At 68.1% G+C, this 57,013-nt stretch carries 53 protein-coding genes, 1 tRNA gene and 2 pseudogenes (1 of these 56 cut by a window edge); 33 read left to right on the top strand and 23 right to left on the bottom strand.

Annotation, left to right across the window (positions count from 1 at the left end; all coding sequences use genetic code 11):
- From mfd to AC5Y5E_RS12630, 7 genes are all read left to right on the top strand, one after another.
- Positions 1–3,446, top strand: the 3' portion of a protein-coding gene (gene mfd, locus AC5Y5E_RS12660; RefSeq protein WP_499903356.1) for a transcription-repair coupling factor. The gene continues 202 nt to the left of window position 1, outside the view; the window shows 3,446 of its 3,648 coding nt (coding positions 203–3,648); its start codon lies off the left edge, out of view; it ends in the stop codon at positions 3,444–3,446.
- A complete protein-coding gene (locus AC5Y5E_RS12655) occupies positions 3,443–4,468 on the top strand; it encodes a nucleoside triphosphate pyrophosphohydrolase (RefSeq protein ID WP_499903355.1) in 1,026 nt (341 codons plus the stop codon). Before mfd ends, AC5Y5E_RS12655 begins: the two co-directional genes overlap by 4 nt.
- 136 nt (positions 4,469–4,604) lie before the next feature.
- On the top strand, positions 4,605–5,342 hold the full coding sequence (locus AC5Y5E_RS12650; protein ID WP_499883422.1) for a lytic transglycosylase domain-containing protein: 738 nt from the start codon (positions 4,605–4,607) through the stop codon (positions 5,340–5,342).
- 45 nt (positions 5,343–5,387) lie between these two features.
- Complete coding sequence (gene eno / locus AC5Y5E_RS12645; protein WP_499903354.1) at positions 5,388–6,677, top strand: phosphopyruvate hydratase; 1,290 nt, start codon at positions 5,388–5,390, stop codon at positions 6,675–6,677.
- 11 nt (positions 6,678–6,688) lie between these two features.
- Positions 6,689–7,306, top strand: a complete 618-nt coding sequence (locus tag AC5Y5E_RS12640) for an FtsB family cell division protein (RefSeq protein ID WP_499903353.1) — start codon at positions 6,689–6,691, stop codon at positions 7,304–7,306.
- Positions 7,299–7,787, top strand: coding sequence for a DUF501 domain-containing protein (locus AC5Y5E_RS12635; RefSeq protein ID WP_499903352.1), 489 nt, complete (start codon positions 7,299–7,301; stop codon positions 7,785–7,787). Before AC5Y5E_RS12640 ends, AC5Y5E_RS12635 begins: the two co-directional genes overlap by 8 nt.
- Positions 7,781–8,725, top strand: coding sequence for a Ppx/GppA phosphatase family protein (locus AC5Y5E_RS12630; RefSeq protein ID WP_499903351.1), 945 nt, complete (start codon positions 7,781–7,783; stop codon positions 8,723–8,725). Before AC5Y5E_RS12635 ends, AC5Y5E_RS12630 begins: the two co-directional genes overlap by 7 nt.
- A gap of 158 nt (positions 8,726–8,883) precedes the next feature.
- Here the strand turns inward: AC5Y5E_RS12630 and AC5Y5E_RS12625 are convergent, their stop codons facing one another.
- The 8 genes from AC5Y5E_RS12625 to AC5Y5E_RS12590 all read right to left on the bottom strand — a co-directional run bounded on the left by AC5Y5E_RS12625 (position 8,884) and on the right by AC5Y5E_RS12590 (position 19,786).
- Positions 8,884–9,564, bottom strand: coding sequence for a response regulator (locus tag AC5Y5E_RS12625; RefSeq protein ID WP_499903350.1), 681 nt, complete (start codon positions 9,562–9,564; stop codon positions 8,884–8,886).
- The gene (locus tag AC5Y5E_RS12620) at positions 9,561–12,128 is read right to left on the bottom strand and encodes a DUF4118 domain-containing protein (protein ID WP_499903349.1); all 2,568 of its coding nucleotides are present in this window, start codon (positions 12,126–12,128) and stop codon (positions 9,561–9,563) included. Before AC5Y5E_RS12620 ends, AC5Y5E_RS12625 begins: the two co-directional genes overlap by 4 nt.
- A gap of 11 nt (positions 12,129–12,139) precedes the next feature.
- Entirely contained in the window at positions 12,140–13,063 is a 924-nt protein-coding gene (locus AC5Y5E_RS12615; protein WP_499903348.1) for a potassium-transporting ATPase subunit C, read from the bottom strand.
- A gap of 1 nt (position 13,064) precedes the next feature.
- Positions 13,065–15,227, bottom strand: coding sequence for a potassium-transporting ATPase subunit KdpB (gene kdpB, locus AC5Y5E_RS12610; protein WP_499903347.1), 2,163 nt, complete (start codon positions 15,225–15,227; stop codon positions 13,065–13,067).
- A complete protein-coding gene (gene kdpA, locus AC5Y5E_RS12605) occupies positions 15,227–16,897 on the bottom strand; it encodes a potassium-transporting ATPase subunit KdpA (protein WP_499903346.1) in 1,671 nt (556 codons plus the stop codon). Before kdpA ends, kdpB begins: the two co-directional genes overlap by 1 nt.
- Positions 16,897–16,986 carry a K(+)-transporting ATPase subunit F gene (kdpF, locus tag AC5Y5E_RS12600; RefSeq protein WP_156764638.1) on the bottom strand — a complete coding sequence of 30 codons (90 nt, stop codon included), beginning with the start codon at positions 16,984–16,986 and terminating at the stop codon, positions 16,897–16,899. The genes kdpA and kdpF overlap by 1 nt, the downstream gene beginning before the upstream one ends.
- Positions 16,987–17,486: 500 nt before the next feature.
- Complete coding sequence (locus tag AC5Y5E_RS12595; RefSeq protein WP_499903345.1) at positions 17,487–19,016, bottom strand: sensor histidine kinase; 1,530 nt, start codon at positions 19,014–19,016, stop codon at positions 17,487–17,489.
- Positions 19,013–19,786, bottom strand: a complete 774-nt coding sequence (locus AC5Y5E_RS12590) for a response regulator transcription factor (RefSeq protein ID WP_499903344.1) — start codon at positions 19,784–19,786, stop codon at positions 19,013–19,015. The genes AC5Y5E_RS12595 and AC5Y5E_RS12590 overlap by 4 nt, the downstream gene beginning before the upstream one ends.
- Positions 19,787–20,490: 704 nt before the next feature.
- Between AC5Y5E_RS12590 and AC5Y5E_RS12585 the strand changes: the two genes are divergently transcribed.
- On the top strand, positions 20,491–21,807 hold the full coding sequence (locus AC5Y5E_RS12585) for a PPE family protein, SVP subgroup (RefSeq protein ID WP_499903343.1): 1,317 nt from the start codon (positions 20,491–20,493) through the stop codon (positions 21,805–21,807).
- A gap of 63 nt (positions 21,808–21,870) precedes the next feature.
- Here the strand turns inward: AC5Y5E_RS12585 and AC5Y5E_RS12580 are convergent, their stop codons facing one another.
- The 4 genes from AC5Y5E_RS12580 to AC5Y5E_RS12565 form a co-directional block, all read right to left on the bottom strand.
- Positions 21,871–22,155 carry a WXG100 family type VII secretion target gene (locus AC5Y5E_RS12580; protein ID WP_499903342.1) on the bottom strand — a complete coding sequence of 95 codons (285 nt, stop codon included), beginning with the start codon at positions 22,153–22,155 and terminating at the stop codon, positions 21,871–21,873.
- A gap of 29 nt (positions 22,156–22,184) precedes the next feature.
- Positions 22,185–22,481: a WXG100 family type VII secretion target gene (locus AC5Y5E_RS12575; protein ID WP_066914021.1), complete on the bottom strand. Its 297-nt coding sequence runs from the start codon at positions 22,479–22,481 to the stop codon at positions 22,185–22,187.
- Between the two features lie 125 nt (positions 22,482–22,606).
- Positions 22,607–23,791, bottom strand: a complete 1,185-nt coding sequence (locus tag AC5Y5E_RS12570) for a PPE family protein (protein WP_499903341.1) — start codon at positions 23,789–23,791, stop codon at positions 22,607–22,609.
- 60 nt (positions 23,792–23,851) lie between these two features.
- A complete protein-coding gene (locus AC5Y5E_RS12565) occupies positions 23,852–24,709 on the bottom strand; it encodes a PE/PPE C-terminal domain-containing protein (RefSeq protein WP_499903340.1) in 858 nt (285 codons plus the stop codon).
- Between the two features lie 358 nt (positions 24,710–25,067).
- Between AC5Y5E_RS12565 and AC5Y5E_RS12560 the strand changes: the two genes are divergently transcribed.
- The 6 genes and pseudogenes from AC5Y5E_RS12560 to AC5Y5E_RS12535 all read left to right on the top strand — a co-directional run bounded on the left by AC5Y5E_RS12560 (position 25,068) and on the right by AC5Y5E_RS12535 (position 29,144).
- Positions 25,068–25,144: transfer RNA gene (locus AC5Y5E_RS12560), tRNA-Leu, on the top strand.
- Between the two features lie 298 nt (positions 25,145–25,442).
- Positions 25,443–26,072: a hypothetical protein gene (locus AC5Y5E_RS12555; RefSeq protein ID WP_499903339.1), complete on the top strand. Its 630-nt coding sequence runs from the start codon at positions 25,443–25,445 to the stop codon at positions 26,070–26,072.
- 68 nt (positions 26,073–26,140) lie between these two features.
- The gene (locus AC5Y5E_RS12550; RefSeq protein ID WP_499903338.1) at positions 26,141–26,509 is read left to right on the top strand and encodes an ArsR/SmtB family transcription factor; all 369 of its coding nucleotides are present in this window, start codon (positions 26,141–26,143) and stop codon (positions 26,507–26,509) included.
- Positions 26,506–28,018, top strand: a pseudogene (gene arsB, locus AC5Y5E_RS12545) (ACR3 family arsenite efflux transporter). Before AC5Y5E_RS12550 ends, arsB begins: the two are co-directional and overlap by 4 nt.
- A gap of 24 nt (positions 28,019–28,042) precedes the next feature.
- On the top strand, positions 28,043–28,528 hold the full coding sequence (locus AC5Y5E_RS12540) for an ArsI/CadI family heavy metal resistance metalloenzyme (protein WP_499903337.1): 486 nt from the start codon (positions 28,043–28,045) through the stop codon (positions 28,526–28,528).
- Positions 28,476–29,144, top strand: coding sequence for a DinB family protein (locus AC5Y5E_RS12535; protein ID WP_499903336.1), 669 nt, complete (start codon positions 28,476–28,478; stop codon positions 29,142–29,144). Before AC5Y5E_RS12540 ends, AC5Y5E_RS12535 begins: the two co-directional genes overlap by 53 nt.
- A 236-nt stretch (positions 29,145–29,380) precedes the next feature.
- On the opposite strand, the gene AC5Y5E_RS12530 is transcribed toward AC5Y5E_RS12535, so the two are convergent.
- Positions 29,381–29,743 carry a DUF732 domain-containing protein gene (locus AC5Y5E_RS12530; RefSeq protein WP_499903335.1) on the bottom strand — a complete coding sequence of 121 codons (363 nt, stop codon included), beginning with the start codon at positions 29,741–29,743 and terminating at the stop codon, positions 29,381–29,383.
- A 187-nt stretch (positions 29,744–29,930) separates the two neighbouring features.
- On the opposite strand from AC5Y5E_RS12530, the gene AC5Y5E_RS12525 reads away from it, so the two are divergent.
- The 3 genes from AC5Y5E_RS12525 (at position 29,931) to AC5Y5E_RS12515 (ending at position 33,215) form a co-directional block, all read left to right on the top strand.
- Positions 29,931–30,743 carry a methyltransferase domain-containing protein gene (locus AC5Y5E_RS12525; RefSeq protein WP_499903334.1) on the top strand — a complete coding sequence of 271 codons (813 nt, stop codon included), beginning with the start codon at positions 29,931–29,933 and terminating at the stop codon, positions 30,741–30,743.
- A 68-nt stretch (positions 30,744–30,811) separates the two neighbouring features.
- The gene (locus AC5Y5E_RS12520) at positions 30,812–31,582 is read left to right on the top strand and encodes a hypothetical protein (RefSeq protein WP_499903333.1); all 771 of its coding nucleotides are present in this window, start codon (positions 30,812–30,814) and stop codon (positions 31,580–31,582) included.
- 19 nt (positions 31,583–31,601) lie between these two features.
- On the top strand, positions 31,602–33,215 hold the full coding sequence (locus tag AC5Y5E_RS12515; RefSeq protein ID WP_499903332.1) for an esterase-like activity of phytase family protein: 1,614 nt from the start codon (positions 31,602–31,604) through the stop codon (positions 33,213–33,215).
- A gap of 10 nt (positions 33,216–33,225) precedes the next feature.
- Here AC5Y5E_RS12515 and AC5Y5E_RS12510 read toward each other — a convergent pair whose 3' ends face one another.
- The 5 genes and pseudogenes from AC5Y5E_RS12510 to csoR all read right to left on the bottom strand — a co-directional run bounded on the left by AC5Y5E_RS12510 (position 33,226) and on the right by csoR (position 37,312).
- Positions 33,226–33,804: a hypothetical protein gene (locus AC5Y5E_RS12510; RefSeq protein WP_499903331.1), complete on the bottom strand. Its 579-nt coding sequence runs from the start codon at positions 33,802–33,804 to the stop codon at positions 33,226–33,228.
- 71 nt (positions 33,805–33,875) lie between these two features.
- Positions 33,876–34,118 (bottom strand): SHOCT domain-containing protein, encoded by a 243-nt coding sequence (locus tag AC5Y5E_RS12505; RefSeq protein WP_499903330.1) that lies wholly within the window; start codon positions 34,116–34,118, stop codon positions 33,876–33,878.
- A gap of 104 nt (positions 34,119–34,222) precedes the next feature.
- A pseudogene (locus AC5Y5E_RS12500) lies at positions 34,223–36,520 on the bottom strand (copper-translocating P-type ATPase); the annotation flags it as partial.
- Between the two features lie 55 nt (positions 36,521–36,575).
- Positions 36,576–36,866, bottom strand: a complete 291-nt coding sequence (locus AC5Y5E_RS12495) for a DUF1490 family protein (RefSeq protein WP_499903902.1) — start codon at positions 36,864–36,866, stop codon at positions 36,576–36,578.
- An 86-nt stretch (positions 36,867–36,952) separates the two neighbouring features.
- Positions 36,953–37,312: a copper-sensing transcriptional repressor CsoR gene (csoR, locus tag AC5Y5E_RS12490; RefSeq protein ID WP_499903329.1), complete on the bottom strand. Its 360-nt coding sequence runs from the start codon at positions 37,310–37,312 to the stop codon at positions 36,953–36,955.
- A 116-nt stretch (positions 37,313–37,428) separates the two neighbouring features.
- On the opposite strand from csoR, the gene AC5Y5E_RS12485 reads away from it, so the two are divergent.
- The 11 genes from AC5Y5E_RS12485 (at position 37,429) to AC5Y5E_RS12435 (ending at position 47,803) form a co-directional block, all read left to right on the top strand.
- Complete coding sequence (locus tag AC5Y5E_RS12485; protein ID WP_499903328.1) at positions 37,429–38,184, top strand: DUF2182 domain-containing protein; 756 nt, start codon at positions 37,429–37,431, stop codon at positions 38,182–38,184.
- Positions 38,185–38,326: 142 nt separating this feature from the next.
- Entirely contained in the window at positions 38,327–39,082 is a 756-nt protein-coding gene (locus tag AC5Y5E_RS12480; RefSeq protein WP_499903327.1) for a dienelactone hydrolase family protein, read from the top strand.
- Positions 39,083–39,094: 12 nt separating this feature from the next.
- On the top strand, positions 39,095–39,370 hold the full coding sequence (locus tag AC5Y5E_RS12475; RefSeq protein ID WP_499903326.1) for a DUF6295 family protein: 276 nt from the start codon (positions 39,095–39,097) through the stop codon (positions 39,368–39,370).
- Complete coding sequence (locus AC5Y5E_RS12470; protein WP_499903325.1) at positions 39,367–40,137, top strand: DUF427 domain-containing protein; 771 nt, start codon at positions 39,367–39,369, stop codon at positions 40,135–40,137. The genes AC5Y5E_RS12475 and AC5Y5E_RS12470 overlap by 4 nt, the downstream gene beginning before the upstream one ends.
- Before the next feature lie 313 nt (positions 40,138–40,450).
- Positions 40,451–41,854: an ammonium transporter gene (locus AC5Y5E_RS12465; protein WP_499903324.1), complete on the top strand. Its 1,404-nt coding sequence runs from the start codon at positions 40,451–40,453 to the stop codon at positions 41,852–41,854.
- Between the two features lie 11 nt (positions 41,855–41,865).
- Positions 41,866–42,204 (top strand): P-II family nitrogen regulator, encoded by a 339-nt coding sequence (locus AC5Y5E_RS12460; RefSeq protein WP_499883049.1) that lies wholly within the window; start codon positions 41,866–41,868, stop codon positions 42,202–42,204.
- Positions 42,205–42,603: 399 nt separating this feature from the next.
- The gene (locus AC5Y5E_RS12455; RefSeq protein WP_499903323.1) at positions 42,604–43,695 is read left to right on the top strand and encodes a YncE family protein; all 1,092 of its coding nucleotides are present in this window, start codon (positions 42,604–42,606) and stop codon (positions 43,693–43,695) included.
- 117 nt (positions 43,696–43,812) lie between these two features.
- Positions 43,813–45,441, top strand: coding sequence for a long-chain fatty acid--CoA ligase (locus AC5Y5E_RS12450; RefSeq protein WP_499903322.1), 1,629 nt, complete (start codon positions 43,813–43,815; stop codon positions 45,439–45,441).
- Positions 45,442–45,562: 121 nt separating this feature from the next.
- Positions 45,563–46,036 carry an SRPBCC family protein gene (locus AC5Y5E_RS12445; RefSeq protein WP_499903321.1) on the top strand — a complete coding sequence of 158 codons (474 nt, stop codon included), beginning with the start codon at positions 45,563–45,565 and terminating at the stop codon, positions 46,034–46,036.
- A gap of 31 nt (positions 46,037–46,067) precedes the next feature.
- A complete protein-coding gene (locus AC5Y5E_RS12440; RefSeq protein WP_499903320.1) occupies positions 46,068–46,937 on the top strand; it encodes a class II glutamine amidotransferase in 870 nt (289 codons plus the stop codon).
- Positions 46,934–47,803, top strand: coding sequence for a patatin-like phospholipase family protein (locus AC5Y5E_RS12435; RefSeq protein ID WP_499903319.1), 870 nt, complete (start codon positions 46,934–46,936; stop codon positions 47,801–47,803). The genes AC5Y5E_RS12440 and AC5Y5E_RS12435 overlap by 4 nt, the downstream gene beginning before the upstream one ends.
- Here AC5Y5E_RS12435 and AC5Y5E_RS12430 read toward each other — a convergent pair whose 3' ends face one another.
- The gene (locus tag AC5Y5E_RS12430; RefSeq protein ID WP_499903318.1) at positions 47,804–48,859 is read right to left on the bottom strand and encodes a patatin-like phospholipase family protein; all 1,056 of its coding nucleotides are present in this window, start codon (positions 48,857–48,859) and stop codon (positions 47,804–47,806) included.
- A gap of 89 nt (positions 48,860–48,948) precedes the next feature.
- Entirely contained in the window at positions 48,949–49,392 is a 444-nt protein-coding gene (locus AC5Y5E_RS12425; RefSeq protein ID WP_499903317.1) for a lipoprotein LpqV, read from the bottom strand.
- A 112-nt stretch (positions 49,393–49,504) separates the two neighbouring features.
- Between AC5Y5E_RS12425 and AC5Y5E_RS12420 the strand changes: the two genes are divergently transcribed.
- Both AC5Y5E_RS12420 and AC5Y5E_RS12415 read left to right on the top strand, forming a co-directional pair.
- Positions 49,505–50,095, top strand: coding sequence for a cupin domain-containing protein (locus AC5Y5E_RS12420; protein ID WP_499903316.1), 591 nt, complete (start codon positions 49,505–49,507; stop codon positions 50,093–50,095).
- The gene (locus AC5Y5E_RS12415; protein WP_499903315.1) at positions 50,095–50,532 is read left to right on the top strand and encodes a rhodanese-like domain-containing protein; all 438 of its coding nucleotides are present in this window, start codon (positions 50,095–50,097) and stop codon (positions 50,530–50,532) included. The genes AC5Y5E_RS12420 and AC5Y5E_RS12415 overlap by 1 nt, the downstream gene beginning before the upstream one ends.
- Here AC5Y5E_RS12415 and AC5Y5E_RS12410 read toward each other — a convergent pair.
- Genes AC5Y5E_RS12410 through AC5Y5E_RS12400 form a run of 3 tightly spaced genes read right to left on the bottom strand, consistent with a single transcriptional unit; the run spans position 50,529 to position 54,105 of the window.
- Positions 50,529–52,256: an alpha/beta hydrolase gene (locus AC5Y5E_RS12410; RefSeq protein WP_499903314.1), complete on the bottom strand. Its 1,728-nt coding sequence runs from the start codon at positions 52,254–52,256 to the stop codon at positions 50,529–50,531. The two genes, AC5Y5E_RS12415 and AC5Y5E_RS12410, sit on opposite strands and share 4 nt — an antisense overlap.
- Positions 52,257–52,265: 9 nt before the next feature.
- Positions 52,266–53,045, bottom strand: coding sequence for an enoyl-CoA hydratase (locus AC5Y5E_RS12405; RefSeq protein ID WP_499903313.1), 780 nt, complete (start codon positions 53,043–53,045; stop codon positions 52,266–52,268).
- A 13-nt stretch (positions 53,046–53,058) separates the two neighbouring features.
- Entirely contained in the window at positions 53,059–54,105 is a 1,047-nt protein-coding gene (locus AC5Y5E_RS12400) for an enoyl-CoA hydratase/isomerase family protein (protein ID WP_499903312.1), read from the bottom strand.
- A 234-nt stretch (positions 54,106–54,339) separates the two neighbouring features.
- Between AC5Y5E_RS12400 and AC5Y5E_RS12395 the strand changes: the two genes are divergently transcribed.
- From AC5Y5E_RS12395 to AC5Y5E_RS12385, 3 genes are all read left to right on the top strand, one after another.
- A complete protein-coding gene (locus AC5Y5E_RS12395) occupies positions 54,340–55,176 on the top strand; it encodes a Bax inhibitor-1/YccA family protein (RefSeq protein WP_499903311.1) in 837 nt (278 codons plus the stop codon).
- A gap of 241 nt (positions 55,177–55,417) precedes the next feature.
- Complete coding sequence (locus tag AC5Y5E_RS12390) at positions 55,418–56,578, top strand: NAD(P)/FAD-dependent oxidoreductase (protein ID WP_499903310.1); 1,161 nt, start codon at positions 55,418–55,420, stop codon at positions 56,576–56,578.
- Positions 56,575–57,013: sigma-70 family RNA polymerase sigma factor (locus AC5Y5E_RS12385; protein WP_499903309.1), on the top strand; the 439-nt coding region annotated here is incomplete at its 3' end. The genes AC5Y5E_RS12390 and AC5Y5E_RS12385, both read left to right, overlap by 4 nt.

Raw genomic sequence — 57,013 nt, 5'->3', positions numbered from 1 at the left:
CCGGGCGCGAGGCCGACGACCTGACCGCGGAATTGCGGGGCGTGCTCGGCGACGCGGTGGCCGTGTTCCCGTCGTGGGAAACGCTGCCGCACGAGCGGCTCTCGCCCGGCGTCGACACCGTCGGCGCCCGGATGATGGTGCTGCGCCGGCTGTCCCACCCCGACGACGAGCGGCTGGGCCCGCCCCTGCAGGTGGTGGTGACGGCGGCGCGCTCGGTGTTGCAGCCGATGACGCCGCGGCTGGGCGAGGTGGAGCCGGTCACGCTGAGTGTCGGACGGGAAATCGCCTTCTCCGACGTGATCGCCCGGCTGGTCGAGCTGGCCTACACCCGGGTGGACATGGTCGGCCGGCGCGGCGAGTTCGCGGTGCGCGGTGGGATCCTCGACGTCTTCCCCCCGACCGCCGAACACCCGGTGCGCGTCGAGTTCTGGGGCGACGAGGTCAGCGAGATGCGGATGTTCGCCGTCGCCGACCAGCGGTCCATCCCCGAGATCGAGGTCGACACGGTCATCGCGGTGGCGTGCCGCGAGCTGCTGCTCACCGACGGCGTGCGGGAGCGGGCCGCCGCGCTGGCCGCCCGGCACTCCGGGGCCGAGCCCGCCATCACCGGCAGCGTCACCGACATGCTGGCGAAGCTGGGCGAGGGCATCGCGGTCGACGGCATGGAGGCGCTGCTGCCGGTGCTGCGTCCCGGCGAGCACGTGCTGCTGACCGACCAGCTGGCCGACGGCACGCCCGTGCTGCTGTGCGACCCGGAGAAGGTGCGCACCCGGGCGGCCGACCTGATCAAGACGGGCAGTGAGTTCTTGGAGGCGTCGTGGTCGGTGGCGGCGCTGGGCACCGACGCGCCCGTCGACCTCGAGCAGTTCGGCGGGTCGGGGTTCGCCGAACTGGACGACGTGCGCGCCGCGGCGGCGCGGTCGGGTCATCCCTGGTGGACGCTGAGCCAGCTCTCCGACGAGTCGGCCGTGGAACTGGACGTCCGGGCGGCGCCGTCGGCCCGCGGGCACCAGCAGGACATCGACGGCATCTTCGCGATGCTGCGCGCCCACGTCAGCACCGGCGGGCACGCCGCGGTCGTCGCGCCAGGCACCGGGACCGCCCACCGGGTGGTGGAGCGGCTCGCCGAGTCCGATACTCCGGCCGCCATGCTGGAACCGGGCGCCGCCCCCAAGGCGGGGGTGGTGGGCGTCCTCAAGGGCCCGCTGCACGACGGTGTCGTGATCCCCGGCGCCAACCTCGTCGTGATCACCGAGACGGACCTGACCGGCAACCGGGCCACCACCGTCGAGGGCAAGCGGCTGGCGGCCAAGCGGCGCAACACCGTCGATCCGCTGGCGCTCACCGCCGGCGACCTGGTGGTGCACGACCAGCACGGCATCGGGCGGTTCGTGGAGATGGTCGAGCGGACCGTCGGCGGCGCGCGCCGCGAATACCTCGTGCTGGAATACGCGTCGGCCAAGCGCGGCGGGGGCTCCGACAAGCTGTACGTCCCGATGGACTCGCTGGACCAGCTCTCGCGGTACGTCGGCGGGCAGGCGCCGGCGCTGAGCCGCCTCGGCGGCAGCGACTGGGCCAACACCAAGACCAAGGCCCGCCGCGCGGTGCGCGAGATCGCCGGCGAACTGGTGGCGCTCTACGCCAAACGGCAGGCCAGCGCCGGGCACGCATTCGGGCCGGACACCCCCTGGCAGGCCGAGATGGAGGACGCGTTCGGCTTCACCGAGACGGTCGACCAGCTCACCGCGATCACCGAGGTCAAGGCCGACATGGAGAAGCCGGTGCCGATGGACCGGGTGATCTGCGGGGACGTCGGCTACGGCAAGACCGAGATCGCGGTGCGCGCGGCATTCAAGGCGGTCCAGGACGGCAAGCAGGTCGCCGTGCTGGTCCCCACCACGCTGCTCGCCGACCAGCACCTGCAGACGTTCACCGACCGGATGGCCGACTTCCCGGTGACCGTCAAGGGGCTGTCCCGGTTCACCGACGCCGCCGAGTCCCGGGCCGTGGTCGAGGGCCTGGCCGACGGGACGGTCGACATCGTGATCGGCACGCACCGGCTGCTGCAGACCGGGGTGCGCTGGAAGGACCTGGGCCTGGTCGTCGTCGACGAGGAGCAGCGGTTCGGCGTCGAGCACAAGGAGCACATCAAGTCGCTGCGCACCCACGTCGACGTGCTGACCATGAGCGCCACCCCGATCCCGCGCACGCTGGAGATGAGCCTGGCCGGGATCCGCGAGATGTCGACGATCCTGACCCCGCCCGAGGAGCGCTACCCGGTGCTGACCTACGTCGGCCCGCAGGACGACAAGCAGGTCGCCGCCGCGCTACGGCGCGAGCTGCTGCGCGACGGCCAGGCGTTCTACGTGCACAACCGGGTGAGCTCGATCGACCGGGCCGCGGCCCGGGTGCGAGAGCTGGTGCCCGAGGCGCGCGTCGTCGTCGCGCACGGGCAGATGCCCGAGGAGCGGCTGGAACGCACCGTGCAGGGCTTCTGGAACCGCGAATACGACATCCTGGTGTGCACCACGATCGTGGAAACCGGGCTGGACATCTCCAACGCCAACACGCTGATCGTCGAGCGGGCCGACACCTTCGGGCTGTCCCAGCTGCACCAGCTGCGCGGGCGGGTCGGCCGCAGCCGCGAGCGCGGTTACGCCTATTTCCTGTATCCGCCGCATGCGCCGCTGACCGAGACGGCCTACGACCGGCTGGCGACCATCGCGCAGAACAACGAGCTGGGCGCGGGCATGGCGGTCGCGCTGAAGGACCTGGAGATCCGCGGCGCCGGCAACGTCCTGGGCGTCGAGCAGTCCGGGCACGTCGCCGGGGTGGGGTTCGACCTGTACGTGCGCCTGGTGGGCGAGGCCGTCGAGGCCTACCGCGCCGCCGCCGACGGCGAGACGGTGACCACGCCCGAGGAGGCCAAGGACGTCCGGATCGACCTGCCGGTGGACGCGCATCTGCCGCCGGATTACATCGCCAGCGACCGGCTACGGCTGGAGGGCTACCGGCGCCTGGCCGCGGCCTCTGACGATGCCGCCGTCGCCGCCGTCGTCGAGGAGCTGGTCGACCGATATGGGGCGCTGCCCGAGCCCGCCGAGCGGCTGGTGGCCGTGGCGCGGTTGCGGCTGCTGTGCCGCGCCGCCGGCATCACCGAGGTGTCGGCCCCGTCGGCGGCGACGGTGCGGCTCTCGCCGGTGACGCTGATGGATTCGGCCCAGGTGCGGCTCAAGCGGATGTATCCGGCGGCGAACTACCGCGCCACCACGTCCACGGTCCAGGTGCCCATTCCGCGGGAGGGTGGGGTCGGCGCGCCGCGCCTGCGCGACGTCGAGTTGCTGCAGATGGTGGCCAACCTGGTGACCGCACTCGAGGGGAAACCACAAGTAGAGATTGGTATAACGGGTGCGTCACCGGCTGGGGAGGAGCGACAAGCGAGATGATTGTCGTCTTGTTCGACCCCCGCCGCCCGTCGCTGGTGCCCGTCGAGGCCATCGAGCACCTCGCCGGCGAGGTGCAGTACACCGAGGAGATGCCGGTCGCGGTGCCCTGGTCGCTGGCCGCGGCGCGGCCCGTGCACTCCGGGGACCCCGACGCGCCGGCGCCGGTGCTGCTGTCGTCCGATCCGGACCATCCCGCCGTCACCGCCCGGTTGGCCGCGGGGGCCCGGCTGATCTCGGCGCCGGACACGCCGCGCGGCGAGCGACTGGTCGACGCCGTCGCGATGATGGACAAGCTGCGCACCGCCGGACCGTGGGAAAGCGAGCAAACTCACGACTCGTTGCGCAGGTTCCTGCTCGAGGAGACCTACGAGCTGCTGGACGCCGTGCGCAGCGGCAACGCCGACCTGCTGCGCGAGGAACTCGGCGACGTGTTGCTGCAGGTTCTCTTCCACGCCCGCATCGCCGAGGACGCGCCTCAGCTTCCCTTCACGATCGACGATGTCGCCACCACACTGATGCGCAAGCTGGGCAATCGGGTGCCCGGAGTGCTTGCCGGACAATCGATTTCGCTCGAAGAACAGTTGGCGCAGTGGGAGGAGCGCAAGGCCGCGGAGAAGTCGCGCAATTCGGTGATGGACGACGTTCACACCGGTCAGCCGGCACTGGCCTTGGCGCAGAAGGTGATTCAACGCGCCGAGAAGGCGGGGCTGCCCGCCGACCTGATCCCGGCCGAGATCACGTCGGTCTGCGTGTCGGCCGACGTCGACGCCGAAGGCACGCTTCGCGCGGCCGTCTTGGAGTTCGTGGACACCGTGCGCGGCGTGGAGAGGTCGATCGCGGCCGGCCGCCGTGGCGACAGCGTCCCGGTCGAGCTTGATGTGGCGCCGCTGGGCGAAGTCACCGAGGAGGAGTGGCGCGCGCACTGGCCTTCCGCTGAGACGGCCGCGGAGGAAGCGGTCGGCTCCGAGGCCGTGTCCAAGGCGTCCGGTGGGGGCTCCAAGCGGCGTAAAGGGCGGAAATAGCCGCTCGATCAGGCGAAACGCCCGCCGCACCGGCGGGCTCGGGGCGGGAACCGACCGGGCCCGGCCGAAACGCGTGGGACGATGGTCGTGGTCGAGTTCGCGTAGGGAAAGTCCAGGGGAGCTAAAGAGGGGCATGGTGTCGCCGAGGCGTTGGTTGCGTGCGGTCGCCGTGATCGGCGCGACCGCCATGATCCTCGCCTCCAGCTGCACCTGGCAGTTGAGCCTTTTCATCCCGGAAGGGGTGCCGCCGCCGGCCGGGGATCCGGTGCCGCCGGTGGACACCCACCTCAGCGGCCGGCCCGCGGATCAGTTGCGCCAGTGGGCCGAGCAACGCTCGGCGGCCTTGGAGATTCCGGTCGTCGCGCTGGAGGCCTACGCCTACGCCGCGCGCGTCGCCGAGGTCGAGAACCCCAAGTGCCACATCGCATGGACCACGCTGGCGGGCATCGGGCAGGTCGAAAGCCACCACGGCACCTACCGCGGCGCGACGCTGTCGCCGAACGGTGACGTCAGTCCGCCCATCCGGGGTGTTCGCCTGGATGGCAGCGGGGGCACACTGCGCATCGTCGACACCGAGGACGGCGCGGAGGGCTCGAAAGGGGATGCCGGGGTGGTGCGCGCGATGGGGCCGATGCAGTTCATCCCGGAGACGTGGCGGCTCTACGGGGTGGACGCCCACAACGACGGCGTCGTCAGCCCCGACAACATCGACGACGCGGCGCTCGCCGCGGCGGGTTATCTGTGTTGGCGTGGAAAAGATCTCGCCACCCCGCGGGGCTGGATCACCGCGCTGCGGGCCTACAACAACTCCGGCGTCTACGCGCGGGCGGTCCGGGACTGGGCGACCGCCTATGCGGCGCATCACCCGTTGTAGCAGGATGTATCGCTGACGGCGCCAGCTACGACAAGGAGAAACCCAGTGCCGATTATCGAGCAGGTCGGGGCCCGAGAGATCCTCGACTCCCGCGGCAACCCGACGGTCGAGGTCGAGATAGCCCTGATGGACGGGACGTTCGCCCGCGCGGCGGTGCCGTCCGGCGCGTCGACCGGCGAGCACGAGGCCGTCGAGCTGCGGGACGGCGGCGAGCGTTACGGCGGCAAAGGCGTGCAAAAAGCGGTGCAGGCCGTCCTCGACGAGATCGGTCCGGCCGTGATCGGCCTGGCCGCCGACGACCAGCGGCTGGTGGACCAGGCGCTGGTGGACCTCGACGGCACCCCCGACAAGTCGCGGCTGGGTGGCAACGCGATCCTGGGCGTCTCGCTGGCGGTCGCCAAGGCGGCCGCCGATTCCGCCGATTTGCCGCTGTTCCGCTACATCGGCGGGCCGAACGCGCACATCCTGCCCGTGCCGATGATGAACATCCTCAACGGCGGTGCGCACGCCGACACCGGCGTCGACATTCAGGAGTTCATGGTCGCGCCGATCGGCGCGCCCAGCTTCGCCGAGGCGTTGCGCTGGGGCGCCGAGGTCTACCACTCGCTCAAGTCGGTGCTGAAGAAGGAGGGCCTGTCCACCGGGCTTGGCGACGAGGGCGGATTCGCCCCCGACGTCGCCGGCACCACCGCGGCGCTGGACCTGATCGGCCGCGCCATCGAATCGGCGGGTTTCAAACTGGGCACCGACGTGGCGCTGGCCCTCGACGCGGCGGCCACCGAGTTCTACGCCGACGGCACCGGCTATACCTTCGAAGGCAGCGCCCGCACCGCCGAGCAGATGGCCGAGTTCTACGCCGGCCTGCTTGGCTCGTATCCGCTGGTGTCCATCGAAGACCCACTGTCCGAAGACGATTGGGACGGCTGGGCGGCCCTGACCGCGTCGATCGGGGACCGCGTGCAGATCGTCGGCGACGACATCTTCGTCACCAACCCCGAACGCCTGGAAGAGGGCATCGAAAAGGGCGTGGCAAACGCCTTGCTGGTCAAGGTGAATCAGATCGGCACGCTCACCGAGACGCTCGACGCCGTCGCGCTGGCCCACCACAGCGGGTATCGCACGATGATGAGCCACCGCAGCGGCGAGACGGAGGACACCACGATCGCCGACCTGGCGGTGGCCGTCGGCAGCGGCCAGATCAAGACCGGCGCGCCCGCCCGCAGCGAGCGCGTGGCCAAATACAATCAACTGTTGCGGATCGAGGAAGCCCTCGGCGACGCGGCACGCTTCGCCGGCGATCTGGCGTTCCCGCGGTTCGCGCTGGAGCAGAAGTAGGTTGAAATAGGTTGACGCCCAAGCCCGATCCGAAGCGCCGTTCCCCGGCATCGCGCCCGGGGAAGGCCGGCGATTCGGTTCGGCGCCGTCGATCGGCCAAGCCGCCACAAACCGCGAACCACCCGGCCCGGTCGATGCAGGAGCGTGTCGTCGAGCCCATCAAGCGGCAGGTCGCCGAGTCGGTCGAACAACGCTCCGATCAGCGGCTCGGGTTCACCGCACGCCGGGCGGCGGTGCTCGCCGCGGTGATCTGCGTGCTGACCCTGACCATCGCCGGCCCGGTGCGCACCTACTTCGCGCAGCGCACCGAGATGAACCAGTTGGCCGCCAGCCAGGCTGCGCTGCGCCGCCAGATCGCCGAGCTCGAGCAGAAGAAGGTCAAGCTCGGCGACCCGGCATACATTGCGGCGCAGGCCCGCGAGCGCCTCGGCTTCGTGATGCCCGGCGACATTCCGTTCCAGGTTCAGCTGCCACCCACGGCGGCGGTGTCCCCGCAGCCCGGGTCCGACGCGGCGAAACCGGCGAACAACAATCCGTGGTACACCTCCTTGTGGCACACCATCGCCGACGCGCCCCACCTGCCGCCGGCACCCCCGGAAGCTCCCAACCCCACGGCGCCCGGTGGTTGATCGTGCCGATCTGGAAGCGGTGGCGCGTCAGCTCGGCCGCGAGCCGCGCGGGGTGCTGGAGATCGCCTACCGTTGTCCCAACGGCGAACCCGGCGTGGTGAAGACGGCGCCGAAACTTCCTGACGGCACGCCCTTTCCGACGTTGTACTACCTCACCCATCCCGCCCTGACCGCGGCGGCGAGCAGGCTGGAGACGACGGGACTGATGCGCGAGATGACCGAGCGGTTGGGGCGGGATCCCGAGCTGGCGACTGCGTACCGGCGAGCCCACGAGTCGTATCTGGCCGAACGTGACGCGATCGAACCGCTGGGGACAACGTTTTCCGGCGGCGGGATGCCGGATCGGGTCAAGTGCCTGCACGTGCTGATCGCGCACTCGCTGGCCAAGGGCCCCGGCGTGAATCCGCTTGGGGACGAGGCGTTGTCGGTTCTGGCCGGCGACCCGGCGATGGCGAGCGTGTTGGTGGCGGGCCAGTGGTGAGCAGGCTCGCCGGAATCGACTGCGGCACCAACTCGATTCGTTTGCTGATCGCCGACGTGAGCGACGGTCGGCTGCACGACGTGCATCGCGAGACGCGAATCGTGCGGCTGGGGCAGGGCGTCGACGCGACGGGCGAGTTTGCGCCCGAGGCGATCGCGCGAACCCGCGCCGCGCTGGCCGATTACGCGTCACTGCTGAAGACGCACGGCGTCGAGCGGGTGCGGATGGTGGCCACGTCGGCGGCGCGCGACGTCGCCAATCGCGATGTGTTCTTTGCGATGACGGCCGACGTGCTGGGCGCGGTGCTGCCAGGCGCGGTGGCGGAGGTGATCAGCGGCGACGAGGAGGCGTCGCTTTCGTTCCACGGGGCTGTCGGCGAATTGGACCGCGCTGCTGGGCCTTTCGTCGTCGTCGATCTGGGCGGCGGCTCCACCGAGATCGTGGTCGGCGGTGAGCGCGTGGTGGCCGGCTACTCCGCCGACATCGGGTGCGTCCGGCTGACCGAGCGTTGCCTGCACTCGGACCCGCCCACGCCCGACGAGGTGGCGGCCGCCCGAGCGGTGGTGCGGGAGCGGCTGGACGCCGCGCTGGGCGTGGTAGACGTCGAAGCGGCGCGGACCTGGGTGGGGCTGGCCGGCACGATGACGACGCTGTCCGCGCTGGCGCACAACATGACGGCGTATGGCTCTGCGGCCATTCATCTTTCACGCGTGCCGGGCGCTGACCTGCTGGCGGTGTGCGAGCGGCTGATCGGGATGACGCGGGCGGAGCGCGCCGCGCTGGGGCCGATGCACGAGGGACGCGCCGACGTGATCGCCGGCGGCGCGATCGTGGTGGAGGAACTGGCGCGCGAGCTGCGCGCCCGCGCCGGCATCGACGAGTTGATCGTCAGCGAGCACGACATCCTGGACGGCATCGTGCTGTCCATCGCCGGCTGAGTCACATCTGTCACACTGACCACCGCGGGCAGGGGCCAGTGTGACGGATGTGACTTAGCGAGGAATCGTTGTGAATAGCGGGTTTTCGAAGTGCGGTCATGGCGAAAATTTCGCCAAATCTCCGCCGTCAATGCACGCGCCATGCCCTAGGCACACACTCACGCCTCGAAGCGGTAACCCATGCCCGATTCGGTCAGCAGGTGCTTGGGGTGCGACGGGTCGTCTTCGAGCTTGCGCCGCAACTGCGCCAGATACACACGCAGGTAATGGGTTTCGGTGGCATACGCCGGACCCCATACCTCCTTCAACAACTCCTCGCGGCCCACCAGCTTGCCGCGATTGCGCACCAGCACCTCGAGCATGCCCCATTCGGTCGGCGTGAGGTGGACCTCGGCACCGTCCTTGGTGACCTTCTTGGCGGCCAGATCGACGGTGAACGCGTCGGTTTCGACGACCGGCTCGTCCACCTCCGACGCCGCCGCGTTGCGTCGCACCGCGGCGCGCAACCGCGCCAGGAACTCGTCCATTCCAAAGGGTTTCGTCACGTAGTCGTCGGCGCCGGCGTCGAGGGCCTCGACCTTGTCCGAGGAATCCGTGCGAGCCGAAAGCACGATCACCGGCGCCGACAGCCAGCCGCGCAGGCCGGCCAGCACCTCGATGCCGGAGATGTCCGGCAACCCGAGGTCCAGCACCACCACGTCGGGCTTGTGCTCGGCGGCCGCGCGCAGCGCCCCCGCACCGCTCGACGCGGTGATCACCTCGTAACCCCGCACCGACAGGTTGATTCGCAACGCCCGCAGGATGTGCGGCTCGTCGTCGATCACCAACACCCGGGTCACAGCGCACCAAATTCCTGCGGCGCGGCCAGATCCACCACGACGGTAAGCCCGCCGCCCGGCGTGTCACCGGCCGAGATCGTGCCGCCCATCGCCTCCACGAAACCGCGGGCCACCGACATCCCCAGCCCCACGCCCGTGGTGTTGTCGTGATCGCCCAGCCGCTGGAAGGCCTCGAAGATCTGATCCTCGGTGCCCTTGGGGATTCCGGGACCTTCGTCGATCACGTTGATCAGGACGCGATCGCCCACCCGGCCCGCGTTGACGCGAACCACGCAGTTGGGCGCGTAGCGCAGCGCGTTGTCGATCAGGTTGGCGAGCACGCGTTCCAGCAGCCCGGCGTCGGCCAACGCCACCGCGTCGCCCACGTCGACCTTGACCCGATCGATCGCCGATCGGTAGAACCCGGTGGCGCCCTTGCCGATGCTGACCAGGGCCCGTTGCACCGTCTCCTCGAGATACACCCGGCGCAGGTCCGGGTGGATCACCCCGGCGGCCAGGCGCGAGGAGTCGAGCAGGTTGCCGACCAGCGCGGTCAGCTGGTCGATGGACTCCTCGATGGTGGCCAGCAATTCGGCCGTGTCGGTGGGGGAGAAGGCGACGTCTTCGGCGCGCAGGCTGGACACGGCGACCTTGGCCGCGGCCAGCGGAGTGCGCAGGTCATGGCTCACCGCCGAGAGCAGGGAGCGCCGCAACTCGTCGGCCCGCACGATCGCCTCGGTCCGGCTGGCCTCTTCCGCCAGCTCTCGCTGCCTGATCAGGCCCGCGGCCTGCTTGGCCACCGCGCTCACCACCCTGCGGTCACGGGTGGACAGCTTCTTGCCGGCCATCAGCATCCAAAACACGTCGTCGCCGACCTCGATCGCGGTGTCGGCGGAATCGACGCTCACGCAAGGATCTTTGCCCACACACGCGACGATGTAGCTCTTTTTGCCGGCGGCGCGCTCCTCCTCGCTCGGCTCCCGCAGCATGCTGACCGCGCGCTGCGAGTAGGTCTCCCGCACGCGTTCCAGCAGCGTCTCGAGGTCGGCGCCGCGCAGCACCGATCCCGCGAACAGCGTGAGCAGCTCGGCCTCTTGGGATGCCTGACGGGCTTCGCGGGTGCGTTTGGTCGCACCGTCGACGAGGATAGCGACGGCGACCGCCACCAACAGCAGGACGAGTTCTGTGACGGCGGCAGCCGGTTCCGCGATCGTAAAGGTGTGCCGCGGAGCGGTCAGGTAGTAGTTCAACAACAGGCTGGACAACACCGCCGAAAGGACAGCCGGCGCAACGCCTCCGAGCAGGGCCACCACCAAGACCCCGACAAAGAACATGGCGCTGTCACCGCTGGTCCCCAGATACGGGTCCAACAGCGTCACCGTCACGGCGCAGATGGCCGACGGCACGATTAGGGCCGCCAGCCACGAGGCGACGCGGCGCTCCCGGGGGGCCAGCGGTCCCAGGTGCAGGACGCGCTCGGATTCCTCGTGCGTGACCATGTGTACGTCGATCTTCCCGGAGCGCTCCACGATCGTGGGGCCGATGCCCTCCTCGAAGATGCGCGCCCACCGCGGCCGGCGGGAGGTGCCGATCACCAGCTGGGTGGCGTTGTTCTCGCGCGCGAAATCAAGTAGGGCCGTGGGCACGTCGTCGCCCACGACGGTGTGCAGCGACGCGTCCAGGCTGTTCGCCAGCTCTCGGATCTTGCCCATCCTGCGCTCCGACACGCCGGCCAGGCCGTCACCGCGGATGACGTGCACCACCATCAGCTCGGCGCTGGACTTCGACGCGATCCGCGATGCCCGTCGCACCAACGTCTCCGATTCCGGACCGCCGGTGACCGCCACCACCACCCGCTCGCGCGCCTCCCACATGTCGGTGATCTTGTTCTCGGCCCGGTACTTGGCCAGCGCGGTGTCGACCTGGTCGGCCAGCCACAGCAGCGCCAATTCCCGCAGCGCGGTGAGATTTCCGGCGCGGAAGTAGTTCGACAGCGCCGCGTCGATCCGTGCCGGAGCGTAGACGTTTCCATGGGATAGCCTGCGGCGCAACGCCTCCGGCGTGATGTCGATGAGTTCGACCTGCGACGCCTGCCGCACGATCGAATCGGGGATGGTTTCCTGCTGTTCGATGCCGGTGATCTGGGCGACGACGTCGTTGAGGCTCTCCAGATGCTGAATGTTGACCGTGGAGATCACCGTGATCCCGGCATCGAGCAGTTCCTCGACGTCTTGCCAACGCTTTTCGTTCTTGCTGCCCGGTGTGTTGGTGTGGGCGAGTTCGTCGACCAGGACCACCTGCGGATGGCGGGCCAGCACGGCCGGCACGTCGAGTTCCGGGAACCTGCCGCCGCGATAGTCGACGTAGTGCGGGGGGATGACCTCGATACCGTCAAGCAGCTCGGCGGTTTTCGCCCGCCCATGGGTCTCGACCACCGCCGCCACCAGGTCGGTGCCGCGTTCCAAGCGCCGGTGCGCCTCGCCGAGCATCGCGAAGGTCTTGCCGACACCCGGTGCCGCGCCGAGGTAGATGCGTAGCTCGCCGCGCTTGGGATGGTGGTCGGTCACGCTCACGTCAACCATCATCCCCCTCCGCGCTAGCCGTTAACCGGAAATCGGTGGTCGAGCTCCAGGTTGAGCTGCAGCACGTTGACCGTCGGCTCGCCTAAAAACCCGAGGTCGCGGCCGCTGCGGTAGTGCGCCAGCACCCCACGGATCTGATCGGCGTTGACGTGGCGGGCCTTTGCCACCCGCGCGATCTGGATGTCGGCGTAGGCCGGCGAGATGTTCGGGTCCAGGCCGCTGCCGCTGGCGGTGACCGCGTCGGCGGGGACGGCCGGGTTGGCGGGTGCGGCCCCGCGGATGGGCACGATCTGGCCGATCGTGTAGTCCTCGCCGAATTTTGCGCACTCGACCCGGACGCCCTCGTACATCGTCAGGAACGCGGCCGAGGTCGACTGGCACGGCTCGTTGACGCTCACCACACGGGTCGGGTGGAGGACGTTTCCGCGGGCGTCGCGGGGTCCGATCACCGACAGCACCGCGCCCACGCCGCCGCCCGTGCAGAACGGGCGGGAACCGTCCACACCCTCCAGCTGGCCGATCGCGGTGCTGCGCGTGCACACCTGTGTCAGCAGGCTCGGCTTGAATCCCGCGTCCGACGCGGACTTTCCGCCGGCGATTTGTGCCGGGTCCGCGGGTGTGTCGACGATGCTCTCCGGACCGAGGTTGCTCGCGCTGGTATTCAGCGGGTCGTAGCCGGTGCCGGCCGCCGAGGGGCGGCTTTGGAAGTACTGCGGCAGCGCATTCCCGTCCTTGTCGGTGAACAGCTGGCCGATCAGCCGGCTGCCGACTGTCTTGCCGTTGGCGGTGAGGATCGAGCCTTCGGCCTTGTCGTGCAGGCCGGGGATCTGCGCCACCAGCCAGACGAACGCCGGGTAGGCGAGGCCGGTGATGACGGTCAGCACCAGCAGCGCGCGGAAGGCCGCCCAGTGCATGCGGACGAAACTGGAGAACTTCATGTCAGGACATCCCTGGGACGAATTGGACGATGAGGTCGATCGCCTTGATCCCGATGAACGGGGCGACTATGCCGCCGAGCCCGTAAAGATAGAGATTGCGGCTCAACAGCTTTGACGCGCTGCTCGGCGTGTAGCGCACGCCGCGCAGCGACAGCGGGATCAGCATGACGATGATGATGGCGTTGAAGATCACCGCGGACAGGATCGCGGACTGCGGGCTGTGCAGCCGCATGATGTTGATCATGTCCAGCCCCGGGAACAGGGCGACGAACATGGCGGGGATGATCGCGAAGTACTTCGCGATGTCGTTGGCGATGGAGAAGGTAGTGAGCGCGCCGCGGGTGATCAGCAGCTGCTTGCCGATCTCGACGATCTCGATGAGCTTGGTCGGGTCGGAGTCGAGATCGACCATGTTGCCGGCCTCTTTGGCCGCCGAGGTTCCGGTGTTCATCGCCACGCCGACGTCGGCCTGAGCCAGGGCCGGCGCATCGTTGGTGCCGTCGCCGGTCATCGCGACCAGCTTGCCGCCCTCCTGCTCACGCTTGATCAGCGCCAGCTTGTCCTCCGGGGTGGCCTCCGCGAGGAAGTCGTCGACACCCGCCTCGTCGGCAATCGCCTTGGCCGTCAACGGGTTATCGCCGGTGATCATCACGGTGCGGATGCCCATCTTGCGCATCTCGTCGAAGCGCTCGCGCATGCCCTGCTTGACGACGTCCTTGAGGTGAATGACGCCCAGCACCCTTGCATTTTCGTCGGCTATGCCGACACCGCACTCACCGACGACCAGCGGAGTGCCGCCGGCGGCGGAGATGCCGTCGACGATCTCACCGAGCTGCGTCGGCACCTTACCGCCTTGCCCGCGCACCCATTCGGCGACGGAGCTGGCCGCGCCCTTGCGCAGCAGGTGCCCGTCCAGGTCGACCCCGGACATTCGCGTAGAGGCGGAGAACTCCACCCAATGGGCGTGCGCGAGTTCGCCCGGAGCGCGCTCGCGCAGCCCGAAGTGTTGCTTGGCGAACACGACGATCGAGCGTCCCTCCGGCGTTTCGTCGGCCAGGCTGGACAATTGCGCGGCGTCGGCGAGGTGCTCGTTGGTGACGCCGTCGAGTGGGACGAATGCGCCGGCCTGGCGGTTGCCCAGGGTGATGGTGCCCGTCTTGTCGAGCAGCAGCGTGTTGACGTCGCCGGCGGCCTCCACCGCGCGCCCGGACATCGCCAGCACGTTGCGCTGTACCAGCCGGTCCATCCCGGCGATGCCGATGGCCGACAACAGCGCGCCGATCGTGGTGGGGATCAGGCACACCAACAGCGACACCATCACGATCCCGGTGACGCCACTTGCGTTGAGCGCCTGGGTGTCCGGAACACCCGGGTTGTTCGCCTTGGAATAGATCGCCAGCGGCTGCAGGGTCGCGACGGCGAAAACGAAGATGACCGTCAACGCGGCCAGCAGGATGTTCAGCGCGATCTCGTTGGGGGTCTTCTGCCGGTTGGCGCCCTCGACGAGCGCGATCATCCGGTCGATGAAGCTTTCACCCGGCTTCTGCGTGATCTTCACGACGATGCGGTCGCTCAGCACGGTGGTGCCGCCGGTGACCGCCGAACGGTCGCCGCCGGACTCGCGGATCACCGGCGCCGACTCGCCCGTGATCGCCGATTCATCCACCGACGCAATTCCTTCCACGACGTCGCCGTCGCCGGGGATCACCTGGCCGGCCTCGACGACGACGATGTCGCCCTGCTGCAACAACGGCGCCGCGACCTCTTCCTCGACGCCGGGGGCGCCGGGTTGCCAGCTCTTGAGGCGCCGGGCCAGGGTCTGGGTTTTGGCTCGGCGCAGCGTCTCCGCCTGGGCCTTGCCGCGGCCTTCGGCCACCGCCTCCGCGAGATTGGCGAACAGCACGGTCAGCCACAGCCAGACGACGATCAGCCACGCGAACCAGGTTTCGTTGATGACCGCCAACACGGTGCTCCAGGCGGCGCCGATTTCGACGATGAACATCACCGGGTTGCGCCACAGGGTGCGCGGGTCGAGCTTGCGCAGCGCGTCCGGGGTCGAGCGCCACAGCATCTTCGGGTCGAGCAAGCCGCCCTGGACCCGCTTCTTGTCTGTGGGGGTCGCGGGCTGCGTCTGCTCGGACGAATCGACGGCGGTCGCGGTCATCAGTGGATTCCTTCAGCGAGAGGCCCGAGCGCGAGCACGGGCAGGAAAGTGAGGGCAACGAGGATCACCGTGACGCCGGCGACCATTCCCACGAACTGCGGGCGATGGGTGGGCAGGGTGCCCACCGATTCGGGCGTGTGGCCCTGCTTGGCGAGCGAACCGGCCAGCGCCAGGACGAGCACCATCGGCAGGAACCGCCCGAAGACCATCGCCAGTCCGAGCGCGGTGTTGTACCAGTTGGTGTTGACGCTGATCCCGGCGAACGCCGACCCGTTGTTGTTCGCGGCGGAGGTGAACGCGTACAGCACCTCCGACAGCCCGTGCGGGCCGGTGTTGAGCATGCCGGCGCGCTCGCCGGGCAGCGCCATCGCGATCGCGGTCCCGGTCAGCACGATGAGCGGGGTGACCAGGAAATAGCTTGCGGCCAGCTTGATTTCGCGCGGGTTGATCTTCTTACCGAGGTATTCCGGGGTGCGCCCGACCATCAGTCCGGCAACGAAAACGGTGATCACCGCCAGGATCAGCATGCCGTAGAGCCCCGAGCCGGTGCCGCCGGGAGCGACCTCACCGAGCTGCATGTTGAACAGCGCCATCATCCCGCCGAGGCTGGTGTAGGAGTCGTGGAACGAGTCGACGGCGCCGGTCGACGTGAGCGTCGTGGAGTCGGCGAAAACCGCCGAGTTGGCGACGCCGAACCGCTGCTCGACGCCTTCGAAGGCCGCGCCGACCGACGTCGGCACCGTGCCGTGGTGCTGCAGCTGGAACCACATCATGAAGGACACGCTGAACGCGTACAGGGTCGCCATCACCGAGGCGATCGCGTAGCCCTGCTTGGTGCTGCCCACCATGCGCCCGAAGGTGCGTGGCAGCGAGAAGCTGATCACCAGCAGCAGGAAGATCTCCAGCCAGTTGCTCCACGTCGTCGGGTTCTCGAACGGGTGCGCGGAATTCGTGTTGTAGAAGCCGCCGCCGTTGGTGCCGAGCTCCTTGATCGCCTCCTGGCTGGCCACCGGGCCGCCGGTGATCGTCTGCTGGGCGCCGCCAAGGGTGGTGGCAACCTGGTCGTGCAGATGGAAATTCTGGATCGCACCACCCGCAATGAGCACGATCGCGGCAACAATCGAAATGGGCAGCAGGATGCGCAGCACCGTGCGCACCAGGTCGACCCAGAAGTTCCCGAGGTCGCCGGTGCGCTTGCGGGCGAACCCGCGCACCAGTGCGATCGCCACCGCCATGCCGACGGCGGCCGAGACGAAGTTCTGCACCGCCAGCCCGGCCATCTGCACCAGATGGCCCTGCGTCGACTCACCGGAATACGCCTGCCAGTTGGTATTCGTGGTAAAGCTGACGGCCGTGTTCCACGCCAACCCCGGGGTCATCTGGGTGGCCGGATCGTGCAGGTGCAACGGCAATTTGCCCTGCACGAGCTGGAACACGAAGAGGAACAGGATGCTGATCGACGAGAACGCCAGCACGCTGCGGGCGTAGGCCCCCCACGTCTGCTCCGAGCGTGAATCGACACCGATCGCCCGGTAGATGACCCGCTCGACGTAGGAGTCCTTTTCCGACGTGTAGACGCGATACATGTAGTCGCCGAACGGCACATGCACCACCACCAGTGCCACGACGAGGACGACGAGGAAGATGATCCCCGCTGTTGTTGTGCTCACTAGAACCTCTCCGGGAACAGCAGGGCGGCTGCGAGATACAGCGCAAGAATGACGGAAAGCGCCAAACCGACGACGTTTTCGTAACTCACAGCCGCTCGACCAGCTTCTGCGTCAGCCCGAGCAGGGCGAACACCGCGATCGTCACCAAGACGTAGACCAACACGCCCATCTTGTCTCCGTTCCACCAGTCCTGCGCACACGTAATGGCCTCATCGAGACAGCCACGGCGCGGGTCTCGGAGGCAAGGTCAGCTTGAAACTAAGCGGGGCTGATGCGGTAGGGCCGTTGGTTGACACTTTCCTAACGGGGCCGTAGTGCACCTTTACGGTTTCTTTACGCCCGAATCCAGGGGTGGATCAATATCGCGCAAAGGTCGGAACGGGTCGCGTATGAATGTCGTTTGGATCCGTGCTCAGAATGCCGCAGCGGCGTAGACCCGAATCATGCGAGTGATACGGCACCCCCAGGCGGTCAGGTATGTCTGACGCACTGCTGCAGATCCCGGACGCGTTGAAGGCCATTGTCGCGGCCTCGATCCTGCTGACCGTCTACTACCTGGGTCGCCGGGGACCGAGGCCGTCGGTTGAATTCAGGGGCCGTGCGGCACCGGGTCATCGATCATCGGCAGCCGGACCCGGAAAACCGTTCGGCCGTCGGCGGATTCGGCGCTCACCGAGCCGTGGTGGGCCTTGACGATCGAACTCACGATGGCCAGGCCCAGCCCGATGCCCGAGCCGCTGGACCGCGACGTGTCGGCGCGGGCGAACCGCTCGAACAGCCGGGGGACGAGGTCGGCGTCGATGCCGGGCCCGTCGTCGGCCACGGTCAGTTCCGCATAGGGAGCTTCGGCACCAAAGCGGTGGCAGGTGATTCCGGTCGTCACCGTGACGCCCGGCGGCGTGTGCACGCGGGCGTTGCTGAGCAGGTTGCTGACCAGTTGGTGCAGCCGGGCGTGATCGCCACGAACCCAAACCGGCTCGTCGGGAAGGTCTTTGACCCAAAAGTGGCTCGGCGCCGCGACCGCCGCGTCGTTCACGGCGTTGACGACGAGGTCCGCCAGGTCGACGTCCTGGGTCTGCAGGTCTTGGCCCTCGCCCAGACGCGAAAGCAGCAGCAGCTCGTCGACGAGTACCGCCATGCGCCGCGCCTCCGACTCGATGCGCGCCAGCGCGTATTCGGTGGTCGGCGGCAGGGCCTCGCTGTCCTGGCGCGTCAGTTCCGCATAACCCTGAATCGCCGCCAGCGGGGTGCGCAACTCGTGGCTGGCGTCGGTGATGAACTGCCGCATCCGCATATCGGACTCGGCGCGATGCGCCAGCGCGCTATCGACGTTGTCCAGCAACCGGTTCAGCGTGTGCCCGACGATGCCGACTTCGTTGTCCGGGTCGGTGTCCTGTGGTCGCACCCTGGCGCTGATTCGGTGATCGCCATCGGTCAGCGGCATGGCGGCGACCTCGGCGGCGGTCGCGGCGAGCCGGCGCAGGGGGCGCAGGGTGGACCCGACCACCCACACGGTCAGCCCCGCGGTGATTGTGAGGGCCACCGCGACAAGCGCCGTGGTGGTTAGCTGCTTGCGAACGATGATCTGGTCGGCCCGGGCCAGCGATACGCCGACGACCAAGAGGTCGGGCCCACTGACGCGGCTGTCGACGCGATACGAACCGAGGCTGCCCAGCTTCTCGGTTCGTGGCGGCGCGTCGGGCCAGGACTGCGCTTCCATGGAGCGCACGACGTCGGGCGGCGCGGGCCGCGCTTCGGCTTCGGAAAAGACCGCCGAGCCGATCACCCTGCCGTCGTGCAGCACGGCGATGAGATTGCCCGGCGTTTGGTCAGTGAATTCGAGCATGGCCTGCGCGATCGGCTGGGTGTTCCCTTGCGCCGCAGGATGTTCGCCGCTGCGGTATCTGGTGTACGCGTTGGTCAGTGCGTCCAGGGATTGGTCGACGTCGGCGTCGCTCATCGCGGTGACGTAGCCGCGCAGGCTGAGCACCGAGACGATGCCGACCGTAACCAGCACCACGCTGACGACGGCCAACACGCCCAATAGCAATTGGCGGCGCAAGGAGTGGGGCAGCCACCGCGGAAGGTCCCTGGATCCGGTGTTCGGCTCGCCGGTCATTCGGGCGGTCGCAGCATGTACCCAACGCCGCGGACGGTATGGATCATGGGGTCCCGGCCGGAGTCGATCTTCTTCCTCAGGTACGAGATGTACAGATCCACGATGCTGGTTCGCCCGGCGAAGTCGTAATTCCAGACGCGGTCGAGGATTTCGGTGCGGCTCAGCGCGCGGCGGGGGTTGCGCATGAGGAACCGCAGCAATTCGAACTCGGTCGACGAGAGCGATATCGGGGTGCCGCCGCGGGTGACCTCCCGGCTGGCGGTGTCGACATGTAGGTCGCCGATTTTCAGGGTCTCGGCCGCCGGCGGGGTCTGCTGGGTGGAGCGGCGCAACAACCCCCGCAGCCGCGCGACGAGCTCCTCGAGGCTGAACGGCTTGGTCATGTAGTCGTCGGCGCCGGCGGTGAGGCCGGTGACGCGGTCCATGACGGAATCACGGGCGGTGAGGAACAGTGTGGGGGTGTAGGCGTCGGATTCGCGGATTCGCTGCAGAATCCGCAGGCCGTCCACGTCCGGAAGCATGATGTCGAGCACCAGCACGTCGGGATTGACGTTCTCGAACTTCGCGATGGCCTCGCGGCCGTTGTGGGCGATGTCGACCACCCAGCCCTCGTAATGCAGCGCCATCTTCACCAAGTTGGTCAGCGCGGGCTCGTCGTCCACCAGCAAAACCCGGATCGGTGAGCCGTCGGCGCGGTAAATGCGGGGCAGCTGCCCCAGGATGGCCTGGCGTGGCCGTTGGCTGCCTGCTTGTCCCGTCATCACGGTCATGTTCCAACATTCTCCCAAGCGCACATCTGATTGTCACGGAACTCATAGAGCTCTCAAATAAAACCCTGTCCCGCTGCTCACATCAGGCCAAGCTCAAATATGAGTTTTATATGTGTCGCATCAGTGTGCTTGAGGTGAGATGATTACCCAAAAATACTGGTATGCATGGATGTTGGCTCTGGCAGAGGCGAAGGGCTTCGGGCGGTAGTGCCCCAAATTGCATCGATACGAATGGAATTCATTGACCACAAGGCGCTGCGCTTCAGCGGATGCCGTCGGAGCCGGGCGGGCGCGTACGACGGCCGAGGACCAAGACGTCCTCAATCTCGTTAACACAAAGTTACGCGATGTTACGAATGCTGGTATCTCTAAATGAGTTTCGCAGCACGAGTATCGTGCTTTCCGTCAAGACCGGCTTCGTCAACGGTTGCCGATTGTCGGGCACTCGGCTTTGCCGGCCGCCCACCGCGGGCCGCAGGAAGTAACCGGTCATGCTTCGGTCGGGCGGGTGATGCCGACGGACAACGACGGGATCTCCCCGCGTCCGTCGATACGCAGCGGGGCCCAGCCGGCCCCGGGCGGCGGGGGCCGGCCCGCGTTGGAGACGTGCTCACGCTGACCACGGCCGTCCGCGGCATCGGCGCCCCGGACGCAAGTTTCGCATAACTGGACCAGCAAACTCGAGTAAAGGATAGGAACGGGCGATGGACTTTGGCGCACTGCCACCGGAGATCAACTCCGGTCGGATGTATCTGGGGCCGGGGCCCGAAACCCTGTTGACCGCTTCGGCGGGCTGGGAATCGCTGGCCGCCGAGCTGACCGATGCCGCCAGCGGGTATCAATCGGTGGTCGCAAGCCTCACCGACGAGTCCTGGCTGGGACCGACGTCGCTGTCGATGGCCGCCGCGGTGACGCCCTACATATCGTGGATGACGGCCACCGCCGCGCAGTGTGAGCAGTCGGCCACCCAGGCCACGGCCGCGGCGGCGGCCTTCGAGACCGCATACGCCATGACGGTGCCGCCACCGCTGATCGTGGCCAACCGCGCCCAGCTGATGGCGTTGATCGCGACCAACATTTTCGGGCAGAACACGCCGGCGATCATGGCCACGGAAGCCGAGTACAGCGAGATGTGGGCGCAGGACGCCACCGCGATGTACAGCTACGCCGCCAATTCGGCTGCGGCATCGGCATTTTCGACGTTCACCTCGCCGCCCCAGACCACCAACCCGGGCGGCGTCGCCGCGCAGGCCGGCGCCCAGGCCGGCAGCAACGCCCAGACGACGACGGCACAGCTGATGTCCTCGGTGCCCCAGACGCTGCAGAACCTGGCGACCCCGGGTGCCGCGTCTGGTGCCGGGGTGTCGCCGGCGGCGGCGGGCACCGCGGCGTCGCTGGGATCTACGGCGGCTACCTCCCCGCTCAGCGCGCTGTCGAGCCTGACCGGAGCGACGGGCAAGACCGCCACCAAGGGCGCCAGCACCGGCGCGAGCGCGCTGTCCGGATTGACCTCGAGCCTCACGGCTGCGCTGGGCGGGAACGGAAGTGCCCTGACCGATGTGCTCGGCCTGGGCTCGGATCTGGCCGGGTTGGGCGGCGACGGTGCGGGGTTGGGCACCGACGGCGCCGGAATGGGTTTCGACGGGTATGGCCTGAGCCTTGATTTCGCGGGCTTGGGTTCGCTCGAGGGCGCCGACCCGGGGGTCTTCGGCGGTCTGGGAGGCCTCGGGCCTGCCGGGGGTCTGGGCGCGGCCGCGTCGGCGAGCGTGGGTCAGGCGCCCTCGCTCGGGACCTTGTCGGTGCCGCCGACGTGGGCCGACGCCGTGTCATCCGTCACGCCCCTGCCCGCCCTGGACGCCAACGCCATGCCGGGCGGGTGGGGCGCGGCGCCCGCGTCAGCGCCCACCGCCGGCGTCTCCAAATTGCCGCTGGGCGGCATGGTCGGGCGGGAGTCCGAGGGCGCGGTCCAGCGAATCGGGTTCCGTCCCACGCTGATTCCGCGGTCCCCCGTCGCCGGATAGCGCATCAGACAAAGAACGGGGCCGCACACCGGTCGGTGTGCGGCCCCGCCTTGAAGCTGCGAATCAGGCCCAGCTGGACCCGACGGCGCTGTCCGTGCTGGACATGTTGCTGCCGGCGTTTTGCACCTTCTGGCCGTGGGAGTTGGCCTGCTCGTAGATCACCTGGAAGTTGCGACCCAACTGGGTGATGAACTCCTGGCAGGCCACCGAACCGGCGCCACCCCAGAAGTCACCAGCGGCCAGCACATCGCGAACGATGGCCTGGTGCTCGGCTTCCAACGACGCGGCCTGGGCGCGAATCGTCGCACCATGGGCATCCACATCGCCAAACTGGTAATTGATGGTCATGTTTTCCTCCTGAAATAAAAGTGTGGGGGCTAGCTGCCGAGGATTTGCTGCGAGGCCTGCTCTTGCTGCTCGTAGTTGTTCGCGTCGCGGATCAGCCCGTCGCGCACACCGTGCAGCATGTTCACGATGTTGCGGAAGGCCTGATTCATCTGACCCATTGTGTCGTAGGACGTCGCCTGCGCCTGGCCACTCCAGCCCGCACCGGCGATGTTCATCGACGACGCCCACATCTTGCGGGCCTCATCCTCAACGGTCTGCGCGTGGACCTCAAACCGGCCCGCCATCGCCCGCATCTCATGCGGGTCAGTCATAAAGCGTGTTGCCATGTTGCCTTTTCTCCTTCTGGATGAATTTCTTGCCTTGTGATACAGGTCGGCCGTCGTAACTGGCTGTTACGCGGCATGAAAGCCGATGGAGCGGTACTCCCTGTTTTCTGTTTCTATTCCTCGCGTCAGACGACAACCTGCTTGGGCATGACGATCGGCTTGAAGCCGTAGCGCGGGCCGGAGCCGTAGGCGGCGGCACCCTTGGCAGCCCCCGCCATGCCGGGCATGCCGGGCATCGCCGCTACGGGCTCGGCCTCGGCGGCCGCGGTCCAACCGGAGCCCTCCAGGGGAGCCGTCGACGAAGCCAACGTCGCCGGGGCGGCCGAAGACCAGCTGGCCGGTACCGACAGGCCGCCGACAGAGGACGCTTCCGCCATGCCCGCTCCCACGCTGTTCGCCAGGGTGCCTTCCGCCACGGAGGCGGCCCCGGCCGCCGGTGCCACGGCGTCGACGGTCGACCAGGGCACGCCCGGAATTGCGCCAATCGTGTGCCCGTACGACACCGCCGTCGGGATGGCGGTGCCGACGAACCAAGCCGCGGTCACACCGAACTGCTGAACACCGTTGAAGTTGAACAGCGTGCCGAATAGGCCGTCCGCCTCGTTCAGCACCGCCGCCGGTCCGGGGAAAGCGGTCGAGAACGCGTTCCATATCTCGGTACCGAAGGACTCGGTGCCGAAGTTTGCCAACAGGCCGCTCAACCCTGTCGCCGCGCTGTTACCTTGGGCCGACGCCAAGGCCGTGGAAACCGCCGCGCCTTGGGTGGCAGCCGCGGCCGGACTGGCGGTCGGTGACGCCGGTGCCAGCGGCTGCAGGACCGAGGACGCCGCTGCCGCCGCCGAATAGGTGTACATCGTGAGCGCGTCTTGGACCCACATCTCGGCATACATTGCCTCGGTGGCCATGATCGCCGGCGTATTGATGCCCAGGAAGTTGGTCGCCACCAGCGCGGCCAGCTGTGCGCGGTTCGCCGCGATCACCGGCGGAGGCACCGTTCCCGCAAAGGCCGCCTCGTAGGCGGCCGCCGCCGTCGAAGCCTGAGCGCCCGCTTGCTCGGCCGCCGCGGCGGTCGTGGTCAGCCAGGAAATGTACGGCTGGGCCGCGGCCGCAGCCGCTGCCGACCCGGCGCCCGTCCACTGCTCGCCGGTCAACGTCCCGACGATCGAATCCCACGAGGTCGCGGTGGTGCTCAGCTCGGCGGCCAGGTTGCTCCAAGCCGTCGCTGCGGCCATCAGCGGTCCGGAACCGGCGCCGGCGTACATCAGAGCGGAGTTGATCTCAGGGGGCAAAGCTGCAAAATCGAGAACCATTTTTCTGTATCCCGTTTCTTTTGTTGGAAGTCCGTTTGCTTGCGAGTGTGCGTGGCGCCGCTAGACGGCCGTCGGCTTCGGCATCACGATGGGCTTGACGCCGTAACGCGGCGCACCGAATCCGGCGCTGTTGCGGGCGGCCGCACCCATGCCGGGCATGCCCGGCACGATGGTCCCGGTCCCGGCCTGCGGCGCTGCGCCGGTCCAGCCCACGGTCTGTACCGCGGTCGCGGGCGCCGCGCCGGGGGTAAACGAACCGGCCCAGCTTGGCGGCACCGACAATTTGCCGACCATCGTCGCCTGGCCGGCGCTTGCGACCGGCATCGCGGTCATGGCGCCTGCGCCGCCGAGGCCCCCGGCCGGCGCCACCGCGTTCACATCCGCCGCCCCGGCCGCCGCCGCACCTGCGTCACCGGCCGCGCTGGCAGAAGTATCCAGCAGACCACCGCCGGCCATGCCGAGGCAGGTGGACATGGCCGAGGCCCAGTTGCCGCTCTCGAAGCTGACGAAGTTGGCGGAGTTACCCGACAGGCTGAGCGGGTTTCCACCCGAGCTGTAGAGCGGGCCGCCGAGGAAGGTGGCGAGGTTTGTCTCGAAAGTCGCGATGCTGTCGTAGGGGGTGGCCGCTGCACTGGCGTTGGCGGCCTCGGTGGCGGTGTAGGTGCCGGAGCTGAGGCCGAGGGTCTGCACGAACTGCTGTTGGATCGCCTGGGCTTCGGCCGCGAGCTGCTGGTAGTACGTGCCGTACGTCGAGAAGATTCCCGCTTGCAGGGCCGAGACCGGGTCGGCGGCGGCCGGAGCGATGGCGGTGGTCGGCGCCGCGGCGCCCGCGTTCTGGGCCGTCAGTGAAGTGCCGATCCCTGCTAGCTGTGCTGCCGCGGCCAGCAACTCTTCAGGAATTGTTGTCAGAAACGACATCTACTGCTCCTAGTGTCAAGGGAACTTGCCGACCCCCCAGCGGGAGGGTCGACCTGTGTGTTCACGTAATGGCTCCTGTGCGTGGGCGTAAGATTAGCCAGCCACGACTCCACATTCCCGACGGAAAAGGCTAGGGTGACGGCCGTTTACGGCTTCTTAACGCCGACGCGCGCAGTTTTAACAAGGTCCTGTCGGGTGACATAGCGTTGTCATCTGGGATGCGCCGGCACGGCACCATTTGGCGGGCGGCGCGCGCATCGTAGGCCAAGCGGGGCCGGGGCGCATCTCGCTAATTCGGCCGATTTTGGTGGGTCGCGACGCCCCGTTGTGCGGCTCGGCGCGCTAGATTCGCCGCCGGGCCCCCATAGCCCAATTGGCAGAGGCAGCGGACTTAAAATCCGCCCAGTGTCGGTTCGAGTCCGACTGGGGGCACCAGACCGGTCCGGTGGGCAGTTGCGAGCCGTCGGAGGCGAAATCGAGGAGGGTATGCAAGGGGCGGGATATGCAAGCTGAAACCGCTGCTGCTCGCGCTCGTTCGGCGGTCGAGTCGGTTCTTGATGATCCGATGGGACGGCTCGCGCTGTTGCGTCGGACGTACAGGGTCCCAGCGGCCGTCGACCGCGGGTACCTTCCCTACCGGCGAGCGGCGTCGGCATTCATGCGATGGCAACTTCGGCGGGGCCTGTTGAACCCCCCGACGGACCCGTCCCCCGGAAGCCCGTGGTGGCGGGCGATGAACGAGGGACTCCTGCGCGACGCCGCCGAAGCCCGGGCGCTCGCCTTCGGTTACGCGGGGCAGCCCTCTGGCCCCGGCGTGGCGGCGCATCTGGAGTTCATCCGGCGACCGACCGCGCGCAGTTGGTACCGCGCCCACAACACCAGCATCGTCGCGGGCTACTTGGCGAACATGCCACTGGCGGCCGCTGAGCGCCGCGTCGAGCGGTTCTTTCTCAATGTCGTTCTGCTCCGCGTGTTGTTCGCTCACGCGCTGGTGTCCGCCCCCCGATTGGCGCTGGGTTGGCTTGCGCCGCTGGGCCGCCCGCTGGGTGATCCGCGCGTCGGAATGACCGGCATCTTCCTGTCGCTAAGTCGGGTGCTGCCCGACCGCTATCCGCTCGGCGACGACGTGGAGAACTACGTCGCGGCCGAGCTTGGGTTCGGCCACCTATTGGACATCGGCGTCATCCAGCCGAGGCTTGACGCGCTCTACCGGTGGTCCGCGGACGAGCTGCAGCTTCCCGCGCTGCGCGGTTTGCTCGACGGTCTCACTCCGCGATACGCCTGGGATCCCGCCGATGACGCCATGTGGAAGATCGCGCCGTCGCCGTTGGCGACAGCGGCGCGAAGGCTGATTCGAGGCTGAACGACTCCTGACGCGATCGCCGGCAGGCCACGGTTGCGCCCTGATTCGATGCATGCTTATATAGAAGGATGTCAAATCAGGCCGAGGCGGGATGTTGCCCTTCGCTGAGCGTGGCCGCCCTCGGCGAGTCACAGGCTGCGGAGTTGGCGGCGATGTTCAAGGCGCTCGGCGACCCGGTGCGCCTGCGGCTGCTGAGCCTCATCGCCAGCCACCCCGGCGGGGAGGCGTGCGTGTGCGAGATCTCGGCGACCTTCGACGTCTCCCAGCCGACGATTTCCCATCACCTCAAACTGCTGCGCTCGGCCGGGCTGTTGGACTGCGAGCGGCGGGGCACCTGGGTCTACTACTGGGTGATTCCCTCTGCGCTGCGGCAGCTTTCTTCGGCCCTGCACGTCGACGACGAAGACTTGACGGCCACACCGGGGTGTCGGCCGTGACCGCAACCCCGACGCCGGTGCCGGCCCCGGAGGCGGTAGCGACCCGGCTTTCGACCCTGGACCGGTTCCTGCCGGTGTGGATCGGCGTTGCGATGGCCGCGGGTCTCCTGCTGGGCCGACTCATTCCCGGCCTCGGGTCGGCACTCAGTGCCGTTGCGGTCCAAGGCATTTCGCTGCCGATCGCGGTGGGCCTGCTCGTGATGATGTACCCGGTGCTGGCCAAGGTCCGCTACGACCGGCTCGACGAGGTCACCACGGACCGCAAGCTGATGGTGTCCTCGCTGGCGCTCAACTGGCTGGTCGGTCCGGCACTGATGTTCACGCTGGCGTGGCTGCTGCTCGCGGATCTGCCCGCCTACCGCACGGGGCTGATCATCGTGGGGTTGGCCCGCTGCATCGCCATGGTCATCATCTGGAACGACCTGGCGTGCGGGGACCGCGAGGCCGCGGCGGTGCTGGTGGCGCTGAACTCGTTGTTCCAGGTTGTCATGTTCGCCGCGCTGGGCTGGTTCTATCTGTCGGTGCTGCCGGGCTGGCTGGGCCTGCCGCAAACCGGAATCGCCGTGTCCCCCTGGCAGATCGCGAAGTCCGTGCTCATCTTCCTGGGCATCCCGCTGCTGGCCGGATACCTGTCGCGCCGACTGGGTGAACGGGCCAAGGGTCGCCACTGGTACGAGACGAAATTCCTGCCGCGCGTCGGTCCGTGGGCCCTGTACGGCTTGCTGTTCACCATCGTCATCCTGTTCGCCTTGCAGGGCCACCAAATCGCCTCCCGGCCATGGGATGTCGCGCGCATCGCCGTGCCGCTGCTGGCCTACTTCGCGATCATGTGGGCCGGCGGGTACGCCCTCGGCTTCGTGTTGCGGCTGGGCTACGCGCGCACCGCCACCCTGGCGTTCACCGCCGCCGGCAACAATTTCGAACTGGCCATCGCGGTGGCGATAGCCACCTACGGCGCGGCATCGGGTCAAGCCCTGGCCGGCGTGGTCGGACCGCTGATCGAAGTGCCCGTGCTAGTTGGGCTCGTCTACGTATCCCTGGCGATGCGCTCCCGGGTCTTCCGGTCGGAGCCGCGGGGAGAGGCCGGGGCCGATGGCCCATAAGCCCAGTGTGTTGTTCGTCTGCGTCCACAACGCCGGGCGCTCGCAGATGGCCGCCGCCCTGCTGAGCCGCGCGGCCGGCGATCGCATCGAAGTTCGGTCCGCCGGAACAGAACCCGCCGATCGGATCAACCCGGTCGTCGTCGCAGCGATGGACGAACTCGGCATCGACGTCACCGCCGCCACCCCCAAAGTCCTGACCACCCACTCGGTACAGACCAGCGACGTCGTGATCACCATGGGCTGCGGCGACGCCTGCCCCTACTTTCCGGGGGTGTCCTACCGCGACTGGAAACTTGCCGATCCCGCCGGCCAACCCCTGGCCACCGTGAGGGCGATCCGCGACGACATCGCCGAGCGCGTCGCGTCGCTGGTCGCCGAGCTCCTGCCCAACGCCACAACTACATAATTCGCACCGAAGGAAGGAACCATCATGTCTCGCGTGCAGCTGGCCCTCAACGTCGACGACCTCGACGAGGCAATCTCGTTCTACTCCAAGCTGTTCGACACCGAACCGGCCAAGGTCAAACCCGGCTACGCCAACTTCGCGATCGCCGAGCCCCCACTGAAACTGGTGCTGCTGGAAAATCCGGGCCACGGAGGCACTCTCAACCACCTCGGCGTCGAAGTCGAAACGGCCGAGAAGGTGCACCAAGAAATCGGCCGGCTCGCGAGCGGCGGGATGCTGCCCGAGGAGGAAATCGGCACCACGTGTTGCTACGCCACGCAGGACAAGGCCTGGGTCACGGGGCCCGCCGGCGAACGGTGGGAGGTCTACACCGTCTTGTCGGATTCGGAAACCTTCGGCAGCAGCCCCGAGCCGCTCGCTGCCGAGGAAACAGGCGGCTGCTCTTGCAGCGGCGACAATGCCGCTGACACGTCCCCCGACGTGGCTGCCACCAGCACGGCCTGCTGCTGACAAGCAATCACCAGGCGAGGGCGCATCATTCACTCACACGGATACGTCGAACGCAATGAGGCGAGCCATGCTAGGACCGACCAGTGACATAGCGGCCATCGCCAACGATCTGGAACGCACGCGAGCCGATTTTCATCGCGTGCTACAGGTGGTCGGGACCGAGGAGTGGTCCGAGCGAACGTCCGGGACACGGTGGACCAACGAGCAACTATTGTTCCACATGGTTTTCGGCTACATGGTTGTGCAACGACTGCTGGTACTGGTCGCGATACTTGGCCGATCACCGCGCCCGTTCAGCCGTGGGTTCGCTCGGATGCTCAACGCAGCGACACCGCTATTTCATCGGATCAACTACTTCGGAACGTGCCTCGCGGTGCTCGTTTACAACCGCACACGTATGGGAGCGAAGATGGATCGCGTCATCGACGCGCTACAACGCACACTCGCCGCCCGAGACGAAACTGCCCTTCGCCGGGCCATGTATTTCCCGACGCGCTGGGACCCGTACTTTCACGAGTCGATGACGCTGGCCGATGTGTACCGCTACCCAGGCCGGCACTATGACCACCACCGCCGACAACTCTCCGTCAAGGGGCTAACGCCGACGACCAATTGAGCGGCGAGTCCAGGAGCGGCGCGACGGAATCGCACTGCGCCGCTTCGTTACTCGATGGCTCGGTCCGGCGATCCTCTACCCACGGATGACGTCGCTTTCGAACCACGAACGACATGCCTCATCGGAGTCGCATGTCGAACCGGAAAGACGCACGTCGCTGTCGCAAAATGGTCCCCGAGAAGGTTGAGGCTTCTCGTCCCGTGGTGTCGGCATCCCGATGATATGCGAGGGACGGGTCAAATCCCGGTGCAAAGGGTGGGGGCGTCGCACACATTCCCCGGGCAATAGGTCGAGTGTGCGGCGTTGACCATGGTTCCGACGTCCAACAGCGTCACGCCCCTCGCGTTCAAGTGGGCGTGGACGTCGTCGGCGATTTGTTGGGGCGTCCAACCCCACGTGAGGTCGTAGCAGATCAGGTGCGCCTCACCGATCAGCGCCTCTTCGGTCTGCGGCGGCCAGGAGAGGCCGACGGCGTGCAGCTGCGCGAGGTACGCGTCGTCTTGGGGGGTGGTGGCACCCGCGGTCGCGGCGCTACCAAGCAGGGCAGCGGCGGCCATGATGGGGAGGGCCAATGCGGCCAGCAAGCGAGATGAGGGCATTGGATCCCCTTCTTTCTTGGCGTTAGTCAGGCCGCCAGTAATGCGCGGGTTCCGAAGCAGCACAAATACGAAGAGAACAATAGCGAAAGCGCGCAATCGCGGCCCCTCCAAATTAACCGGGGCGTCGCCGAGTCTCGCTCGCGCATAGGCTCTCATGCTGAGGACGCGCCAGAGCAAGGGACGCACAATGGACGACGAAAGTCCGGTTATCAAACCCCACGGGCAGCGGGGTCCTGTGCCGAGTGGTCAGCACGAGCGCACCGCGGTGGACTGCGCGGGCTATCTGCTGCCCCATCTGAAGCCGGGTTCGTCGGTGCTCGACATCGGCTGCGGGCCCGGGACGATCACCGCCGACCTGGCCGAGCTGGTGGCGCCCGGAACGGTGCTTGCCGTCGACCTGTTCGCTGACGTTCTCGACATGGCCCGCGCCGAGATCGTTCGGCGCAACCTGTCCAACGTCACGTTCGCCCGCGCCGACGTGCACCGACTCGATTTCCCCGACAACGCGTTCGACGTGGTCCACGCGCACCAGGTGCTGCAGCACGTTGCCGATCCGGTGCGGGCGCTGCGGGAGATGCGCCGGGTCTGCCGGCCGGGCGGACTCGTGGCGGCACGCGACACCGACTACGCGGGGTTCGCCTGGTTCCCAGAGCTTCCCGCGCTGGATCTTTGGCGGGATCTGTATCGACGGGCGGCCCGCGCCAACCGCGGCGAACCGGATGCGGGCCGCCGGCTGCTGTCGTGGGCGTTGGCGGCCGGCTTCGACGACATCACACCGACGGGCAGCGTCTGGTGCTACGCGACGCCCGCGACCCGCGACTGGTGGGGCGGGATGTGGGCGGACCGGATCCTTAACTCCGGTGTGGCCCGCGAGCTGTTGCACCTGGGGCTGGCGACGCCCGCCCAACTCGAGGAGATTGCGCAGGCGTGGCGGGCGTGGGCGGCGGCCCCGGACGGCTGGCTGTCCATCCCGCACGGCGAAATCCTGTGCCGGGCGTAGCGGCGCCCGGCCCTGCCCGGCCTTGCCGCCGACGCCACCCGAAAGCGTCACTCATAAACTGGCCCCTCGTGGGCATGCTCTCTGGTTTTGCGCCGTGGGTCGTTTACTGGGTGCTGGTCGGCAACGTCCCGTTCGCCGCCGCCGCGCTGGTCGCGCTGGCGATCGCGGTCGCGGCCTTCGCGGTCGGCGTCCCCGGCGGCAAACCCTTCCAGATCGGCACGGTCGCAACGTTTTTGGTGCTGACGATCCTGACCCTTGCGCTTGGTGACGCGTTTGGTCAGCGGTGGCTGCTGCCGTTGAGCAACGCCGGGATCCTCGCGGTTGCGCTCGTTGGCCTGCTGGCCGGCCGGTCGTTCGTGTTGCAGTTCGCCGCCGCCGAACAGCCCGCTGACGTCGTCAAGACGGAGCTGTTCGGCCGGCTGGTACGGGTGCTGTCCGGGATCTGGATCGCCGCGTTCGCCGGCATGACGGTGTCGTCGGCGATCCCGCCGATCGTCGACCGCAACGCCGGCCTGCAGGACCCGGCCCCGTTGTCCTACGTCGGCTACTGGATCATCCCGTTCGCGCTGCTGGGACTGGCGGCGCTGGCGTCGCGGGTGCTGGCCGACCGGATGCTGGCGGGAATCGACGACGTCGCACGGGAGACCTCGTTCGTCGCCTACGACGAAGCCACCATCGACGAGCTGTACTACCTGGCCCAGGAACACGCCAACCGCGAGGTCGGCCCCGGCAAGGAGGCCTACAACGTCAAGGTCGGGGGGATGGGAACCCCCCTGACCGGCGACGAATCGCGAAAGTCGTGGCCTTCTACCTACAAAGTGCGCGATAAGCGGCGTTAGACGCGCCAAAATCGGCTTCATGGCATCCACTCGCCGGACGGCGTCGTGTGCGTGGCTGGCCGCGGGCACGGTGTTGCTCGCGGTGGCGGCCTGCGCGTCGGACCCCCCGCCCCCGCTGTCGGTGCCGCCGCTCAAGGAACTGACCACCCGCGCCGGGACGGTCCTGACCATCTCCCCGGGCCAGCTGTTGACCGCCACCAGCGGCGTCACACCGGTGGCGTTCGGCAAGCCCGCGCACGGCACCATCGCCTACGGCGCGTTCGGGGCGATGATCTACACCCCGGACGCCGGGTTCACCGGAACCGATCAGCTTCCGGTCACCGTCAGCCACGCCGTGCGGCTGTATGCCGAGGACGAAACGCCGCTGCTCATCGTCGGCGAGGTCGCCGTGCAGGCCAACGCGCACGGCTCCGCGATCGCCGCGGTGCCCGGCAGCGCCGACGAAATCTACGGCCTGTCCGATCGCGGCCCGAACGTCGGCGGGCGCACCACCGGCGAAAAGGTGCTTCCCATACCGACTTTCCATCCCCAGATCGCCAAGCTCAAACTCCGCGACGGTGTCGCGTCGCTGGAGCAGATCATCACGCTGACCGGAAAGGACGGCGCGCCGCTCGTCGGCGTCATCGACCCGCGGGCGTCCACCGGCGAGTCACTCGTCGACCTCAACGGCAATCGGTTGCCGGCGTCGGATCACGGCCTGGACAGCGAAGGCCTGGTCGCCATGCCCGACGGCACGTTCTGGGTGTCCGACGAGTACGGCCCGTTCGTCGTCCACTTCGACGCCAACGGCAAAGAACTGGAACGCCTTTCGCCGTATGACGGCACGCTGCCCGGCGAGCTGGCGCTGCGCGGCCCGAATCGGGGGATGGAGGGGCTGACCATCACCCCCGATGGCCGAACGCTGGTGGGCATCATGCAGTCGGCCCTGAACACGCCGGGCCTGGCCGGTTCGGCCAGATCCGTTCCGATCGCCCGCATCGTGACCATCAACCTCGCCAACCGCGGCGACGTGCACGAGTACCTCTATCCGCTGGCCGATCCGCAGCACACGAAGGTCGCGGTATCGGAGATCACCGCCGTCAGCGCGACGATGTTTCTGGTCGACGAACGTGACGACCGGCCGCAGCCCGACGGCAACAAGAAGGTCTACGCGGCCGACATCTCCGGGGCCACCGACGTCGGACCGCGTTCGACGGCGCCGGGAGCGACCTATCGGGCCGACGGCGGCGGCCTGCTGATCGACGGCGTCCCGATCGAGACGTTCGTCGGGGTGATCACCGACGCGGCGGCCACCGGCAAACTCAGGGGTGCCGGAATCACCCTCCCCTCCAAGACGCTGAAGCTCGATCTCGGGGGCCTGGTGCGTTCGCTGTCCCCGAACGGGGATTTCTTCGGGCACGACCATGTCGAGGGGCTCATCAGCCGGGATGGCGGTAACACGCTGATCCTGGCCAACGACAGCGACTTTGGGATCGCCGGGCTAGTCGGTGGGCCGGCCGCCACCCCGCCGTTTCAACTCAGGCCCAAGACGCTGCCCAATGGCACTCAGGACAGCGGCGAGATCCTGGTGGTCGACACCACCAGGCTGCCGGCCGCGACGGAGTCCGTCACGGTGCCCATCAAGGTCGGCTAAGGAGCCGCGCCTATGGTCGCGTGCCCGGCCCCATCATGCCGCCGGGACCCATCATTCCCCCGGGACCGCCCATCATGCCCCGCATCATTGCGGGCATTCCGTCGCGCACAAACCCCGTCACTTCGCGGGCGTGGGCGCGGATGGCCTCGGTCAGGGCGGGATCGTCCGAGGTTTCCTCGGCAATGATGCCAGTTGGTGTGAAGGTCAACTGGCGCCGGTAACCTCCGGCGTTGCGGAATAGCGTTGGCAGGCTTTGGCTCATGCACATGACTTCGGAGCCCTGGTCGAGGTGGGAGTACATGCTTGAGACGTGTGCATGGAGTTGGGCGGCGAGATCAGGTGCGTTCGACTGGGTGGTGGTGCGCACGCCGCCGGGGATCTCCTCGACGGTGCGGGTGATCTCGTTATGTCGGTTGAACATCTCCATGTAGAGGCTCATGTCCGCCGGACTGGCGCCCATCATCCCGCCGTCGGTCAGGCGGATGCGCAGCGTAGGTATGCCGAGGGTTCCCCGCAGGGCGTACCCGATACCCATGACAGCGCCGGCGCCGAGCGCGGCGAGCGTTGCGCGCCGTGTGTATTTCGTCATGTGATGACCTCCTGGTCAGCGCGATACCGTCTCGGCCTGAATCAGGCTGGTGCCCAAGGCCTCCTGCGCAGTTACATCAACCGCCGATAGAAGTCGTCGTCGGTTTCGCCGCGGGCGGTGGGAGCGCCCGATAGGCCCCCACCCGCAGCGGCGCCGGTCCCCATCGGGGCCACCGGATGGCTATACCGCGTGAACCCGGAGCGCAACGCAAGGACTACGGCGGTAAGGAAGGCACCCCACAACAGCGCCATCGCCGGCGCATTGACCATCGCGGTGCGCCAGCCCCAGCCGTCTCCACCGAACCATGTCTTCATCGCACTGCCTCCCGGACCCCGCCGACGAATGCGTTGTTACTCTCTGCCGCAACCAAATCCGTCGTCGGTGTCACCGCTTTTTCCCTTTCCTGGTTATTGTGCGGTCTGGTGTTGCGGCCGAAGCGGCGCAGCCGCAGGGAGTTGGTCACGACGCTGACCGACGAGAACCCCATCGCGGCGCCGGCGATGATCGGATTGAGCAAGCCGAGTGCGGCAAGGGGAATTGCGGCGGTGTTGTAGCCGAACGCCCAGCCGAGGTTCTGGTAGATGGTGCGCAGCGTCTGCCTCGACAGCTCGATCGCCTGCACGACCCCGTCGAGCCGACCCGACATCAGCGTGATGTCAGAGGCCTCGATGGCCACGTCGGTACCGGTGCCGATCGCAATGCCGAGATCGGCCTGCACTAGCGCCGGCGCGTCGTTGACGCCATCGCCGACCATCGCGACCACGCGGCCCTCGTCCTGCAGCTTCCGGATTGCCGTTACCTTGTCTTCGGGTAACACCTCGGCGAGCACTTGGTCGATCCCGACCTGCTGCGCGATCGCGGCGGCCGTGCGGGCGTTGTCGCCCGTGATCATGGCGACCTTCAGCCCCATAGCGTGCAGCGCCGCGACGACATCGGCCGCGTCGTCTTTGACCGTGTCGGCGACCGCGAGCACACCGATGACCTGGCCGTCGCGGCCGACGAATACCGCGGTGCGGCCTAGCTCTTCGAGCTCCGCGGCCGCCGCGCCAAGGTGGTCGGGCATGTCGAGACCGTGTTCGTCGATGAGCTTGCGCCGTCCGACGACTATGGGGTGGCCCTCGATTTCGGCCCGCACTCCGTGTCCGGCGAGATTGGCGAACGACGTGGCGTCGGGTATCTGCAATTCCCGTTCGCGTGCACCGGCGACGATCGCGGCGCCGATCGGGTGTTCGGAGCCCGACTCGACCGCCGCGGCGAGCCGCAGCACCGTGTCCGGTTGTCGCCTCTTTCCGGGAATCACATCGGTGAGCCGCATCTGGGCGCGGGTGAGGGTGCCGGTCTTGTCGAACACCACGGTGTCGATCTTCTTGGAGGCCTCCAGCACCTCACCGCCTTTGACCAAGATCCCCATGTCCGCACCCCGGCCGGTGCCGACCGTGATCGCGGTGGGGGTCGCGAGGCCCAATGCACATGGGCACGCGATTATGAGCACCGCGACCGCGGCGGTCATGCCGGCGATCGGGTTGGCTGCGAGCAGCGTCCAGCCGGCGAACGTCGCGACGGCAACCCCGACGACGGCCGGCACGAACACCGCCGAGACGCGGTCGGCCAAGCGTTGCACGGGGGCTTTGCCGCCCTGTGCTTGCTCGACCAGGCGGACGATCTGGGCCAGCGCGGTGTCCGCGCCAACGGCGGTCGCGCGCACTGTCAGCACGCCGTCGACGTTGACCGTTGCGCCGGCGACATGGTCACCCGGCGTCTTCTCGATCGGGACCGACTCGCCGGTCAGCATCGACTCGTCGACGGCGGCGCGTCCGTCGACCACCTGACCGTCCACCGGAATCTTCTCTCCCGGGCGCACCCGCACCAGGTCTCCGACCTGCACCTGCTCGACCGGGACAAGCAGCTCCTCGCCGTCCACCAGGAGGCAGGCTTCCTTGGCGCCCATCTCCAGCAGTTTGCTGATCGCCTCGGACGCCTTGCCGGTTGCCCGGGCCTCGAAATAGCGGCCCAGCACCACGAACGCGATGATCAAAGCCGCGGTGTCGAAAAACAGTGGTCCGCCGACGATTAACTCATAGGTGGAGTAGAAGAAAGCGGTCAGCGTGCCCAGTGCGATCAGGGTGTCCATGTTGGCGGTCAGCGCCCGCGCCTGCTGCACCGCGCCCTTGAGGAACGGCCACCCGGCCACGAATTGCACCGGTAACGTCGCCCCGAAGGCGAGCCATCCCGCCCACGGATAGGCGCCGAAAAACATCGTCACGCCCGATGTCACCAGCCCCAACGGCAGGGCCAACCACAGGCGCCGCAGCCATGTCCGGCGTTGGCGCCTGTTGTCCTCGCGCGTTGAGACCTGGCCGCAGGCGGTCTGCCCCGCGTGGCAGCCACCGCCGGTGTCGGCCGGCTCGTCGCCGTCCGGCGAACGACCGAGCAGGTGCCGGATCGCGCCGCCGAATCTCCGCACCGCGCCCGTGTCGCGGACCTCAGCCGAGTGCGGTGCTCGGGCGGGGACCGATTCTGCGGGGACGTGCCGAGCTTCGGCTATTGCCGTCAAAACGGCTGCGGGGTCGTGGTTTTCGGGCGAATACAAAATCACCACCGATTCCGTGCGCGGGTAGGCATACACCGCGCGCACGCCGGCTACCTGGGCGACCCGGTCCTCGATCGCAACGGCCCGAACCGTGTCGAATCGAAACCCGCTGGCGTGCACACGCATCCGTCCTGATGCGTCGGAGACGAGTGTCAGCGCAACATCGCACTCAGAAAGAACGTCAGTGGTCATCGGATTTGCCTGACGCCCCTACGGGGGCGACGTCTTCGCCGATGCGCTCTTTGGCCTCGGCCACCACGTCGGCAGCGGTTAGCCGGGCCCGCTCGGCGCTCACGCCCGCCTTGCGCTCGGCCTCGCGGGCAACGCGCATTCCCCAGGCGGTGAGAGTGACGGTTGCCGTGCGCAACGGAACTTTGGCCGCCCCCTTACGCAACACCTCGTAGGCCGCAACGCCCACCGCTCCGGTCACCACGGTGGGTACCGCCTTGGCCATAAATCCATGCAACGCCAACATCTTCAACGCTCTCTTTCATTTCGTTTGCCCTCTATACCGGGCGTTCCACAGCCCATCGCCCGCGAAGAAAATCGTGGCGGTCTTTACCCCCGGCGGCCCGCCGCCGCCGGTTCTTTGTCGGCGGGTTCGCCCACCGCATCCCCGCCCAGCACGGCCTGCGGGCCGGTCAGCGCCGGAGTGAACTTGACGGCATCGATCAATTCCTCGATGGCCGCTTGGCCACGACCATCGAGCACCGCCGATGAAAAACACGTCTCCAGGTGGTTGTGCAACATCACCCGGTTCGCGCGCTCCAACGAGGACTGCACGGCCGAGATCTGCTTCATCACGTCCACGCAATACGCGTCGGACTCCAGCATCCGGATGATCCCGTCGAGGTGACCCCGAACCGTCTTGAGCCGGTTGAGCGCCGCGTGCTTTTTGGCCGTCAAATCTTCGTCCATAACTGCCCCAGAACTCCTGTCAATGTCGGACACGGCTCATCATACCCCACCCCACCCGGGGTGGGGTAGCTTGGCCACCAATCGCATTTTGGCGTCAATCGAAGGGAGCGGCTTAAGTGGACAACGGCGAGGGACATGGGCGGTCGTGGACTGAAATTTGGTTGCCGGCATTGCTGCTGGTTTTGGCCGGTCTGGGCTGGTGGTGGTCGATGGTCAGTGCGGCGGGCATGCGCGGCGACCGAATGCCGATGGACACCCAATCCACGATGCCGTTGGCCGCATTCCTCGTCGCGTGGGTGGCGATGATGGCGGCGATGATGCTTCCCGCGGTACTGCCCGTCGTCGGTCGCTACGCTCGCGCCGCCGCAGGTAACGCCGTTGCGGCGGTCCTCTTCGTCGCGGGCTACCTGGCCGTGTGGAGTGTCGTGGGCGTGCCGGCGTTCGTGGTGTCGAACCGGCTGAACCCGGTCCTGCACAGCTGCCCGTGGGTGGGTCGGGTGGCCGGCGCGGTCGCGGTGCTCGCCGGGCTGCATCAGCTCACGCGGTTCAAGTCGACATGCCTGCACCACTGCCGCGGCCCGATGTTCGTGTCCGGCGCGTCGGGCGAACATGCCCACCGCCGTTCGGGGGCACTGCTCGCCGGAGGGCGCTACGGCATCTACTGTCTCGGTTCCTGTTGGATGCTGATGGTGTTGCTGATCGCCTTTGGCACAATGCAATTGGGGTGGATGTTGGCACTGTCGGTGGTCATCTGGTTGGAAAAGATCGCCCCGTTCGGCGATCAGCTACGCCGTCTGACGGCGGCGACGCTGGTTGTCCTCGGTGTCGCGTTAATGGTGCACCCCGTGTTCGTCACCCACCTCATCTCATAAGGCAACTCGAAGGCTGGCTCGATACGCGATCGGCGCCGCCAAACCATCAGCGACCTGCGCCCGCCCGGTCGGTGGCGCGGCTCGGATACGTTGGTTCCGGCGGAGCCGTTGCGGCCACACCAGGAGCCTTGAAGGAGTTGCGATGAACGCACCCAGCCCGGACGCCATCCGCGCGGAAACCATCACCATCACCGGCCACGGCGGCGACGAGATCGAGGCCTACCGCGCGTCGCCGCTTGCCGGGGGAGCGCGCGGCGGAATCGTGTGGATCCACCACATGCCCGGCTACGACCGGGAAACCAAGGAGTTCGTGCGGCGGCTCGCGGTCAGCGGCTATCACGCCGTGGCCCCCAACCTGTATTCGCGCGAGGCTCCGGGCGCCGCTCCCGACGACGCCGCGGCGACGGTACGGGCCGCCGGTGGAGTGCCCGACGAACGGCTGGTCGGTGACGTCGCCGGCGCAGTCGAACACCTGCGTTCGCTGCCCGGCGCCAACGGGAAGTTCGGCGTCATCGGGCACTGCTCCGGCGGGCGGCACGCGTTCCTGGCGGCATGCTCGCTGCCGTTCGACGCCGCGGTGGACTGCTACGGCGCGTTCATCGTCGAGGACCTACCGGAGGGCATGCCCAAGGCCATGCAGCCGATCCTGCACCTGGCGCCGAAGCTGAGCTGCCCGATGCTGGGGCTGTTCGGGGCCGACGACAGGTTCCCGGCGCCGCCCGCCGTTGCCGCCCTGGACGCCGAGCTGACCAAATTCGACAAGCCGCACGAGTTCCACTCCTACGACGGCGCGGGCCATTCGTTCTTCTCCGTCGACAGGCCGGCGTACCGGCCGGAGGCGGCCGTCGACGGCTGGCGGCGCATCGACGAATTCTTCGCCACCCACCTGAAAGGCTAGGCGTCCCAACACATGTGCACATACCTCACCGAACACGTGCGGATCGACGGCAGCGGCAAGGGCAAGACCGGCTGGTTCGGCGCCACCCGCGCCACGGTGTACGTCGACCATCCCGTCCACGCGCCCTACGGCCACACGGTCAACATCGACGTGATCAACCCGGAGCTGGGCCCGTCCGCGCGCGTCGCGCTCGAACTCACCGAGGAGAGCGCCCTGGCGCTGGCCGGCGCCATCCACAAGGCGATCGGCAATGCGCCGGCCGGACTGGCCTCGAAGGACCAGGCATGAGCGCCGAGCGCGACTACCCGCAGATGGCCGCCACCCGCGGACGCATCGAGCCCGCGCCGCGCCGGGTCCGCGGCTATCTCGGCCCCGACCTGGTCTTCGACACCATCGCGGCGCGCTACGTGTGGGAAGTGCCCTACTACCCGGCGTATTACGTGCCGCTGGCCGACGTCCGCGCGGAGTTCCTGCGCGACGAGGACCACCCGCAGAAGGTGCAGCTCGGCCCGTCACGGCTGCACTCGCTGGTCGGCGGCGGCCAGACCCATCCCTCGGCGGCGCGGGTGTTCGACGCGGACGGCGACGGCCCCGTCGCGGGCACCGTGCGATTCGAGTGGGATCCGTTGCGGTGGTTCGAGGAAGACGAGCCGATCTACGGTCACCCCCGCAATCCGTATTCGCGGGTCGACGCGCTGCGCTCGCACCGGCACGTCCGCGTCGAGCTCGAGGGAACCGTGCTGGCGGACACCCGGTCCCCGGTGCTGCTGTTTGAAACCGGCCTGCCCACAAGGTATTACATCGATCCGACCGACATCGCGTTCGAACTTCTGGAACCCAGCCCCACACAGACGCTGTGCCCGTACAAGGGCGTGACGTCGGGATACTGGTCGGTGCGGGTGGGTGACACCGCGTATCCGGACCTGGCCTGGACGTATCACTATCCGCTGGCGGCGGTGGGTCAGATCGCCGGCCTGGTGGCTTTTTACAACGAGAAGGTCGACATCACCGTCGACGGCGCGGCCCTGCCCCGGCCGCAGACGCAGTTCGGCTGACCACGAGGACCGGCTTGGACGACTCCGACGATGTTGCGGCACAACTGGTTCGGCGAGCCGCACTCGGGGGGTCCGAAATTTCTTCATGCCCAAGGCGATTCCCGAGGCATCGCTGACACCACGTCGCGAGCCGTGTCGCGACGGCCGCAGCGTTGGCGTTGAACGGCCCGGCTCCGGGAACAGATGAAATCAGGATTTAAACCGTTGCACATACGGCCGAAACAATCCGGGCAAAGGCTTCACCCGTCTACGGCGTCATTTCGCACCGCAGCTGATTATAGCCCGCCGGCTCGAATTGGGGTGTGTCTGAACCATGTTGCCCTATCCCGATTGGCTGAACCCCGGAGACAACGCCTGGCAATTGGTGGCCGCGACGCTCGTCGGCCTGATGAGCATCCCAGGCATCGCCGTGCTGTACGGCGGCATCGTGCAGAAGAAGTGGGCCGTCAACACCATGCTGATGGCCTTCACCGGATTCTCGCTGGTGCTGGTCGTATGGGTGCTCTGGGGCTTCAAGATGGGGTTCGGCGAGCCGCTCAAGCTCGGCCCCGGCATCCTGAGGGCCGCGGTCGGGATTCCGCACACCATCCTGGGCACCGACAACCAGGGACAGGCCGTCATCCCGCTGCTGGACGGCAGCATGCCGAAGTTCCGCTTCTCGGAGACCACGCTGGCGTACTTCCAGTTCGTGTTCGCCGCCATCACTCCGCTGCTGTTCCTCGGCAGCGTGGTCGGCCGGATGAACTTCAAGGTGTGGCTGATCTTCGTGCCGCTGTGGTCGACGTTCGCCTACTCGGTCAACGCGTTCCTCGTGTGGGGTGGCGGCTGGTGGGGACAGGCGGGCGCGTTGGACTTCAGCGGTGGGTACGTGATCCACCTGGCCGCCGGAACCAGCGGATTCGTCGCCGCCGCGGTGATCGGCCCCCGTCTCGCACGCGACCGGGAACGCGCGGTGCCCAACAACCTCCCGATGGCCGCGGTCGGCGCCGGCATCCTGTGGTTGGGCTGGAACGGCTTTAACGGCGGTGACCCGTATTTCGCCGGTGCCGACGCCTCCCTGGCGGTGATCAACACCAACCTCACTACCGCGGTCGCGCTGCTCACTTGGGTGATCTGGGACATCTTCGCCAGCAAGGCGCGCAAGCCGACCTTCCTGGGCGCGGTCAACGGCATGATCACCGGGCTGGTCGCCATCACCCCGGCGGCCGGCTACGTCAACAGCTTCGGCGCGATGATCATCGGCGTCGTCGCCTCGTCCCTGGTCTGGATGTCGTGGAACTGGCTCGGCCGGACCAGGCCGTTCAAGAAGGTCGACGACGCCCTCGGCGTGGTTCACACCCACGGCATGGCGGGCCTGGCGGGCGGGCTGCTTGTCGGGGTCCTCGCCGACCCGAAGGTCGTTGTGTACCTGGGTGGCAGCACCGGGACGGACGTGACCTTCGCCGGTTGGCTGTATGGCCACCATCCCAAACAGATCCTGATCCAGGCCGGCGCCGCGGCCACGATCATCGTCTGGGACGCGCTCGTCACGTTCGTCATCCTGCGGGTCCTCGGCCTCTTCATGAAGTTGCGCATGCCCGACGAGGTCCTGGAGACCGGCGACGTCGGCGTGCACGACGAGGAGGCCTACCCCGACGAGGGGCTCGTGACGGGCCGGCGGGTCGAGCCGTTGGTGGCCGCGCGCACCGAGCCGTCCGCGGAACCCGCCGACGATTGAGTGGTGAAGCCATGAAGCTGGTCACCGGGATCGTCAAACCGTTCACGCTCGATGACGTCAGGCATGCCGTGGAGGCCGTGGGGGTGCTGGGTCTGACCGTCACAGAGGTCCAGGGGTATGGCCGGCAGCGGGGCCACACCGAGGTGTACCGCGGCGCCGAGTACGCGGTCGAGTTCGTTCCGAAGGTACGCGTCGAGGTTCTCGTCGACGAGGCGTTCGCCGACCGGGTCGTAGAGGCGATCATCGGCGCGGCGCGCAGCGGGAAGATCGGCGACGGCAAGGTGTGGGTTTCACCGGTGGAGAAGGTTATTCGCATCCGGACCGGTGAACGCGACCGCGACGCGCTCTAATTGTTTTGGGCCAGTGACGCGCCCAGGCGGGAAGATGTGACATTCACCTCTTCAATCGATAAATATTAAGTTTTCCCTTATTTATGGACGGCTGTCCACCCGTCCAGATGGTTCGCTGCATGAGCGAAAACCGCCGTCTATCAAGGCATATTCGCATGGCCCCCGGATCACCGCCGCTTAATTGATTAGCCTCGGCTATGCCGCAATCGCGTTTATTCGGGTGACGTGGATCACAGGCATCGTCGAGAAATATTCTTGCGCCGAAATTCGTCAGTAAAATTTGTTAAAAGCAACTATCTCTGGGTGCTGTAACGCGGCTTATCCAGGGCCGCAGGTGGACACGGCGAGTTCGATCGCTGTGCCGTCCGCGGACGTACCAGGAGCGAAGGCGGTGCCAGCATGCGCGACGTGAACCACCGGAAGGAGACCGGCGAGGGCCGGGCCATCGAGTTGGGTGCGGCGGCCGGATTTCCGATCGTCGCGCGGATCGCGGTGCGCCAAGGCCCGATCAGCGGCATCGTCGCCAGCCCGGACGGCACCCGGCTGATGGTGGCCAACTACGGCTACGACAGCGTCTCGGTCATCGACACCGACACCTGCCGCGTCGTGCAGACCGTCCCCGGCCTGCCCGAGCCCTTCGCGGTCGCCGTCGGCCGCCGCGACCCCAACCGCGCATACGTCAGCACCGTGACACCGGCGTACGACTCGATCGGGGTCGTCGACCTGCCGACCGGCGCCGTCACCGCCACATACCCGCTGGCGTTCAGCGTGACCGACCTGGTGGTCAGCCCCGACGGCGACTACGTCTACGCCGGCCGCCACGGCGCCGCCGGCCCCGATATCGCCGTCCTGGACACCAGGACCGGCCGCACCGAGGAGATCGCCCTCCCGAACCGGCCCGGAACCACCACGGAATGCGTCCGGTCCAGCGCGGACGGGAGCCGCCTCTACGTCGCCACCAACGGCCCGGGCGGCGGACAGCTCGTCATGATCGACGCGCACGCCCCGACCGGGTCCCGCGTCCTGCACACCGTCGAGATCGGCCTATCCATCCGCGACGTCGCGCTCAGCCCCGACGGCGCGATCGCCTACGTGGCCAGCTGCGCCCCCGAGTTGGGCGCCGTGATCGACGTCGTCGATACCCGCACCGCCAAGATCACCGGCACCAGCAAGATCAGCGAGATCAGCGGCATCCTCACCGGACTGACCCTCAGCGGCGACGGCGATCGCGCCTACCTGGTCAGCGACCAGGGCGTCACGGTGCTGAGCACGCTCACCCACGACGTCGTCGGCACCATCGGGGTGGCGAACCAGCCGTCGTGCGTGGTCGAAAGCGCCGACGCACGGTACCTCTACATCGCCGACTACGCCGGCATGGTCACGGTGGCGCCGGTCGCCTCGGTCGTCGCGCTGGGCGTCGAGGCCGCGACGGGGTCGGCGGCCGACTGGGCCGCGCCCGAGCTGCTGCCTGCCGAACCGGTATTCGCCTAGCCGTAGCCGTAAAACGCGCGTTGTCGGGGTAACCCGTTTTCCACCGGCGGTGTGCGGCGATAGCATTCGCCCGACCGCACACGAGGCGGTGCCGCGTCGAGGGTAAGGCGGTACGCGATGGACAGCACGATGCAGGACTATCCGCTGACGATCGCCGCGATCATGCGGCACGGCTGCGGTATCCACGGCGAACGGACGGTCACCACCGCCACCGGCGACGGGTATCGGCGGACCACCTACCGCGAGCTGGGTCAACAGGCGGCCAAGCTGGCAAACGCGCTGCGCCGCCTCGGCGTCACCGCGGACCAGCGCGTCGCGACGTTCATGTGGAACAACGCCGAGCACCTGGCGACCTACCTCGCGGTGCCGTCGATGGGCGCCGTCCTGCACACCCTCAACATCCGCCTGTTCCCCGAGCAGATCGTCTTCGTGGCCAACGAGGCCGAGGACCACGTCGTGCTGGTCGACGCGTCACTGGCCAAACTGCTCGCGCCGGTCCTGGGGGAGCTCAAGACCGTGCAGGCGGTGATCGTGGTCGGCGACGGCGACACGGCCGCACTGGAGGCGTCCGGCAAGACCGTGCTGCGGTATGCCGAGCTGATCGACGCCGAGTCCCCCGACTTCGATTGGCCCGACATCGCCGAGACGTCCGCGGCCGCAATGTGTTACACCAGCGGCACCACGGGCAACCCGAAAGGCGTTGTCTACAGCCATCGTTCGAGCTTCCTGCACGCCATGGGGGGGTGCACCACCAACGGGATCGGCGTGGGGGCGGTCGACAGCGTGCTCCCGATCGTGCCGATGTTTCACGCGAACGCCTGGGGGCTGCCCTACTCGGCGCTGATGGCGGGCGCCGACCTGGTGCTCCCCGATTGCCACCTCGACGCCCGCTCGCTGATCGCCATGGTCGAAACCCAGCGGCCCACCGTCGCCGGCGCCGTGCCCACCATCTGGAACGACGTCCTGCATCGCCTGGAGGACGAGCCCGAACATGACATGTCCTCGCTGCGCCTGGTGGTCTGCGGCGGCTCGGCCGTCCCGGTGTCGCTGATGCGCACCTTCGAGGAGAAACACGGCGTCCAGATCCGCCAGCTGTGGGGCATGACCGAAACGTCGCCGATGGCCACCATGGCCTGGCCGCCGCCCGGAACTCCCGAGGACCAGCACTGGGCGTTCCGCGCGACCCAGGGTCAACCGGTTTGCGGGGTGGAGATGCGCATCGTCGACGACGAGGGTGCGGTGCTGCCCAACGACGGCGCCGCCGTCGGCGAGGTGGAGGTGCGCGGCCCCTGGATCACTGGCTCCTATTACCTGGGCCACGACGACTCCAAGTTCGACTCCGGCTGGTTGCGCACCGGCGACGTCGGCCGCATCGACGAGCGCGGCTTCGTCACGCTGACCGACCGGGCCAAAGACGTGATCAAGTCCGGCGGCGAATGGATCTCGTCTGTCGAACTGGAGAACTGCCTGATCGCGCACCCGCAGGTGCTCGAGGCCGCGGTTGTCGGCGTCCCCGACGAGCGGTGGCAGGAGCGGCCTCTCGCGGTCGTGGTGGCCAAGCACTCGTCGGTGAGCGCCGAGGACCTGCGAAAGTTCCTCGCCGACAAGGTCGCCCGCTGGTGGCTGCCCGAGCGGTGGACGTTCGTCGAGGAGATTCCGCGCACCAGCGTCGGCAAGTACGACAAGAAGGCCATCCGGGCGCGATATGCCGAGCACGGCTATTGGGTGGTCGAGGCGCGCGACTGAGTGGTCGCCTCTTGTGCGCGAGCAGACGCAAAATCGCGTAATTTCGCATCCAACAGTGCGATTCTGCGTCTGCTCGCGAGTGGGAAGGTGAGGGGCGCACTAAATGAAAGGCGTTATGCCAGTGCCACAATCGCTCGTCGTCGACGAATCCCTGGTCGTACCCGTCCCCGCCGAGGAGGCCTTTCGGCGCACGCTGCCCGCGCCGCTTCCCGACCTTTTCAACCGCCGGCACGGCCCGATTCCGCCCGTCCGGGAGGTGCGCGAGCAGACCGGCGGATGGGACGCCGCGGGCCAGACCCGCGTTGTGCACCTGGCCGGCGGCGCCAGCATGCGCGAGGAGCTGACCAGCGTCGAGCCGCCCCGGTCGTTCGGGTACCGGTTGACCAAGATCCGGGGTCCGATGGCGCTGCTGGTCGATCATGTTGTGGGCGAATGGATCTTCGCCCCGGCGGCGGGCGGGACCGAGATCACTTGGCGCTGGGACATCTATCCGAGGTCACCGCTGACATCGTGGGCCCTGCCGCTGTTCGGCCGAATCTGGAAGGGCTATGCGCGCCAAGCCCTGCGGGACCTCTCGGCGATGCTGACGGGCTGATTCCCCGAGCGCCTTCGGTAGCGTCGACACCATGTGCCGACTTTTTGGCTTGCACGCCGGGACGGACGTGTGCACCGCGACCTTCTGGCTGCTGAACGCTCCGGACAGCCTGTCCGCGCAGAGCCGGAAGAACCCGGACGGCACCGGCCTGGGTGTGTTTGACGCGCACGGCCGGCCGCAGCTGCACAAGGAGCCGATCGCGGCCTGGCAGGACACCCAATTCGCCACCGAGGCGCACGAGCTGACCGGCACCACCTTCGTCGCGCACGTCCGTTACGCCACAACGGGTTCGCTCGACGTCCGCAACACCCACCCGTTTCTGCAGGACGGCCGGATCTTCGCGCACAATGGCGTCGTCGAGGGGCTGGACGGCATCGACGAACGGCTCCGCGAGCTCGGCACCGACGGCCTGGTGCTGGGCGAGACCGATTCCGAGCGGGTGTTCGCGTTGATCACCGGTTCGATCCGCGGCCGGGACGGCGACGAGACGGCGGGCCTCGTCGACGCCGCGCGGTGGCTCGCGGGCAACGCGCCGATCTACGCGCTCAACGTCCTGCTGAGCACGGCCACCGACATGTGGGCGCTGCGCTACCCCGAGGCCCACGAGCTTTACGTCCTGGACCGGAGACTGGACGGTGCGCCCGAATTCGACATGCAGACCAAGCGAATTCGCGCGTGGTCGCAGCCGCTGTGCACCCGATCGTCGGTGGTGTTCGCCACCGAGCGGATGGACGAGGATCCGCGCTGGAGCCTGATCGCGCCAGGCGAGCTGGTCCACGTCGAAGCCGGGTTGCGTGTCACCAGGGAATTGGTGCTGCCCGACCCGCCGAGTCATCAGTTGCGCCGAGAGGATCTCAGCGAGTCGGTTCAGCGCGCCCAGCACACCGGTGCGTCCGCGTGACGGCCAGACGCGCGCTCGTGCTCGCAGGCGGGGGAATCGCCGGAATCGCTTGGGAGACGGGGGTTCTGCGCGGAATCGCCGACGAGTCGCCGGCGGCCGCCCGGCTGCTGCTGGAGTCGGATGTACTGGTGGGCACCTCGGCGGGTTCGGCGGTCGCCGCGCAGCTCGGCAGCGGTTGCCCGCTCGAGGCACTGTTCGATCGGCAGGTCGCCGAGTCGTCGGCCGAGATCGATTCCGGCGTCGACATCGACGACATCACCGAGGTCTTCCTGACCGCGCTGGGCCGGCCCTACGACGACGCGCAGGACAAGACCCGCCAGCAGTTGCGCCGGATCGGGGCCGTGGCGCTGGCGACCCAGACCGTGCCCGAGGCCGTCCGGCGCCGCGTGATCGCCCAGCGCCTGCCGTCACACGACTGGCCGGACCGGGCGCTGCGCATCACCGCCATCGACGTCGCCACCGGCGAACTCGTTGTCTTCGACCGCGACTCGGGCGTCGGGCTCGTCGACGCGGTGGCGGCCAGTTGCGCGGTGCCGGGGGCGTGGCCGCCGGTGACCATCGGGGGCCGGCGCTATATGGACGGCGGCGTCGGCAGCTCGATCAACCTGGGTGTGGCCGGCGATTGCGACGCCGCGGTGGTGCTGATTCCCTCGGGCCGCGACGCGCCGGCGCCGTTCGGCGACGGGCCGGCCGCCGAGATCGCGGCGTTCCCCGGAGCGACGCACGCGGTGTTCGCCGACGACGACTCGCTGGCGGCCTTCGGACCCAACCCGCTGGACCCGCGCTGCCGCATCGACTCCGCCTTGGCCGGGCGCCAACAGGGCCGCCGCGAGGCGGCGGCCGTCGCGCGCTTCCTCGGCGCCTGATCAACCCTCGAGCGCCGGCGTCTCCGTCTGCTCCGGATCGGTTTCGAAGGCGTCCAGGGCCGAATCGGCCAGGGCGCGGCCCACCTCGATCACTTCGCCCGCCCGGTGAAACTCCAGGCCCCGACAGGTCGACCGTGGCACCTCGATCAGCACGTCGGGCGGGTAGGCCGCCAGCGTGTGCCTGGCCAGCGCGGACTGGGCTATGTCGATCGTCCGGTTCATCACCTCGAAGCTGCCCAGCTTGGGCACCCCGGGAACATCGGCGATGTCCTCGGGCCCGGCATCGTCCGTGTCCGGGTCGTCGGACCAGTTGTCCGGTGCGCCGAACCTGCTCAGGACGGCCCGCGCGGTGGGCCGGTCCAGCAGGGACCGGGCCGCCGCGGTGTCCAGCAGCGCCGACGTGCTGCGCACCATGCGGTTCAACCACTCGGCGGTGGCCCCCGGCTCCGCCTCGCGGCCGCCGACGGCCTCGCTGCCGCTGAGGCTGACCGCGATGGTCAGGTCGGCGTTCACCGCGGCGATGGGCGCCATCGGCAGCGGATCGAGGATGCCGCCGTCGGCGAGCAGCCGCCCGTCGAGCGCGTAAGGGGCGATCACCCCCGGAATCGCGATGGACGCCCGGATCGCGTCGTCGAGAGGGCCGCGCTGGAACCACACCGACTTGCCGGCCAGCAGGTCGGTGGCGACCGCGGTGTAGGGGATCGGCAGTTGCTCGATGGACACCGTGCCGAGGATGTCACGCACCGCGTCCAGGATCTTCTCCGCCCGCAACACCCCGGCCGCGCTGATGGCGGGGTCCAGCAGCCGCAGGATGGTGCGCTGCGTCAGGGACTTCGCCCAGTCGGCGAACTCGTCGAGGCGTCCGGCCGCCTCCAGGCCGCCGACCATCGCGCCCATCGAGGAGCCGGCGATCCCGGCGATCTCGTAACCGCGCGCCCGCAGCGCCTCGATCACCCCGATGTGGGCGTAGCCGCGGGCGCCGCCGCTGCCCAGGGCCAGCGCCACCCGGGTCGGTGAAGATCGACGCGCCACCGTTCCGCCACGTCCGCCGGGCATGCGTTCATTTTGCTCGGCCGAAGCCACTCCCGGCGGCCGGGGAGGCACTTTTTGTACCCATGATCACAATTGGCGCGGGGCGGCGAACGCTACCCGCATTCGTCGTTGGCGGCGGCGCGCGCGGCGGTGATCACGGCCGCCTGCCGGGCGGGGGTCAGGTCGGTCCATCGAGCGTTCCAGGTGCCGGCCGTGCCCGATTGCGACGCCTGGATCATGCCCAGGTACGGCTCGAACAGCGATCCGCCCGTCCCGGGCTGTGCCTCCATCCAGACCTTCGCGGCGTGGCAGGCCTGGAAATACTCCTCTTCGGTCGAATCCGCGGGGACATCGACCCTGGTCGTCACCCCGCCCGGGGAGACGCCAACCGCGCTCGGGGGCACCGAGGTGGCACCGCGCGGGATGCCCGACGGCCGTGCCGACGGCACGGCGACCCCGCCGTTGGGTGCGGTCTGCGAGCAGCCCGTGACCGCCAGCAAAAGCGCCGCGACGAGAACCGCACCCCGCTGCCCGAGGGAACGACCGCACCAGCGCACGGTCTCAATCTATGCAACACTTGCGGCCGTGATGGAGCGCTTCGGATTTTGCGAGTGTTGTCGGCCCTGACCCGCCGCCGCTTGCCCGATCCGTTCACCCTGGAGCTCCTCAATGTCTGTTCCCGTTGCGACGCGTGCCGTCGCCTCCGGTGCGCTTCGCCCCCTGACCGTCTCGCCGCCGTCTTCGGGACCCACCCGGCTGCGGGTGCCCGACCTGCTGCAGGCCACGGACCAAGCCGCCGATCGGGTGCTCAGCGGGCGCTGCGACCACCTGCTGCCCAAGGACGGGATACCGGAGTCCAGGCGCTGGTTCACCCGCATCCACGGCGACGACGAGCTGGACGTCTGGCTGATCAGCTGGGTCCCCGGCCATCCCACCGAGCTGCACGACCACGGTGGGTCGCTGGGCGCGCTGACCGTGGTGTCCGGATCGCTCAACGAATTCCGTTGGGACGGGCGGGGTTTACGGCGACGCCGGCTCGACGCCGGTGATCAGGCCGGCTTCCCGCTGGGCTGGGTGCACGACGTGGTGTGGGCGCCCCGGCCCGTCCCGGAGCCGGTGACGGCCTTCCGGGCGCAGCCGACCTTGAGCGTGCACGCCTACTCGCCGCCGCTGACGGCGATGTCGTACTACGAGGTCTCCGACCGAAACAGGCTGCGCCGCCAGCGCACCGAATTGACCGACCAACCGGAAGGACCCTGATGAGCCGCATCGACGTTGTCCTGAGATCGGCCCGGCGCCGGTTTCGGCGCCTTCGCGCCGTCGAGGTGCCCGAGGCGCTGCGGCGCGGGGCGGTGCTGGTCGACATCCGGCCGCAGGCCCAGCGATTCCGCGAGGGCGGGGTGCCAGGCGCGCTGGTGATCGAACGCAACGTGCTGGAGTGGCGCTGCGACCCGACCAGTGACGCCCGGTTGCCGGAGGCCGTCGGCGACGACGTCGAGTGGGTGATCGTGTGCTCCGAGGGCTACACGTCCAGCCTGGCGGCGGCCGCGCTGCTGGACATCGGCCTGCACCGCGCCACCGACGTCATCGGCGGCTACCACGCGCTGGCCGGTTCCGGTGTGCTGGACCAGCTGATCGGTGAGTCGGGCCCCGACACGCTGGCGAACGCCGGCAGAACCGTTCGACGCTGGCTTTAACCGTTGGAGTGCAGCAGCGGCCGTAGTTTCTCCGTCTTCGCCGGCGTCCACCCGGGCGGCGACAGCACCGCCGCCCAGCCGTTGGCGACGTCGGCGACGTAGTGGTGGCCGTGCCCGTCGGGCACGTCCACCGCCACCGCCATGTCGGCCGAGACTTGCAGGAACGTCACCACCGGGATCCAGTAGGTCTCGGGAAGCACGTCGTAGCCACGCTTTTCGCGCAGCCAGTCGGGCTTGGCGAACAGCAGGTCGGGGGTCCACCAGGCGATCGGGTCGGAGGCGTGCTGCAGATAAACCACCCGCGGGTGGCCCCACTCGGCGTCCGGGCGCCCCAGATCGCTTGCGCGGGCGACGAATCGGACGTTCTTGCCGTCGTTGTAGATCGGCAGCCACTGCGGGGAGCCGGCGTCGCGCGTCGACGTCAGGTCGGTCCAGATGGTGTTTTGGAATGTCGGTCCGCTGAACAAGGCGCCATCGGTGCGGGCCAGCACGTTGTTGAGGCTCATGAACGGCGCCTCACCGCCGAAAGACCCCAGGCTTTCGCCGAACACCACGAGCTTGGGGCGTTGCCCTTCGGGCATCTGGCGGATCAGCCGGTCGACGGCCTCGAACAGCGCCTGGCCGGCGTGGCGGGCGTTTTCCTTGTCCACCAGGAACGAAAGCCAGCTCGGCAGGAACGAGTACTGCATGCTGACGATCGCGGTGTTGCCGTTGTACATGTACTCCAGCGTCGAGGCCTCCGCCTCGTTGATCCAGCCGGTGCCGGTGGTGGTCGCGACGGCGACGACGGCGCGCTGCAGCCCGCCCTCGCGCTGCAACTCCTGGGCCGCCAGCTCCGCGGTCGCGGTGATGCCGTCCGCGGAGTTCAGCCCGGCGTAGGCGCGGATCGGTTGCACCGCCGGGGCGCCGTTGAACGCGGTGAGCTCGTCAACCCGGGGACCGCCCTCTACGAAGATGCGGCCTTGGTGGCCAAGCGAATCCCAGGACACCAGCGACCCGGGGCCACCGGATCGCAGCGGGGTCTTCGGGGGAGCGCTGTCGGGGCTCATCTCGTCGTTGACCGACGCGAACGTGTTGTTCATCGTGCGCATGGCGGACTTGAGGACGACGCCGTTGAGCAGGGTGATCGTCAGCACCACCAGCAGCACCACGACGATGGTCACCGACAGGCGGAACGGCGCGATCCGGTCCAGCAGCCCGACCAGGAAGCTGATCAGCCACCGGATGAACTGGCCGATCTCGACGAGCGTGAACAGCACCACGATCGACAGCACCGCGGCGATCGGGTAGTCGTACCACTTGAGGTGCGCGACGCCCATCAGGTCGCGCACGCGGTCCTGCCAGACATGGAACCGGATCGCCATCACCACCATGCCGACCACCCCGACCGGGATCAACACCTTCCAGGCCCAGCGCGGCGGAGGCGGGCTGTAATTGCGGGTGCGCATGTAACGGACCAGCCAGACGGCGAACACCCCCAGCCCGTAGCCGATGGCCCCGGAGAACCCGCTGACGAGGCCCTGAAACACCGCGCCGCGGGGCAGCAGCGACGGCGTCAGCGAAAACCAAATGAAAATCAGGCCGACCGTGGTTCCCATGAACGTGTAATGCCTTACCCACCAAGGCTTTTCGTGCGCGACCGGCTCGTGCGGCAGGGCGGCTTCGCGCGCTTCCGCTTCGGCTTCCTCGTCGGGGGCGGTCGTGGCGGGACCCGGGTCGCTCATCGAAGCGTCCTATCGGTGGGTGAAGTTGGGGGGTCGCTTCTCGATGAATGCCGCCATTCCCTCGGACTGGTCCTCGGTGGCGAATGTCGAGTGAAACAGCCTGCGCTCGTAGAGAAGACCCTCGGACAGGGTGGATTCGAAGGCGCGGTTCACGGCCTCCTTGGCCATGCGCGCCGCCGAGCGTGACATCTGCGAAATGGTGGTGGCGACGGCCTTGGCCTCGGTCAGCAGGTCGTCGGCCGGCACCACCCGCGAAACCAGGCCGCTCCGTTCGGCTTCGGCCGCGTCGATGGTCCGCCCGGTCAGGATGAGGTCCATGGCCTTGGCCTTGCCGATGGCGCGGGTCAGGCGCTGCGAACCGCCCATGCCCGGCAGCACGCCGAGCTTGATCTCCGGCTGGCCGAACTTCGCCGTGTCGGCGGCGATGAGCAGGTCGCACATCATCGCGAGTTCGCAGCCGCCGCCCAGCGCGTGCCCGGCCACGGCGGCGATGGTGGGTGTGCGGACGGCGGCGAGTTTGCCCCAGGTGGCGAAGAAGTCGCCGCCGAACGCGTCGGCGAAGGTCAGGGCGGCCATTTCCTTGATGTCGGCGCCGGCCGCGAACGCCCTGGCCGAACCGGTGATGATGATCGCACCGATGCCGGGATCGTCGTCCAATTCGGTTGCCGCGCTGGTGACTTCGATCATCACCTGGCTGTTGAGTGCGTTGAGCGCCTGCGGTCGGTTCAGCGTGATGATCCCGACCCGCTGATCGCGCTCGACGAGGATGGTCTCGTACTTGTCTGTCACGCCAACCGCCTTTCTAGAATTTCAAGTCGTCGTCGACCGGGGCGAAATACGCCGCCACATCGGCCGCATTGACCTTGGCCAGCGTCGCCGGCGACCACTTCGGATTGCGATCCTTGTCGATGATCTGCGCGCGGATGCCCTCCACCAGGTCGTGCGAACTCGCCGACGCGCACGACACCCGATAGTCCTGGACCAGAACCTCTTCCAGGGTTTCCATTTTGGCGGCGCGGCGCACCGCCTCCAGCGCCACCGACACCGCGATGGGGGAGCGGGTGGCGATCAGATCGGCGGCCTCGTTCGCCGGCCCGGCGCCATGACCACGCAGGGCGGCGACGATATCTTCGACCGTGTCGCCGGCGAAGCACGGGTCGATCCAATCGCGTTGCGCGGCAAGCTCGCTTGGCGGCGGCTCAACCGCGTGCGCGGCCACAGCGCTGTCGACGCCATCGTCGACGATCGCCTTGGTGAACGCGTCCAGTTCGTCGTGCGGGACGTAGTGGTCGGCGAATCCCATTGCGATGGCGTCGGATCCGGAGAACGGCGCCCCGGTCAGGGCGGCGTGCAGCCCCAGCGCACCGGGCGCCCGGGACAACAGAAACGCCCCGCCGACGTCGGGTATGAATCCGATGCCCACCTCCGGCATTGCCACCTTCGAGGTTTCGGTCACCACGCGGACGCTGCCGTGCGCGCTGACCCCGACGCCGCCGCCCATCACGATGCCGTCCATCAACGACACGTACGGCTTGCCGAACCGGCCGATCTGGCCGTTGAGCAGATACTCGTCGCGCCAGAACTTCTTGGTCTCGACACCGTCCTTGCGGGCGCTCTCGTAGACCGCGACGACGTCGCCGCCGGCGCACAATCCGCGTTCGCCGGCCCCGGACAGCACGACCGCCCGCACCGCGTCGTCGTTTTCCCACCGGGTCAGCACGGCGCTCAGGGCGTTCACCATCGGGTGATTCAGCGAGTTGATCGCCTTGGGCCGGTTGAGCGTGATCAACCCGACGCCGCCTTCGACTCGGGTCAGGACCTCGTCGGATTCGTCGGTTTCCCCAGTCAACGCCCCTATGCCTTCCAATCGCCGCCCGGTCTCGACCAGCAATCTAGAACGTCACGACCGCAGCGATCCCCGCGGGTAAGGGTTATGTTTGATCGGACGACAACACCACAACGAGTTTCAGTAGCCGGAAACACCGAGAAAACAGCAGGTCGGTCGGGAACCCGGGCGCCCTGCCGGTCGTTGAGCAGTTGTTCGCACAGCTCGAACCCATAGCCATTGAGAGAGGATCCGACGGTGCGGGAGACAAGTAACCCGGTATTTCGTTCGCTGCCCAAGCAGAGCGGCGGATACGCGCAATTCGGCACGGGCGCGGCCCCGGGCTATTACCAGGCCGACCCCTACGCGGCTCCCTACCAGGACACCAGGGCCTCCCGCCCGCTGACCATCGACGACGTCGTCACCAAGACCGGCATCACGCTGGCCGTGCTGACGGGCGCCGCGATCGTGTCCTACTTCCTGGTGACCTCGAACCTGGCGCTGGCGATGCCGCTGACGCTGATCGGCGCGCTGGGCGGCCTGGGGCTGGTGCTGATCGCGACCTTCGGTCGCAAGCAGGACAACCCGGCGATCGTGCTCAGCTACGCCGTCCTCGAGGGCCTGTTCCTGGGCGCCGTCTCGTTCGTCTTCGCCAACTTCCAGGTCTCCAACGCCAACGCCGGCGCGCTGATCGGGGAGGCCGTTCTCGGCACCCTCGGCGTGTTCTTCGGAATGCTCGTCGTCTACAAGACCGGCGCCATCCGCGTCACGCCCAAGTTCACCCGGATGGTGGTCGCGGCCCTCTTCGGGGCGCTGTTCCTGATGCTCGGCAACTTCGTGCTGGCGATGTTCCACGTCGGCGGCGGCACCGGCCTGGGCCTGCGCAGCGGCGGGCCGATCGCGATCATCTTCTCGCTGGTGATGATCGGCATCGCGGCGTTCAGCTTCCTGATCGACTTCGACGCGGCCGACCAGATGATCCGGGCCGGCGCGCCGGAGAAGGCCGCGTGGGGCATCGCGCTGGGCCTGACCGTGACGCTGGTCTGGCTGTACCTCGAGATCCTGCGCCTGCTGAGTTACCTGCAGAACGACTAGCCACGACCCCGACGAAAACCGGCACGCCCTCAGGCGTGCCGGTTTTTAGTTGTTGACGCGCGATCAGTGTGCGCTCACGGTTTTGTGTGTGTAGCTATGGCCGAGGCGCCCCGCGGTGTCGCCGCCCAGGCTCCACACTGAACGCCCGCGCTTCACACTCGCGGCGGCGCGATGTCACATCCGCGACCGCTGAATGCGTCTGCTGGTTGTCAGCACACATTCACTCGCGAAAGGCAGCATCATGAAGCACATCGTGATCATCGGCGCCGGCTACGCCGGCATGGCGGCCACCACCCGCTTGGCGGGTCGGGTCAAGGGCCGCGACGACGTGCGCGTCACCCTGGTCAACCCGCAGGCCCGATTCACCGAGCGGTTGCGGCTGCACCAGGCGGCTTCGGGCCAGCGGCTGGCCGACCTTGAGATCCCGGACCTGCTCGCCGGTACCGACGTCGAGTTCGTCCAGGGATGGGTCACCGGCGTCGACGCCGACGCGCGGACCGTCCGTCTCGACGACGAGCGCACGATCGGCTACGACACCCTGGTGTATGCGCTCGGCAGCGTCGCCGACACCGACGTCGTGCCCGGCGTCGACGAATTCGCCTACACGCTCAACACCGCCCACGACGCCGGGCTGCTGGCGCAACAGCTGGATCGGCTTGGCGCCGGCACGGTGGTGGTCGCCGGCGGCGGCCTGACCGGAATCGAATCGGCGGCCGAGATCGCCGAACGGCATCCCGAACTCGACGTCGTCCTGCTCAGCCGGGGCACGCCCGGATCGGCGATGGGCCCCAAGGCGCGGGCCCGCCTGAATGCCGGGTTGGCCCGGTTGGGCGTGCGGATGCGCTCGGGCGTTGAGATCGTCAAGGTGATGCCCGACGGCGTCGCGCTGGCCGACGGCGAAGTCGTCAACGCGCGCGCGGTGCTGTGGACCACGGGCGTGCGGGTATCGCCGCTGGCGGCCGCCGCTGGCCTGAGCGTCGACGAGCGCGGCCGAATCATCACCGATGAGGCGCTGCGCTCGGTGTCACACCCCAACGTGTACGTCGTCGGCGACGCCGCGGCGGTTCGGCAAGGATATGGCGTGGTGCATGGCACCTGCCAAAGTGGCATCCCGACCGGTGTGCACGCCGCCGGCAACATCGTGCGAGAGCTGAAGGGCAAGCAGCCCAAGCGGTTCCGCTTCGGCTATGTCCACCAGCCGGTGAGCCTGGGCCGCCGCGACGCCGTCATCCAGTTCACCCATCCCGACGACAGCCCGGCGCGGCTCTATCTGGCCGGTCGGTGGGCGGTCGCGTACAAGGAAACGGTGAGCGCCAGCCCCTGGACGACCTACCGATTGCTCAAGTTGCTGCCCGCGCTGGGCGCCATGACGTGGCGGCGCGGTGGGGGCTTCACCCGATGAGCACCGACGAGCACACGTTCGTCGAACATCGGAAGCTGTTGTTCGCCATCGCCTATCGGATCCTGGGGTCGGCGGCTGACGCCGAAGACGTCGTTCAGGATGCGTGGCTGAAGTGGTCGGCGGCCGATCGAGGTCAGGTCGCCGACCCCAAGGCGTACCTGTCCCGCATCGTGTCGAATCTGTCGATGGAACGACTGCGTTCGACCCGGCGTCAGCGGGAGACCTACGTCGGGCCGTGGCTTCCCGAGCCGATCCTCACGAGCGAGGACACGGCCGAGGATGTCGCGGCCGCCGAATCGGTGTCGATGGCGATGCTCGTCGTGCTCGAGACGCTGAGCCCACTGGAGCGCGCGGTGTTCGTCCTGAAGGAGGTGTTCGACTTCAGTTACGCCGAAATCGCTTCGGCCGTAGAGCGTTCGGAGGCGGCCGTGCGTC

Source organism: Mycobacterium sp. NGS54 (assembly GCF_059812465.1).
This window is presented reverse-complemented; position numbering and strand designations above follow the sequence as displayed.

Bases quoted from the DNA above. Each gene is read 5' to 3' on its own strand.
- AC5Y5E_RS12655 (WP_499903355.1), top strand. From the start codon at position 3,443: ATGATTGTCGTCTTGTTCGACCCCCGCCGCCCGTCGCTGGTGCCCGTC.
- AC5Y5E_RS12620 (WP_499903349.1), bottom strand. From the start codon at position 12,128: ATGATGGTTGACGTGAGCGTGACCGACCACCATCCCAAGCGCGGCGAG.
- AC5Y5E_RS12615 (WP_499903348.1), bottom strand. From the start codon at position 13,063: ATGAAGTTCTCCAGTTTCGTCCGCATGCACTGGGCGGCCTTCCGCGCG.
- kdpB (WP_499903347.1), bottom strand. From the start codon at position 15,227: ATGACCGCGACCGCCGTCGATTCGTCCGAGCAGACGCAGCCCGCGACC.
- AC5Y5E_RS12595 (WP_499903345.1), bottom strand. From the start codon at position 19,016: ATGACCGGCGAGCCGAACACCGGATCCAGGGACCTTCCGCGGTGGCTG.
- AC5Y5E_RS12590 (WP_499903344.1), bottom strand. From the start codon at position 19,786: ATGACCGTGATGACGGGACAAGCAGGCAGCCAACGGCCACGCCAGGCC.
- AC5Y5E_RS12585 (WP_499903343.1), top strand. From the start codon at position 20,491: ATGGACTTTGGCGCACTGCCACCGGAGATCAACTCCGGTCGGATGTAT.
- AC5Y5E_RS12580 (WP_499903342.1), bottom strand. From the start codon at position 22,155: ATGACCATCAATTACCAGTTTGGCGATGTGGATGCCCATGGTGCGACG.
- AC5Y5E_RS12575 (WP_066914021.1), bottom strand. From the start codon at position 22,481: ATGGCAACACGCTTTATGACTGACCCGCATGAGATGCGGGCGATGGCG.
- AC5Y5E_RS12570 (WP_499903341.1), bottom strand. From the start codon at position 23,791: ATGGTTCTCGATTTTGCAGCTTTGCCCCCTGAGATCAACTCCGCTCTG.
- AC5Y5E_RS12565 (WP_499903340.1), bottom strand. From the start codon at position 24,709: ATGTCGTTTCTGACAACAATTCCTGAAGAGTTGCTGGCCGCGGCAGCA.
- AC5Y5E_RS12555 (WP_499903339.1), top strand. From the start codon at position 25,443: ATGAACGAGGGACTCCTGCGCGACGCCGCCGAAGCCCGGGCGCTCGCC.
- AC5Y5E_RS12550 (WP_499903338.1), top strand. From the start codon at position 26,141: ATGTCAAATCAGGCCGAGGCGGGATGTTGCCCTTCGCTGAGCGTGGCC.
- AC5Y5E_RS12540 (WP_499903337.1), top strand. From the start codon at position 28,043: ATGTCTCGCGTGCAGCTGGCCCTCAACGTCGACGACCTCGACGAGGCA.
- AC5Y5E_RS12535 (WP_499903336.1), top strand. From the start codon at position 28,476: ATGCCGCTGACACGTCCCCCGACGTGGCTGCCACCAGCACGGCCTGCT.
- AC5Y5E_RS12530 (WP_499903335.1), bottom strand. From the start codon at position 29,743: ATGCCCTCATCTCGCTTGCTGGCCGCATTGGCCCTCCCCATCATGGCC.
- AC5Y5E_RS12525 (WP_499903334.1), top strand. From the start codon at position 29,931: ATGGACGACGAAAGTCCGGTTATCAAACCCCACGGGCAGCGGGGTCCT.
- AC5Y5E_RS12515 (WP_499903332.1), top strand. From the start codon at position 31,602: ATGGCATCCACTCGCCGGACGGCGTCGTGTGCGTGGCTGGCCGCGGGC.
- AC5Y5E_RS12510 (WP_499903331.1), bottom strand. From the start codon at position 33,804: ATGACGAAATACACACGGCGCGCAACGCTCGCCGCGCTCGGCGCCGGC.
- AC5Y5E_RS12505 (WP_499903330.1), bottom strand. From the start codon at position 34,118: ATGAAGACATGGTTCGGTGGAGACGGCTGGGGCTGGCGCACCGCGATG.
- csoR (WP_499903329.1), bottom strand. From the start codon at position 37,312: ATGGACGAAGATTTGACGGCCAAAAAGCACGCGGCGCTCAACCGGCTC.
- AC5Y5E_RS12480 (WP_499903327.1), top strand. From the start codon at position 38,327: ATGAACGCACCCAGCCCGGACGCCATCCGCGCGGAAACCATCACCATC.
- AC5Y5E_RS12475 (WP_499903326.1), top strand. From the start codon at position 39,095: ATGTGCACATACCTCACCGAACACGTGCGGATCGACGGCAGCGGCAAG.
- AC5Y5E_RS12470 (WP_499903325.1), top strand. From the start codon at position 39,367: ATGAGCGCCGAGCGCGACTACCCGCAGATGGCCGCCACCCGCGGACGC.
- AC5Y5E_RS12465 (WP_499903324.1), top strand. From the start codon at position 40,451: ATGTTGCCCTATCCCGATTGGCTGAACCCCGGAGACAACGCCTGGCAA.
- AC5Y5E_RS12460 (WP_499883049.1), top strand. From the start codon at position 41,866: ATGAAGCTGGTCACCGGGATCGTCAAACCGTTCACGCTCGATGACGTC.
- AC5Y5E_RS12455 (WP_499903323.1), top strand. From the start codon at position 42,604: ATGCGCGACGTGAACCACCGGAAGGAGACCGGCGAGGGCCGGGCCATC.
- AC5Y5E_RS12450 (WP_499903322.1), top strand. From the start codon at position 43,813: ATGGACAGCACGATGCAGGACTATCCGCTGACGATCGCCGCGATCATG.
- AC5Y5E_RS12440 (WP_499903320.1), top strand. From the start codon at position 46,068: ATGTGCCGACTTTTTGGCTTGCACGCCGGGACGGACGTGTGCACCGCG.
- AC5Y5E_RS12430 (WP_499903318.1), bottom strand. From the start codon at position 48,859: ATGCCCGGCGGACGTGGCGGAACGGTGGCGCGTCGATCTTCACCGACC.
- AC5Y5E_RS12420 (WP_499903316.1), top strand. From the start codon at position 49,505: ATGTCTGTTCCCGTTGCGACGCGTGCCGTCGCCTCCGGTGCGCTTCGC.
- AC5Y5E_RS12415 (WP_499903315.1), top strand. From the start codon at position 50,095: ATGAGCCGCATCGACGTTGTCCTGAGATCGGCCCGGCGCCGGTTTCGG.
- AC5Y5E_RS12410 (WP_499903314.1), bottom strand. From the start codon at position 52,256: ATGAGCGACCCGGGTCCCGCCACGACCGCCCCCGACGAGGAAGCCGAA.
- AC5Y5E_RS12390 (WP_499903310.1), top strand. From the start codon at position 55,418: ATGAAGCACATCGTGATCATCGGCGCCGGCTACGCCGGCATGGCGGCC.